Raw genomic sequence first — 52,787 nt, 5'->3', positions numbered from 1 at the left:
GCCACGGCTCGACCCATTCCCCGCCGACCCGGAAGCTCGACTTCGGCGAGGTGGAGGCCGAGTTGACGCCTCCCGCGATGACGAGTTCGTCCATGCCCGCGCGGACGCTCGCGGCGGCGTCCTGGACGGCGGCCTGGCCGGCGGCGCAGTGCCGGTTGCAGGCCTGCCCGGCGACCGAGGACAGACCGGCGGTGACCGCGGCGTGGCGCGCCACGACGCCCCCGCCGTAGAGGCCCTCGCCGAGGATCACGTCGTCGATCCGGTCGGGGTCGAGGCCGGACGCGGCCGCGGCGACCACGTGGTGCGCCAGGTCGTAGGCGTCGGTGTCGCGCAGGGTCCCCTTGAAGGCGGTGCCGACCGGGGTGCGCAGGGCGGAGGTGATGACGGCTTCAGGCACGGGTGTCCTCCAGCGTTGTGTCCATCTCGGCCACCAGGACGCGGCGCAGCAGCTTCCCGGTCTCGGTCTTCGGCAGTTCGGCGCGGAAGACGATCTCGTCGGGGGTCTGGGCGGAGCGCAGCCGCTGCCGAACCCAGCTCCTGATCTCCTGCGGGTCGCCCTCACCGACGACGACGGCGACAAGGCGCTGCCCCCACTCGGAGTCGGGCACGCCCAGCACCGCGGCCTCTTCGACTCCCGGATGGGCCAGCAGGACGTCCTCGATCTCGGCGGGGGCGATGTTCTCGCCGCCCCGGATGATGGTGTCGTCTGCGCGCCCCTCGATGAAGAGGTAACCGTCGGCGTCGAGGCGGCCACGGTCGCGGGTGGCGAACCAGCCGTCGGCGTCCAGGGCGCTCTTGTCCCCGTACTCGCCGGAGATCTGCTCGCCGCGCACGAACACGAGCCCGGTCCGTCCCGCCCCCAAAGGATCGCCGTCGTCGGAGCGGATCTGGAATTCGACGCCGGGCAGGGCGCGGCCCACCGACCCGAGCCGCGCCCGGACCTCGGGCTCGGTCGCGGCGAGAGCCTTGCGGTGGTCGCCCGGGCCGAGGACCGCGATGGAGGACGCCGTCTCCGTCAGCCCGTAGGCGTTGACGAATCCGGTACCGGGAAAGATCCGCAGCGCCCGCTCCAGGACGGGCATGGGGGTCCGCGCGCCGCCGTAGGCGAGGTTGCGCAGCGTCGGCGTCGCCGCGTCGGCCCCCTGCACCTCAGCGACGATCCGCGCCAGCATCGTCGGGACGACGAGGGCGTGCGTGATGCCCTCGTCCCGGACGGTCTCCAGCCACAGCCGCGCGTCGAACGCCGGCATGTAGACGACCCGCCGTCCGGTGTAGAGGTTCGTCAGCAGGTTCGCCAGGCCGGCGACGTGGTACGGCGGGACCGCGACGAGCGCGGCGTCCGCCGGGTCTGCGGAAGCGAACTCCAGGGTGTTCAGCACGTACGCGAGCAGGTGCCGGTGCCGCAGGACGGCCGCCTTGGGCGCGGCCGTCGTGCCGCTGGTGTACAGCAGGGCCGCGACGGCGTCGCGGTCCTGCCCGTCGACCTGGCCGGGCGGTTCCGCCGGCGCGGCCGCCCCGGTCTCATCGACGAAGGTGTCGAGGTCGTCGGGCCGGAGCAGCAGCGCGCCGGGGTGCCGGGAGCGCAGCTCGTCCAGCCGCTGCCCGCCGAGCCGGTAGTTGAGGGGGACGAAGGGCACGCCCGCGACGGCGGCGCCGAACAGCGCGACCGGGTAGGCGAGGTGGTTCGCCGCCAGGTAGAGGACGGCGGGGTGGCGCCGGAACCGCTCGGCGGCGGCGTGGGCGCTGCGCAGCAGGCCGGCGGCGGTCAGCGAGCGGCCCCCGGCCGTCACCGCCGGCCGGTCGCCGGCCGAGGCGGCCATCTCCAGGATCATGGTGATGTTCATGAGAATGCTATTCTCTCTTACAAAGATTCCTACTCGCAAGAGAGGGTAACGGGATGCAGATCGAGGGCAGCTCCGCGATCGTCACCGGCGGCGCCGGCGGGCTCGGCGAGGCCACCGTCCGCCGCCTCCACGCGGCAGGAGCGAAGGTGGTCGTCGCCGACCTCGCCGACGAGAAGGGCAAGGCGCTGGAGGACGAGCTCGGCGTCCGGTACGTGCGGACCGACGCCACCGACGAGGACGCCGTGCGCGCCGCGCTGGCCGAGGCGGAGGCCGCGGGGCCGCTGCGGATCTCCGTGGACGTGCACGGCGGCCCGGCGGCCGGCGGGCGGCTCGTCGGCAGGGACGGCTCGCCGATGGACCTCGCCGGATTCCGCACGACCATCGAGGTCTACCTGACCGGCGTCTTCAACGTGATGCGGCTGGCCGCGGCCGCGATCGGCAGGCAGGAGCCCGCCACGGGCGACGGGGCCCGGGGCGTCATCGTCAACACCGCCTCGATCGCCGCCTACGAGGGCCAGATCGGGCAGATCCCCTACGCCGCCGCCAAGGGCGGGGTCGCCAGCATGACGATCGTCGCCGCCCGCGACCTGTCCCCCCTCGGCGTCCGCGTCGTCACGATCGCGCCCGGCACGTTCCTCACCCCGGCCTACGGCAAGGCCGGCGACCAGCTTGAGGCGTACTGGAGCCCGCAGGTGCCGCACCCCAAGCGGATGGGGCGCTCCCCCGAGTACGCCGCGCTCGTCCAGCACATCTGCGAGAACGACTACCTCAACGGCGAGGTCATCCGCCTCGACGGCGCCCTGCGGTTCCCGCCGAAGTGACCCGTATGGCACACGACCATGGCTTCCACCGGGTCCGGATCACCCGGGTCGTCGACGAGACGCCCGACACCCGCACCTATGCGCTGGACGCGCCGTTCCCCTACCGGGCCGGGCAGTTCCTGACGTTCCGGCTCTGCGGCACCCTGCGCAGCTACTCGATGTCGAGCTCACCGGACACCGACGGCGAGCTGAGGACGACGGTGAAGCGGGTGCCGGGCGGCCTGGTCTCGAACTGGATGCTCGACAACCTCGCGACGGGCGACCTGGTGGAGGTCACCCGCCCGGCCGGCGCGTTCTGCCTGCGCGAGACCGCGGCGCCGCTGGTGGCCTTCTGCGGGGGCAGCGGGATCACGCCGATCGCGTCCCTGGTCAAGAGCGCGCTGGCCACCACGGACCGGCGGGTCCGGGTGCTGGCGGCCGACCGGGACGGCGGCTCGGTCATCTTCGATGCCGAACTCGCCGAGCTGACCGGCCGGCATCCCGGCCGTCTGGAGGTCGAGCGCCACCTGGACGCGGAGAGCGGATTCGTCACCGGCGGCCGGGTGCGGAGCTTCACCGGCACCGACCGGGACGCCGACTTCTACGTCTGCGGCCCGGCCCCGTTCATGGACCTGGTCGAGGAGGCCCTGCGGTCCCTCGGCGTCCAGGACGACCGGATCTTCATCGAGCGGTTCGCCCCCGCGAGCGAGGAGCCGGCGGGCCCGGCGAAGGAGGGCACGGTCACCATCGTCCTGGCGGGCAAGCGGCACACGGTCCCGCAGCACGCCGGCGAGACGCTCCTGCAGAGCGCGCGCAGGGCCGGGCTCGCGCCGCCGTTCTCCTGCGAGGCGGGCAACTGCGCCACGTGCATGGCCCAGGTGACCGACGGCGAGGCGAAGATGCGCGTCAACAACGCGCTGGAGGACGACGAGATCGCCGAAGGCTGGGTCCTCACCTGCCAGGGCGAGCCGGTGTCCGAGGACATCACCGTCGTCTACGAGGACTGACCGTCGGGACGGAGGTGGCGTTCCCGGAGGACGCGGCGCAGTACCTTGCCGGACGGCAGCCGGGGGATCTCCTCGACCAGCACGACCTCGCTCGGGCGCTTGTAGGAGGCCAGCCGGTCGCCGACGAGTGCGATCAGCTCGCCGGGGTCGACCGGGCCGCCGGCGGCGACCGCCGCGACGACCGCCTCCCCGCCCGCGCCGTCCGGGATCCCGTACACCGCGCAGTCGGCGACGTCCGGATGGCCGTGCAGGACGGCCTCGACCTCGGCGGGCGCGACCTGGAACCCGCGCACCTTGATCATTTCCTTGGTGCGGCCGGTGAGCGTCACCCATCCCCCGGCGTCGACGCGGCCGACGTCTCCGGTCCGGTACCAGCCGCCGTCGAACGCGCCCTCGGTCGCCTCGGCGGGCAGGTAGCCCGCCATCAGCGAGTCCGACCGCGCCTGGATCTCGCCGGTCTCCCCCGGCCCGGCCGGCTCGCCGGTCCGCGGCGACACCACCCGCAGCTCGACGCCGGGCGCGGGCCGTCCGACGCTGTCCAGGCGCGCGCCGCGGACCGGGTTGCAGGCGATGACGGGCAGCTCGCTGGCCCCGTAGGCGGGCACCCAGCCGACCCCGGTCCGCCGGGTGACGGTCTCGGCGACCTGCGGCGTCACCGGCGTCGCGCCCCACATGATGTAGCGCAGCGACGACAGGTCGAACGACTCCACATCCGGATGCGACGCGATCGCCAGCGCGATCGGCGCGACGGCCATCTCGACGGTGATCCGGTCGGTCTCGATGGTCCGCAGGACGAGGTCCAGGTCGAAGCGGCGGTGCAGCCGCATCCAGGCGCCGGACGCCAGCGCCGTCTCGATGTTGAGCAGGCCGAGGATGTGGGACGGCGGCGTCGCGATCTGGATCCGGTCGCGCGCGGTCAGCTCCAGCGTCGCCCGCCAGTTCCGGACGGCGGCGCGGAACGAGGCGTGCGTGTGCCGGACCGCCTTCGGCAGGCCGGTCGTCCCCGAGCTGAACACCAGCAGCGCGTCGGCGTCCGGGGCGGGCTCGGGGAAGGCCGCGCCGGGGAAGGGCGCCTCGGCGGGACGGATCGGCCCGTCGTCCAGGTGCAGCATCGGCATCAGCCCCGCGAGCAGCGGGTGGTCGCCCACCGCGTGCGCCGGCTCGGTGACCCGCAGCGCGTGCTCGACCTCGCCGCGCTTCCAGGAGGGGCTGAACAGCACGACCGCCGCGCCCAGCCGCCAGGCCGCCCGGACGGCGACGACGAACTCCGGCCGGTTCGAGGCCATCAGCGCGACGCGATCGCCCGCCCGCACCCCGCGGCGCGCCAGCACGCCGGCGAGCCCGCCGGAGAGCGCGTCCAGCCGCGCGGCCGTGTACTCGCGCTCCTCGAAGGCGAGCGCGGCCCGTTCGCTCACGTCAGGTCCCCGTGCTCTCCCAGGCGCGGCGGCGGCCCGTAGCGCGGCTCGTATCCCCCGACCCGGATCGGGCTCCCCACCAGCCGGTACCCTCCCGCCGTCACGATCGCGCCGGGCGCGGCCGTCAGCGCCTCCGGGAGCGTCCGCACGGCCGCCGCCGGGATGCCCAGCGGACGGAGCCTGGCCTCCCAGCCCGCAGCGGTGTCGGCGGCCAGTGCACGGGCCACCACGGCGAGGACCTCCGCGCGCCGCGCCGTGCGCTCGGCCATCGTCGGGAAGCCCGTGACGCCGGACTCTGCGCAGAACGCCTTCCAGAAGCCGTCGTGGGTGATGAACAGCGCGAGGTACCCGTCCGAGGTCGCGAAGAGCTGGGCCGGGACGTAGTGGGAGTGCGCGCCGGACGGCAGCCGGCGAGGCTCGGTGCCCTCGTTGAGGTAGGCGGACGCACGGTAGTTGAGCTGGGAGAGCATCACGTCCCGCAGCGACACCTCCACCTGGCCGCCGCGCCCGGACACGATCTGGGCGAGCAGGCCGAGGGCCGCGGTCAGGCCGGCCGAGTTGTCCGCCGAGGAGTAGCCGGGCAGCGTGGGCGGCCCGGCCGGGTCGCCGGTGAGGGCCGCGACCCCGGTGGCGGCCTGGACGACGTAGTCGAACGCGGGATGGTCGCCCGCGTCCAGCCCGAAGCCGGTGAGGGCGACGCAGACGATCCGCTCGTTGTGGCGCCGCAGCGCGTCGTGGGTGAGGCCGAACCGGCGGATCGCCGAGGGCTTCAGGTTGACCAGCAGGGCGTGCGCCCCGGCGGCCAGCTCGCCGAGCCGTTCCCGGCCCGCCCCGGACGCCAGGTCGATCCGGATGCTGCGCTTGCCGCGGTTGAGGCTGGCGAAGTAGGAGTCGCCCACCTGCCGCGACAGGTCGCCGCCCGGCGGTTCGATCTTGGTGACCTCGGCGCCGAGGTCGGCGAGCATCATCGTCGCGTACGGCCCGGCCAGGATGTGGCCGACCTCCAGCACGCGGATGCCCGCGAGCGGGCCGGCGCTCATCGCAGGTCCGCCGCGAGTCCCGCGAGCAGCTCCTTGGTCCGCTCCTTGGAGGCGACCAGTTCGTCCCTGCCCGCGCCGATCGGCAGCAGCCGCACCGACAGGTCGGTGACGCCCGCGTCCGCGAACCGGCGCAACCGCTCCGCGATGGCCGCCGCGTCGCCCGCCGCGCAGATGTCGCCGACGTCCCGGGCGTCGCCGTACGCCAGCAGCCGCTGGTAGTTCGGGGAGATCTCGGCCTCGCCGAGGATGCGGTTGGCGCGCTCGCGGGCCGCGTCCGCCTCCGACGGCCGGCACAGGCAGACCGGTACGCCCGCGACGACGCGCGGCGCGGGCCGCCCGGCCTCCTCGGCGGCCCTGGTGATGCGCGGGACGACGTGCTCGCCGACGGCCCTCTCGTCGGCCATCCACAGCACCGTGCCGTCGGCCCGCTCCCCCGTGAGCCTCAGCATCACCGGGCCGAGCGCGGCGACCAGGACCGGCAGCGGGGCCACCGGTCCCAGCCCGAGCGGATTGTGCACCGAGAACGTCTTGTTCTCCACCTCGACAGGGCCGGGCCCGGCGAACGCGGCGTCCAGCACGTCGAGGTAGTCGCGGGTGTACCCGGCGGGCCGCTCGTAGGGCAGCCCGAGCATGTCCCGCACGATCCAGTGGTGGGACGGCCCGACGCCGAGCGCGAGCCTCCCTCCGGTGGCCGCCTGCGCGGACAGGGCCTGCCGCGCCAGCGCGACCGGGTGCTGCGACTGCAGCGGGACCACCGCGGTCCCGAGCTCGACGCGGCTCGTCGCCGTCCCCATCAGGGCGACCGCCAGCAGGGCGTCGAAGTCGGTGGGGACCTGCGGCACCCAGACGGTGTCCAGCCCCGCCGACTCGGCCCACCGGGCGTCCTCGACCATCCGTTTCGCCTTGCGCGCGGAGTCCCCGCGCTCGGGCCCGCTCATCACACCGATCCGCACGGTTCCTCCAGTTCGCCGGTTCAGCCGTCGCCCACGGGGCCGGGCACGGCCGGCGGGACGGCCGTCAGGTCGCGCACCCCGGTGACCACGTCGTCGAGCGCCGTGCCGGTCGGGAACACCGCGGCGGCGCCCGCGTCGCGGAGCCGGGGGACGTCGGCGGCGGGAATGGTGCCGCCGACGATGACCGCGATGTCGCCGGCGTCGGCCGCGCGCAGGGCCTCGGCGGTGCGGGCGGTCAGCGCCACGTGCGCGCCGGACAGGATGCTGAGGCCGACGACGGCGACGTCCTCCTGGAGGGCGATCGCGACGATGTCCTCGACCCGCTGCCGGATGCCGGTGAACACCACCTCGAAGCCGACGTCGCGGAGCGCGCGGGCGACGACCTTCGCGCCGCGGTCGTGGCCGTCCAGGCCGGGCTTGGCGATGAGGATCCGGGCGGGCATCAGAACACCACCGGCTGCTGGAACTCGCCCCAGACCGCCTTGAGCGCGGCGACCATCTCACCGACCGTGCAGTAGGCGTTCGCGCAGTCGACCAGTGGGCCCATCAGGTTGGCGTCGCCTTCCGCGGCGCGGGAAAGGTCGGCGAGCCGGGCGCGCACGGCCGCGGGGTCCCGTTCGGCCTTCACCCGCGCCAGCCGCTTCAGCTGCCGGTCCCGTCCGGCGGCGTCCAGCTCGTAGCCGGCGACCTCGGGTGCCGGCTCGTCCGAGGCGAACCGGTTGACGCCGACGACCGGGCGTTCACCGGACTCCAGGTCGCGCTGCAGCCGGTACGCCTCGTCGGCGATGAGCCCCTGCAGGTAGCCGTCCTCGATCGCGCGGACCATGCCCCCGTGCCGGTCCAGGTCGTCCATGATCTCGACGATGCGCGCCTCGGTGGCGTCGGTGAGCGCCTCCACGAAGTAGGAGCCGCCGAGCGGGTCGGCGACGCGCGCGACGCCGGTCTCGTGGGCGAGGACCTGCTGGGTGCGCAGCGCCTGCGTCGCCGACTCCTCGCTCGGCAGCGCGAACGGCTCGTCCCACGCGGCGGTGAACATCGACTGCACGCCGCCGAGCACCGACGCCAGCGCCTCGTAGGCGACCCGGACGGCGTTGTTGCGCGCCTGCGGGGCGTACAGCGACGCGCCGCCCGCGACGCACCCGAACCGGAACATCGACGCCCTGTCCGAGGTGGCGCCGTACCGCTCCCGGACGATCGTCGCCCAGCGCCGCCGCCCCGCCCGGTACTTGGCGACCTCCTCGAAGAAGTCGCCGTGGGTGTAGAAGAAGAACGAGACCTGCGGCGCGAACTCCTCGATCGTCATCCGGCCGCGCTCGACGACGGTGTCGCAGTAGGTGACGCCGTCGGCGAGGGTGAAGGCCATCTCCTGGACGGCGTTGGCGCCGGCGTCGCGGAAGTGCGCGCCCGCGACCGAGATCGCGTTGAACCTCGGGACCTGCGCCGCGCAGAACTCGACGGTGTCGGCGATCAGCCGCAGGGACGGTCCGGGCGGCCAGATCCAGGTGCCGCGCGAGGCGTACTCCTTGAGGATGTCGTTCTGGATGGTGCCGGTCAGCTTCGCCCTCGGCACCCCGGCCTTCTCCGCCGCCGCGACGTAGAACGCCAGCAGGATCGCCGCCGTCCCGTTGATGGTGAAGCTCGTGCTGATCCGGTCGAGCGGGATGCCCGCGAACAGCACCTCGGCGTCGGCGAGGGTGTCGACGGCGACGCCCACCCGGCCGACCTCGTCGCCGACCTCCGGGTCGTCGGAGTCGTGGCCGCACTGGGTCGGCAGGTCGAGCGCGACCGAGAGCCCCGTCCCGCCCTGGTCCAGCAGGTACCGGTAGCGGCGGTTGGACTCCTCGGCGGTGCCGAACCCGGAGTACTGGCGGATCGTCCAGAGCCGGCCGCGGTAGCCGGAGGGGTAGTTGCCCCGGGTGAACGGGTAGCGCCCGGGAGGGGGCGGCTCCCCGCGGACGTCCTCCGGTCCGTAGACGGGCCGCAGGGGCAGGCCGGACGAGGTCCGGACGGAGTCGTCGTTCATGTCAGCCACATCCGGACCGGCCCGTCAGACCGACATCAGGCGGGCCAGGTTGCCGCCCATGATCTTGGCCTTCCCGTCCTCGTCCAGCCGGGTCAGCGCGTCCACGTAGCTGACCGGGTCCGCGAGGCCCTCGGGGTGCGGGTAGTCGGAGCCGAACAGCACGCGGTCCACGCCGATGAGGCCGGCCAGCTCGGCCATGTCCTCCTCCCAGAACGGGCTGACGTGGACGTTGCGCTTGACCGCCTCGACCGGGTCCTCGGTGAACGCCTCCGGGGCCTTCTTGTGGACGTCGGCGAGCTGGCCCAGCAGCGGCGCCACCCACGACGAGCCGTTCTCGATGACCGCGATCCTCAGCTCGGGGAAGCGGGACAGCAGTCCGTGGCAGGCCATCGAGCCCACCGCGTCGGTGACCGGGCGCCATTCGGCCAGCATCCGGAACGCGTTGGTCTTGAAGGGCAGCATCTCCGCGCCGTGGCCCTCCCAGTCGTTGGCGTACCGGCTGTAGCCGCTGTCGGAGGAGTGCATCCCGACGACGACGCCCTCGTCCGCGACCCGCTTCCAGAACGGGTCGAACTCCGGCAGCGCGAACGAGCGCGGGCCGCGGTGGCCGGGGACGGGCGCGGGGCGGATCAGGACGGTCTTGGCGCCGCGCTCCAGGCACCAGTCGAGCTCCGCGATCGCCTTCTCCACGACGGGCAGGCTGATCACGGGGGTCGTGAAGATGCGGTCCTTGTAGTTGAACGACCAGGTCTCGTGGAGCCACTGGTTGAGGGAGTGGACGACCACGTGGATCAGGTCCGGGTCGTCGCGCATCCGCTCCTCGATCAGGCTGGCGAGGGTGGGGAACATGAGCGTCCGCTGGATGCCGAGCTCGTCCATCAGCTCCAGGCGCGGCCCCGGCTCCCGGAACGCGGGGATCGAGCGCATCGGCTCCCCGAAGATCTCCCGCTTGCTCTTGCCCTCGGGGTTGCCGTTGCGGAAGTAGTCCTCCATCGCGCCCGGCCGGGCGACGACGTCGAAGGTCGGGTTCGGGATGTAGTCGCTGATCTGGCCCCGGATGGCGATCTTGGTGCGGCCGTTCACCTGCACGTACTGGATCGCGCTCGCGTACCGCTTCGGCAGGTGCCGGGTCAGCGCCTCCTGGGTCTCGTAGAGGTGGTTGTCGGCGTCGAACAGCGGATAGGGCAGCGCGCGCGACGGCATCGATATCCTCCTTTGTCGATATTGAGAATCATATTCTCACTCGTTGCGCGCCGCAATGTCTCGGCGGAGAAGGAACTTGCGGACCTTGCCGCTCGGGGTGCGCGGGAAGTCCTCGACGACGTGCAGTTCCTCGGGCCACTTCTGCCGGGCGAGGCCCGCCCCCTCCAGGTGCGCGCGCATCTCCCCGATCGCCGGCGCCGCATGGCCGGGCCGCAGGCGCAGCACCGCCGCCGCGTGCTCGCCGAGCCGCGCGTCCGGGGCCGACACCACGGCCGCCTCGGCGACGCCGGGCATGCCGAGCAGGGCCTCCTCGACTTCGAGGGCGCTGATGTTCTCGCCGCCGCGGATGATGACGTCGGACTTGCGCTCGGTGATCGTCAGGTAGCCGTCCGCGTCGAGGACGCCGATGTCGCCCGTCCGGTACCAGCCCTCGGAGTCGAACGCCCGCTCCGTCAGCTCCGGGTCGGTGTAGCCGAGGCACAGGTCGGGGCCCCGGCTGAAGATCTCGCCGTCCGCGGCGAGGCGGATCTCCACCCCGCGCAGCGCCTCGCCGTCGGTGTGCAGGCGTTTCGCCGCGGGCGCGGTGAAATGCGAGCCGGTGATGGACGGGTGCTCGGTGCTGCCGTACGAGCGGTACACCGTGATCCCGAGGCCGGCCAGCCGGGTGGTGACCGCCGCCGGGACGGCCGCTCCCCCGAGGCCGGCGAACCGCATGTGCCGGAGGTGGTCCGGGGTGAAGTCGGGATGGTCCAGCAGGCTCGTCATGTAGTACGGCACGCCGCCGCCCACGGTGAGGCCGTCCCTCTTCATCAGCGCGAGCGTCCGGCCCGGATCCCAGACGTCGGCGAGGTTGACCGGGGTGCCGCGCATCACCGGGATCAGGCAGGCGTTCAGCATGCCGATGAAGTGGCCCACCGGGGCGGAGATGATCTGCCGGGCGAGATCCGGCGGGTAGCGCTCGGCGAGCTGGCGCGTCTCGCAGCCGAGCGTCTGGTGCCCGTGCACGACGCCCTTGGGGTCGCGGGTCGTGCCGGAGGTGAACGCGATCAGGGTCTGCCCGGCGGGGTCCGCCGCGGCCACGCCCGGCAGCGGGACGGGGTCGAGCAGGTCGTCGAAGTCGCGTCCGACCACGCCGACGACCGGGACGTCCGCGCACAGGTCCGGCTGGAACTCCAGGCGGCCGAACCGCTCGGCGCTCACGAACACGCGGGGCCGCACGGCCTTCAGGATGAAGCCGACCTCCTTGCGGCCGTAGAAGTGGACGATCGGCACCACGACCGCGCCGAGGAACGCCGAGGCCCAGAAGACCGCCGCCGCCTCCATCCAGTTCGGCAACTGGAACGCCACCACGTCGCCGGCCCCCACGCCCCGGCGGCGCAGCCCCGCGGCCAGCCGGCGCGCGACGCGCTCCACGTCGCGGAACGTCCCCGACCACGGCCGCACCGCCGAGTGCACGCGGAACTGCGCGTCCGGCGCCTTGGCGAGCCCGCGCGCCAGCATCTCCCCGAGCGTCTCCCCGGTCCACCAGCCCTCCGCCTCGTACCGCTCGACCAGTGCCTCAGGGACCGTTCGCATGGTGCCGGCTCCACTTCCCGATGCGGGCGCAGATGCCATACGCTATTTGCAAAATTGAGAATGTCAATCTCACATGGGAGAAGCGTTCATGGTCGACCTCGAACTGGAGCGGGGGGTGGCGGTCGTCACCATCGACCGCCCGCGGGCCCGCAACGCCATCGCGCCCGCCACCATGGACCAGCTGGACGAGGCCCTCGACGCGGCCGAGGGGGCCGGGGCGCTGGTGGTCCGGGGCGCGGGCGACCGCGCGTTCGTCTCGGGCGGCGACCTGAAGGAGCTCGCCGCCCTCCGCACCGAGGAGCAGGCGACCGCGATGGCGCTGCGGATGCGCGGCGTCTGCGACCGGATCGCGGCCTTTCCCGCCCCGGTGATCGCCGCGCTGAACGGGCACGCGCTGGGCGGCGGCGCCGAGGTGGCGGTGGCCGCCGACATCCGGGTGGCGGCCGCCGACATCACGATCGGGTTCACCCAGTCGACGCTGGCGATCATGCCGGCCTGGGGCGGCGCCGAACGGCTCGCCGCGCTCGTCGGCCGGGGCCGGGCGCTGCTGCTCGCGGGCGCGGGCACGGTGCTCGGCGCGGCCGAGGCCGAGCGGCTCGGACTGGTCGACCGGGTGCTGCCGCGCGCCTCCTTCGAGGAGGGCTGGCGCTCGCTGGCCGCGGCGCTGGCCACCGGCGCGGCGCGCGAGATCAAGCGCGTCGCCGGCGGCGGCCTGACCGCGGACGAGGCCGCGGGCGCCTTCGCCCGGCTCTGGGTCGCCGACGAGCACTGGGACGCGGCGGCGAAGGCGGTGAACCGCGCACGATGACCGTCAGGTGACGGCGCCCGCGGTCTTGAGGGCGATGATGCGGTCCCAGTCGAGGCCGAGCTCGGTGAGGATCTCCTCGGTCTGGGCGGCGAACTCGGGGGCCGGGCCCAGGTCGGGCGCGGCCACGTCGAACTGCACCGGGCTGGCGACCAGTTCGAGGTCGCCGGCCTGGACGATGTACTCGTTCGCGCGGGCCTGCGGGTCGTTGCCGGCCTGCAGCGAGTCCTGCACCGGCGCCCACGGCCCGGCGAGGGTGGCGAAGCGCTCGGTCCACTCGGCCAGGCTCCGGGCGGCGATGGCCTCCCGGAGGATCTTGACCGCCTCGCCGGTGTTGGCGGCGATCCGCTCGGCGTCGGCGAAGCGGGGGTCGCCGGCCAGCTCCGGCCGGTCGATGTGGCGGCACACGTCCGCCCAGAACTTGCCGGGCTGCAGCATGACGAAGGCCAGGTACCGGCCGTCGGACGTGGCGTACAGGCCGGACAGCGGGTTGCTCGGCGAGCCGTGCGCACCCGCCGGGGGCGGGGCAAGCCGCTCGCCGACGCGAAGAGAGAGCGCGATGCCGTGCCCCATCGCCCACAGGCCGCTGCCGAACAGCGACACGTCCACGGTCGACGGCTCCCCGGTGCGCTCGCGCCGGAACAGCGCGGCCGCGATGCCGCCCGCGAGGTTGGTGCCGGAGATCGTGTCGCCGTAGGCGGGGCCCGGCGGGCTGATCATCCCCTCGGTGCCGGCGGGGGTGAGGCTGGCGGCCGTGCCGCCGCGCGCCCAGAACGCGGTCATGTCGTACCCGCCCTTGCCCGCCTCCGGCCCGCGCGGCCCGAGCGCGCTGCCCCGCGCGTAGACGATCTTCCGGTTGACGGCCCGGACGTCGTCGACGTCGATGCCGAACCTGGTGCGCGCACCGGGCAGGAAGCTCGTCAGGAACACGTCCGAGCGCCGGATCAGCGCGTCGAGCACCACCCTGCCCTCGGGCACGGTGAGGTCGAGCCCCAGGGAGCGCTTGCCGCGGTTCGCGTGCTCGATGTTGGGGTTCGGGTCGCCGTCGACGCGGATCGTGCCGATCTGCCGCAGGCCGCGCTGCGGGTCGCCGGCGACCGCGTGCTCCACCTTCACCACGTCCGCGCCCCAGTCGGCCAGCACGGCGCCGGCCGACGGGACGAACCCGTACATCGCGACCTCCAGGACGCGGACGCCCTCCAGCGGCCTCACGCGGCCACCGCCGCGAAGATCCCGGTCTCCATGAGCTCCTCCAACCCCGGGGGCTTCCCGGTCGACGCCGTGGAGAGTAATGTTCTCACATCCGGAACTAGGATTCTCTCGGAGAGGACACCACACCGATGGGACGTGTTGCGGGAAAGGTCGCGTTCATCACGGGCGCGGCCCGGGGCCAGGGCCGCAGCCACGCGGTACGGCTCGCCGAGGAGGGCGCCGACATCATCGCGGTCGACCTGTGCCAGGACTACGAGACGATCGGCTACCCGCTCGCCCGCCCGGACGACCTGAAGGAGACCGTCCGGCTCGTCGAGGAACTGGGGCGGCGCATCGTGGCGGTCCAGGCGGACGTCCGCGAGGCCGCCCAGCTGCGGGAGGCGGTGGAGCGCGGCGTCGCCGAGCTCGGGCGGCTCGACATCGTCGTGGCGCAGGCGGGCGTGGCGGGGATGAAGGGACGGCCGCCGCTGCGGGCGTGGAGCGACGTCGTCGACACCAACCTCGTCGGGACGATCAATGCGGTCCAGGCCGCGCTGCCGCACCTTCCCGAGGGCGGCTCGATCATCGCGACCGGGTCCATCGCCGCGCTGATGGTCATCGGCACCATCGACCAGCCGGGCAGGGACCCCGGCGGGCACGCCTACATGTACGCCAAGCAGGCGCTCTCGCACTACATCCACGAGCTCGCGAGGAACGTGGCCCCACTGCGGATCCGCGCCAACGTCGTGCACCCGACCAACTGCGACACCGACATGCTGCAGAGCGAGCCGATGTACCGCTCGTTCCGGCCCGACCTGGAGCACCCGACCCGCGCGGACGCCGAGCCCGCGTTCCGGACGCAGCAGGCGATGCCCGTCCCCTACGTCGAGCCGCGCGACATCAGCGACATGGTCCTGTTCCTGGCCTCCGACGAGTCCCGCTACGTCACCGGCATGCAGATGCGGGTGGACGCCGGCGGCTACCTCAAGTGGCACGACTACAAGGCCTGACCCTCCAGGGAGGAGAAATCGTGAAGGTGCAGGTCGACCAGGAGCTCTGCCAGGGCCACACGCTCTGCGCGATGCGGGCGCCCGACGTCTTCGAACTCGACGACATCGACGGCCACTCATCGCCGGTCAGCGAGGAGGTCCCGGCCGGCCAGGAGGGGAAGGTCCGGGAGGCGGTCCGCTCCTGCCCGGAGCGCGCGATCTCGGTGTCCTGACGTCCGGCGAAGAGAGCACCTGGAGGCGACGTGGCCGGACCTTCGGGCCGCCCCCTGCCGTCGATCACCGATGAGACCGAGTTCTTCTGGACGGCGGGGGCGGACGGCCGGCTGCGCTTCCGGCAGTGCGAGGCGTGCGCGGCGCTGATCCATCCGCCGCAGCCGGTGTGCCGGTACTGCCGGGGCACCCGGCTGCGGGTGCGGGCGGTGTCGGGGTTCGCGACGCTGATCGGCTTCACCGTGAACCACCGGTTCAGCCCGCCTGGGCTGGCCGCCCCGTACGTCGTGGCGCAGGTGGCCGTCGAGGAGGATCCTCGCGTCCGGCTGACGACCAACGCCGTCGAGTGCGACCCCGCCGACCTGGTGCTCGGCATGCGGATGGAGGTCGTGTTCGAGCAGGCCGACGACGTGTGGCTGCCGCTCTTCCGGCCTGCCGCCGAGCAGGGCGAGCACCCGGCGGGGCTGCCCACCGACGCGGTGGAGCCGGAGCGGATCGGCCTGCACGTCCGGCCGATGGTCACGCCGGAGAAGTTCGAGGACCGCGTCGCGCTCAGCGGCATCGGCAGCTCGGAGATCGGGCGCCGGCTGATGGCGGCGCCCCTGGCGCTGACCGTGTCGGCGTGCGAGCGGGCGATCGCGGACGCGGGCCTGGCCCTCGACGACATCGACGGCCTCGCGACCTATCCGGGCGCCGGGGCCTTCGGCGGGTTCGCCGAGGGCGGGATCACCGCGCTGGAGTCGGCGCTCGGCATCCGCCCGACCTGGCACAACGGCGGCGCGGAGACGTTCGGTCCGGGCGGTTCCCTGATCGCGGCGATGCTGGCGGTCGCGGGCGGGCTGGCGCGGCACGTGCTGTGCTTCCGCACGCTCTGGGAGGCCACGCACACCGACCTGGTGCGGCGCGGGCGGATCGACCCGCCCGGCGGCGGGCGGGTGTCCGGCGGCGCGGCGTGGATGCACCCGTTCGGGGCGGTCTCGGCGGCGCACACGCTGGCGCAGAACGCGCAGCGGCACTTCCACCGCTACGGGACGACCCGCGAGACGCTCGGCTGGATCGCGCTGAACCAGCGGGCGAACGCCGCGCTGAACCCGGCGGCGGTCTACCGCGAGCCCCTGACGATGGACGACTACCTGAACGCCCGCCCGATCACCACGCCGTTCGGCCTGTACGACTGCGACGTGCCCTGCGACGGCGCGGTCGCGGTCGTCGTCTCGGCCGTCGGCGCCGCCCGCGACCTGGCCAAGCCGCCCGTCCTGGTGGAGGCCGTCGGGACGCAGATCATCGAGCGGCTGGAGTGGGACCAGAGCACCCTGACCCACGAGCCGCAGGTCCTCGGGCAGGCCGCGCACATGTGGACGCGGACGTCGCTGCGTCCCTGCGACGTGGACGTGGCGCAGCTCTACGACGGGTTCACCATCAACTGCCTGTCGTGGATCGAGGCCCTCGGCTTCTGCGGCATCGGCGAGGCCAAGGACTTCCTCGACGGCGGCAAGAACATCGCCCGCGACGGCCTGCTGCCGCTGAACACCCACGGCGGGCAGCTCTCCCATGGACGCACCCACGGCATGGGCCTGGTCCACGAGGCCGTCGCGCAGCTGCGCGGCGAGGGCGGTGAGCGGCAGGTGCCGGGCGCCCGTGTCGCGGTGGTGAGCAGCGGCGGGCTGACTCCGAGCGGGGCGATCCTGCTGCGGTCGGACACGTGACGTGCGCAGGAGGGCCCCGCCGGTCACTCCGGGGCCGGCGAGCCGGCGCCGGCGATTCCGGTGAAGCAGAACTCCCAGACCTCGCGGGAGGTGAACGGCGCGGCGCGGCCCTCGGCGGGGACGCCGTTGCCCTGCGCCGCGAACATGATCGTCTGCATCACGAGGGAGGCCCGCCGCCGGGGCCGGCCCGCGGGGATCGCCCCGGCCGCGGCGGCCTGCTCGATCAGCTCGGTGAACACCGCGAGCAGCGGGAGGTGCGCGGCCGCCACCTGGGCGGGATTCCGGACGAGCAGGTGGCGCGCGAAGTCGCTGAACAGCGGGCGCTCCACGTGCGGCTGCGGCCGCGACTGCGCGTGGAGGAGCTCGACGGCGCCCCGCAGGCGGCGCAGCGGGTCGGCCTCCGCCGCCGCGGCGGCACGGATCTCCAGCGCGCCCCGGGCGAGCGCGTCCTCGAAAAGCGCGAGCAGGAGCTCGTGCTTGCCGTCGAAGTGCTGGTAGAAGCTGCGCAGGGACTGCCGGGACCGTTCGACGATCTCCTGGACGGTGAAGTCCGTCGTCCCCTTCTCGGCGATGAGGTCCTGAGCCGAGTCCAGGAAGCGCTGGACCCGCTGCTCGGCGCGGAGCTTGGCGGCCCGCGTGGAGCGCTCGACGGCCCTGCGGCGCCAGGCGGGCTCTCCGGAGACTTCGGTCACCCGGAGAACACTACGTCACGGTCGAGACTCTTACTATCGTCAGACGAGAATGTTATTCTCACTGCATGGACCCGGCCAACGAACCCGTCGACGGCTCGGCGCTCGCCCGGTGGATGGACGGCCGCGGCCTCGCGCCCGGCGAGCCCGTCGCGACGTCGCTGATCTCCGGCGGCACGTCCAACGAGATCATCGAGGTCCGGCGCGGCGGCCGGACCATGGTCCTGCGCAAGCCGCCGCGGCGCGTCCCGCCGGGCCGCGACGAGACGATGCTGCGCGAGTTCCGCGTCCTGACGGCGCTCAAGGGCACCAGCGTCCCGCACCCGGAGGCCATCGCCGCCTGCGACGACACGGGCGTCATCGGCTCGTGCTTCTACCTCATGGAGCACGTGGACGGCTGGTCGCCGATGAACGTCGACGGCGGCTGGCCCGAGCCGTTCAAGAGCGACCTGTCGCTGCGCCCCGCTCTCGCCTACCAGCTCGTGGAGGGCATCGCGAGGCTCGGCGGCGTCGACTGGCGCGCCCGCGGCCTGGAGGGTTTCGGCCGGCCCGAGGGCTTCCACGACCGGCAGGTGGACCGCTGGCTGGCCCACCTGGCGAAGTTCAGGTTCCGCGACATCCCGGGTATCGACGAGGCCGCCGCCTGGCTGCGCGGCCACCGCCCGAGCCACTGGGAGCCCGGCATCATCCACGGCGACTACCAGTTCGCGAACGTGATGTTCCGGCACGGCGCGCCGGCCCGGCTCGCGGCGCTGGTCGATTTCGAGATGGCCACGGTCGGCGACCCGCTGCTCGACCTCGCGTGGGTGGTGATGGGCTGGCCGGACGCCGGCGAGGACCGCGGCGGCCAGGGCTATGTCGACTACACCGGCATGCCGGACCGGGCCGACCTGCTGGAGCACTACGCCAGGGTCAGCGGGCGGGACGTGAGCGAGATCGACTACTACGTGATCCTCGCCCGCTTCAAGATGGCGATCGTGCTGGAGGGCGGCTACGCCCGCCATGTCGGCGGCGAGGCGGACAACCCGAAGATGGCCCACTACGGCGACGCGGTCCTGCGCACCGCGGCCGCGGCGGCGGAACTGGCCGCCGCGACGCGGCTCTGAGAGACGAGGGCGCTCATGGATTTCGAGTTCGACGAGGACCAGCGGCTCCTGCGGGAGATGGTCCGCGACACGGTCACGAAGTCGCGGTCCCTGCCCGAGGAGCGGCTCTGGCGGACCTACCAGGACCTGGGCTGGCTGGAGACCCCTCCGGTCGAGCTCGCGATCGTCCTGGAGGAGCTCGGCTACGTCGCCGACCCCACCCCGTTCCTCGCCTCGGCGACGTGGTTCGCGCCGCTCGCCGGGCGGCCGCCCGGCGGCTCGGGCACGGGCGTCTTCGACGGCACGGGACGGTTCGTGCTGGACGCGGACCGGGCCGACGAGGTCGCGCTGCTCACCGCCGGCGGTGTGGTCGTCGTGCCCGGGCCGGAGGTGGCGGCCTCCCCCGTCCAGACCTTCGACCCCACCCTGCACGTGGCGCACGTCGAGGCCGCGGACCTCGCCGCCGGAGTCCCGGACCTCGCCCTGATGGGCCTCGCGGTCACCGCGGTCGGCGCGTGCCGCCGCATCCTGGACCTGGCCGTCGCGCACGTGAAGCAGCGGGAGCAGTTCGGCGTGCCGATCGGGTCGTTCCAGGCCGTCAAGCACAAGGCGGCGGACATGCACGTCGCGATCGAGCGGGCCAAGGCCCTGGCCTACTACTCCGCGCTGACCATCGCCGAGGACGACCCGCGCCGCCGCGAGGCCGCCCTGATGGCCAAGGCCGCCGCCGGCGAATGCCAGCGGGTCGTCTTCAAGCACGGCTACCAGCTCTTCGGCGCCATGGGTTACACGTGGGAGAACGATCTGCAGATCTACCTCAAGCGGGCCAAGGCGTGCGATCTGCTGCTGGGCGGGGCGTCCGTGCACCGGCGGGCGCTGGTGGAGGAAGTCACGCGGAAGGGCGCGGCCCTATGAAGCTGACCCCCGATCCCGAGATCGAGAAGTTCCGTGCGGAGTTCTCCGCGTTCCTGGACGCGAACCTGCCCGGCCCGGAGGAGGCCGTGCCCCGGCCGCGGTCGAGCGCGGACATACCGGAGTGGGCGCGCCGCTGGCAGCGCAAGCAGTTCGACGCGGGCTGGCTGCTGCCGGGCAACCCGCCGGAGTACGGCGGGCGCAACGCGACGCTTCCGCAGCAGCTCGCCCACCTGGAGGAGCTGTCACGGCGGCGGATCTACCACAGCTTCAACCCGCAGGGCCTCGGCATCGTCGCGGCGTCGCTGCTGACCTTCGGCACCGAGGAGCAGAAGAGGCGGTGGGCCGTCCCGATCCTGCGCGCCGAGATGACCGCCGCGCTCGGGATGAGCGAGCCCGGCGCCGGCTCCGACCTGGCCGGGCTGCGCACCCGCGCGGTCCTCGACGGCGACGAGTTCGTGGTCAACGGGCAGAAGGTCTGGACGTCCGGGGCGCACGACGCCGACGTCCTGCTGACGTTCGTGCGGACCGATCCGGACGCGCCCAAGCACAAGGGCATCAGCGTCCTGGTCGTCCCCACCGGCAGCGAGGGCCTGGTCCGCAGGCCGTTCGGGTCCATCGCCGCGCCCGACGACCACGACTTCAACGAGGTGTTCTTCACCGATGTCCGGGTGCCGCGCGCCAACCTGCTCGGGCCCCTGCACGGCGGGTGGGGCGTGGCGCACGGCTCGCTCGGGCACGAGCGGACGCTGCTCTGGCTGAGCTACGCGGACTGGATGAGCTACCTGATCGAGGACTCGCCCAGCGTGCGGGAGTGGTACGCGACGCTGCTCATGGACCGCCAGGCGCTCCGCCTCCTCGGCTACCGCCAGCTCGCCGGCGGGCGCGACCCGGCGGAGCTGTCGGTGCTCAAGCTGTTCGGCTCGGAGGCAGTGCAGGAGGCGTCCTTGCACGCGCTGGAGGAGCACGGGCCCGACTCCCTGGTGCACCCCACGCTGACCGCGCCGTCCAACCACATGGACCTCGACGACCACTACGCGAGCTGGTTCGAGCGGTACGCGCGCAGCTTCGGCGGGACGATCGCCGGCGGCACCTCGGAGATCCAGCGCAACATCATCGCCGAGCGCATCCTCGGCCTGCCCCGATGAGAGCGACCGGGCGGGACGCGACCGTGACGTGCACACCGGATCTCAGTGAGGAGGGCGCATGAGCCCATCGCGCATGCGCGTCGGTTTCATCGGGCTGGGCAGCCAGGGCGGCCCCATGGCGCGCCGGATCGTCGGCGCCGGGCACCCGACGACGCTGTGGGCGCGCCGTCCCGCCACGCTGGAGCCGTTCGCCGGCACCGGCGCCGCGGTCGCCGCGTCGCCCGCCGAGCTGGCCGCGGCGAGCGACCTCGTCTGCGTCTGCGTGGTCGACGACGCCGGAGTGCGGGAGGTCGTCGCCGGCGAGAAGGGCGTGCTGGCGGGAGCCGCGGAGGGCGCGACGATCGCCGTGCACAGCACCGTCCATCCCGACACCTGCCGCCGGCTCGCGGACGAGGCCGGGACGCTGGGCGTCGCGGTGATCGACGCGCCGGTGAGCGGCGGCGGGCCCGCGGCGGACGCGGGCCGCCTCCTGGTGATGGCGGGCGGCGAGCCGGAGACCGTCGAACGCTGCCGCCCGGTGTTCGCCGCCTTCGCCGACCCGGTCGTCCATACGGGGCCGCTCGGGTCCGGGCAGGTCGCGAAGCTGCTGAACAACCTGCTGTTCAGCGCCAACCTCGCGACGGCGGCGACCGCGCTCGGCCTCGGGCGGGCGCTGGGCGTCGACGCCGCCGGGCTGGCCGAGGTGGTCTCCCGCGGGAGCGGCGCCAGCTTCGCCCTGGACCGGGTCGCCTCGGGCGGCGGGACGCTCGACCGCATCGCCGCCCACGCCGGGGGCCTGCTCCGCAAGGACGTCGGGCTGATCGCGGGCATCGCCGGCGCGGCGGGCGCCGAGCCCGGCGCCGTCCTGGACGCCGCCGACGCGGCCCTCGGCCTCATGGGCCACAAGAGATGAGGAGAATCCGATGGACCAGATCCTGTACGAGGTCAAGGACCGCATCGCGGCCATCACGCTGAACCGCCCCGAGGCGGCCAACGCCCAGACGATGGCGCTGCTGGACGATCTCGACGCCGCGTGGAGCCGCGCCGCCGCCGACGACGACGTGCGCGTCATCGTGCTGAAGGCCAACGGCAGGCACTTCTCGGCCGGGCACGACCTCAAGGGCGGCGGGCCCGTCCCCGACAAGATCACCCTGGCGCACATCTACGGTGTCGAGGCGCGCCGGTACCTGGAGTACACGCTGCGGTGGCGCAACGTCCCGAAGCCGTCGATAGCCGCGGTCCAGGGCAAGTGCATCGCGGGCGGGCTCATGCTCTGCTGGCCCTGCGACCTGATCGTGGCCGCCGGGAACGCCGAGTTCTCCGACCCCGTGGTGCACATGGGCATCGGCGGCGTCGAGTACCACGGCCACACCTGGGAGCTCGGCCCGCGCAAGGCCAAGGAGATCCTGTTCACCGGCCGCCCCATCACCGCGGACGAGGCGGAGAAGGTCGGAATGGTCAACCGGGTCGTCGAGCTGGACGCGCTGGAGGACACCGCGATGGAGCTGGCCGGGCGCATCGCCGAGATGCACCCGTTCGCGCTCAGGCAGGCCAAACGCGCCGTCAACCAGACCCTGGACGTGCAGGGCTTCTACGCGGCCATCCAAGCGGTGTTCGACGTCCACCAGACCGGCCACGGGAACGCCCTCAGCGACGGCGGCTTCCCCGTCCTGATGCGCCTGGACGGCATGAAGGACAAGGTGAAGGGGGCTCAGTAGGACCTCGGCAGGCCGAGGACGTGCTCGCTGATGTAGTTCAGCACCATCTCCTGGCTGACCGGGGCTATGCGCATCAGGCGGGACTCCCGGAAGTAGCGCTCGACGTGGTACTCGTGGGCGTACCCGAACCCGCCGTGCGTCTGGACGGCCGCGTCGGCGGCGGCGAAGGCGGCGTCGGCGCAGAGGTACTTCGCGGTGTTCGCCTCCTTGCCGCACGGCAGCCCGTCGTCGTAGCGGGCGGCGGCGTGCCGGGCGGCCAGCTCCGCCGCGTCCAGCCGCATCGACGCCTCGGCGAGCGGGAACGCGATCCCCTGGTTCTTGCCGATGGGACGGCCGAACACCACGCGCTCGCCCGCGTACCGCACCGCCCGGCGCAGCGCCGCGCGCCCGATGCCCAGCGACTCGTGCGCGAGCAGGATCCGCTCGGGGTTGATGCCGTCCAGCAGGTAGGCGAACCCGCGGCCCTCCTCCCCCACCAGAGCCGATCCGGGGACGCGGAAGTCGTCGATGAACAGCTCGTAGGAGGACACCGCGTTGCGGCCCAGCTTCGGGATCGCGCGCATCTCCACCTCGCCGCCCGTCAGGTCGACGACGAACATCGACAGCCCGTCCGTCGGCCGCCCGCCCTCGCGCGGCTCGCCCGTGCGGGCCAGCAGCACCGCCCTCTGCGACTGCGCCGCCTTGGTGATCCAGACCTTCCGCCCGTTGATCACGTAGTCGGAGCCGTCCCGGCGGGCGAAGGTGCGGATGCGGCTCGTGTCGGACCCGGCGTCGGGCTCGGTGACGGCGAAGCACACGTGCAGGTCGCCCGCCGCGGCGCCGGGGAGCAGTTCGCGGCAGAGCCGGTCGCCGCCGTGCCGCGCCACCAGGTTGAGCCCGAAGATGGTCAGGTGGAACGGGCTGCACCCGTTCATGCCCGCGCCCGACGCGGCGATCTCGTACATCATGGACGAGGCCGCCGAGACGCCCATGCCCGCGCCGCCGTACTCGCGCGGGATCGCGATGCCGAGCCAGCCCCCCGACGCGAACGCCTCGTAGAACTCCCAGGGGAACCTGCCCTCCTGGTCGGCCTCGGCCCAGTAGGCGTCGTCGAACCGCCCGGCCACCTCCCGGACGGCCGCGCGCAGCTCCTCGTCGGTCAGCGCCTCACCGGAATTATTCGACATAGACGTCGAAATTATAATGAGCCGGCCGCTCGGTCAATGCCGGCGGGCGGCGTCCGGGCGCAGGCCGAGCGCGTTGGCCCACAGCAGCGTGAGCTGCTCCACGGCGTCGTTCATGGCGAAGCGGGCGCCGCCGACGAACATCATCTCGGCGAACTTGGCGACCATGCCGCCGAGCGCGGTGGCCGCGTAGCGCTCGTCGATCCGCTCGTCGGCCAGCCCCTCCGCCTGCAGCCGCTTGATCGCCGACTCCAGCCGGGCCGCGAGGTAGTCGTCGCGCTTGGACCGCACCCGGCGCACGTCGTCGTCGTACCGGCTGACCTCCTCGATGACCCGCATGATGCGGGCCTCCTTGCGGTAGGCGGTCAGGTAGGCCTTGTTGGCCGCGCGGATGCGCTCGACCGGCCCGGCGTCGTCGGCCAGGTCCTGCGCGATGTCGTCCATGGACACCAGGCGCACCTCGACCTCCTCGGCGATCTCGCGGAAGAGCGATTCCTTGGAGTCGAAGTAGTGGTAGAACGACCCGTGCGAGACCTCGGCCTCGGCGGCGATGTCGGTGATCCGCGCCTGGAGGAAGCCGTCCCGCTCGAAGACGGTCTTGCCCGCGGCGACCAGGCGCGCCCGCGTCCGGCGGCCCTTGGCCGAGCGGGGCTCGGGGTCCATGCGGGCACCTCCAGTGCGATGAATCCGACATCGGAAAAACTCGACGTCGAGGCTACCAAGCCTCCACACCCGCCCGGTCCGGATGGCGGCCGACCCGGTTCCTTTAATTGACTTCGACGTCAGTATAGGATGAATCGTCACGGTACTCCCGGTTCGCCCGGGGGGAGCAAGGAGAGCTGATGCCACCGGTCCCCATCGCCGACGACCTGTTCACCTGGCCCGACGACGAACCGCGGCTCATCGGCGGCCGGTGCGAGGAGTGCGGGACGCACGTGTTCCCGCTCCGCGCCGGCTGCGCGCGCTGCGGGGCCGCCGCCGTCGAACGCGCGCTGCTGAGCCGTTCCGGGACGCTGTGGACGTGGACGACCCAGGGCTTCCCCCCGAAGGCACCCTTCCGCGGCGAGTTCGCCGGGACCGACCCGTTCGAGCCCTGGCCGGTCGGCGTGGTCGAGCTCCCCGGCCAGCTGCGCGTCGAGAGCCTCCTCACCGGCTGCGCGGTGGGCGACCTGGAGTTCGGCATGCCGATGCGCCTGGTGACCATGCCCTTCAGCACCGGCGAGGACGGCCGGGAGATCATCACGTTCGCCTTCGCCCCGGAAGGGACCGGCCATGCCTGACGTCGCGATCATCGGGGTGGGGATCCACCGGTTCGGCCGCTTCCCCGGCAAGCCCGCCCTCGCCATGGGCGCCGAGGCGGCCCGGGACGCGCTCGCCGACGCGGGCCTGACCTGGGCGGACATGCAGTTCGCCGTCGGCGGCAGCTACGAGGTCGACCAGCCGGACGCCGTCGTCGCCGAACTGGGGCTGACCGGCGTGCAGTTCACCAACGTCTACAACGGCTGCGCGACGGCCGGCAGCGCGCTGGCCCTGGCGAGCCAGACGATCAGGCTGGGCGCGCACGGCATCGGCCTCGTCCTCGGCATGGACAAGCACGAGTCCGGCGCCTTCACCGCGGACCCGCGGGAGTACGGCTGCCCGTCCTGGTACGGCGAGATGGGGCTGTTCCTCACGACCAAGTTCTTCGGCATGAAGATCAACCGCTACATGCACGACCACGGGATCACCAGCGAGACGCTCGCCGCCGTCGCCGCCAAGAACTACCGCAACGGCGAGCTGAATCCCAACGCGCACCGGCGCAAGCCGCTGACCGCCGAGCAGATCCTCGGGTCGCGGATGGTGAACCACCCGCTGACGCAGTACATGTTCTGCAGCCCGAACGAGGGCGCGGCGGCGGTCGTCGTGTGCCGCGCCGACATCGCCCACCGCTACACCGACAAGCCGGTCTACCTGCGCAGCGTCGTGACCCGCACGCGGCGGTTCGGCGCGTTCGAGGTGCACACGCCCTCCGCCTCCGTGGCGGCCGACCACGTCCCGGCGCCGACCGTGGATGCCGCAAAGGCCGCGTTCGAGGAGGCGGGCGTCGCCCCCGCGGACGTCCAGATCGCCCAGCTCCAGGACACCGACGCGGGCGCCGAGGTCATCCACATGGCCGAGGCCGGGCTCTGCGCGGACGGCGAGCAGAACGACCTGGTCGCCGCGGGCGCCACGGCGCCGGGCGGCAGGCTGCCGGTCAACACCGACGGCGGCCTGATCGCCAACGGCGAGCCGGTCGGCGCGTCGGGCCTGCGCCAGGTCCGCGAGCTGGTGCTGCAGATGCGCGGCCGTGCCGGCGCGCGGCAGGTCCCCGGCGAGCCGCGGGTCGGGCTCGCCCAGCTCTACGGCGCGCCGGGCGTCGCCGCGGTATCCGTCCTGTCCACCTGAGCGGCTCCAGGCGGGGCGGTCAGGTCGTCGCGCGGCCGGCCGCCCGCTCCCGCAGCGCGGTCTTCCGCACCTTTCCGCTCGCGGTGAGCGGCAGCTCGTCGATCAGCTCGACGAAGCGCGGCACCTTGTAGTTGGCCATCCGCTCGCGGCACCAGGCGATGACCTCGGCCGCGGACGGCGCGGGCGGGCGCGGCACGACGAACGCCACGCCCACCTGGCCGAGGCGCTCGTCGGGGACAGCGACGACCGCGGCCTCCCGCACCCCCGGGTGTTCGAGGAGCATGGCCTCGATCTCGGCCGGGTAGGTGTTGAACCCGCCGACGATGAACATGTCCTTGGAGCGTCCGACGACGCGCAGGCAGCCGCGCTCGTCGACTCGCCCCAAGTCGCCGGTGCGCAGCCAGCCGCCGGCGGAGAGCACCTCTGCCGTCGCGTCCGGATCGCCCAGGTAACCCGCCATGACGGTCGGGCCGCGCAGCACGATCTCGCCGATTGCGTCAGGGGCGGCCTGTGCGCCGGAGCCGTCCACGACCCGGATCTCGAAGCCCGGACGGGCGCGGCCGACCGTGGTCGCGATGGTCCCCGGGTCGCCGTCGGGCGCGGTCGAGCTTGCCGTCCCCGCCTCGGTCAAGCCGTATCCGGCGACGATGACCGAGAACGGAAGCTCGTCGCGGATGCGCCGGATGAGCTCGACCGGGATGTCCGCCGAGCCCGTCACCGCGACGCGCAGGCTCGACAGGTCGTACCGGCCGCGGCCGGGGTGCTCCAGGATCGCGTGGTACATGGTCGGGGCGCCCGGCAGGACGGTGGCCCGCTCCCCGGCGACCAGCGCCAGCACCGCGTCGACGTCGAGGACGGCCTGCGGGTACATGGCGGCGCCGGCCGACAGGCAGGCGAGGATGCCGGCCTTGAACCCGAACATGTGGAAGTAGGGGTTGACCATCACGTAGCGGTCGTCCTCGCTGAGTCCCGTCATGGCGACCCAGTCCGTGGCCACGCCCATCGTCCGGCCGTGGGTCATGACGACGCCCTTGGGCGCGCCGGTCGTCCCGGACGTGAAGAGGATGTCGGACGTGTCGTCCGGGCCCAGTGCGGCGCGCCGCCGGTCGACCTCGGCGAGCCCGTCCTCGGTGGCGCGCGCCAGGAAGGCGTCCCATGCCACGCCTGCCCCGGACGGACGACCCCGGGCCACGACGATGGTCCGCAGGTCCGGCAGCGGCACATCAGCGCCGGCGAGCATCTGCACATAGTCGTTGCCGAGGAAGTCCGTCACCGTCACCAGGACCTTCACCTCGGCGCGGCTCAGGACTTCGGCGGCCTCCCGCCCCTTGAACCTGGTGTTGACCGGGACGAGGACGGCGCCCGCCTGGTACAGCCCGAGCAGCGCGACGATCCATTCGCGGCCGTTGGGCGCCCAGATGCCGACCCGGTCTCCGGGTTCGACGCCGTCGGCGACCAGCGCGGCCCCGAAGCTCCGGGCCTCCTCGTAGAGCGCCGCGTACGACAGGCGGACCTCGCCGTCCACGACGGCGACGCGGCCCGCGAACCGCTCGGCGGCGGACTCGGTCATCGCGGCGATGCTCGGCCGGACAGCCCTCGGGTCATCGCTCATGTCGAGCCTCCAGGATTGACTTCGACGTCAGTATAGACTTCTATCGGAGGCAGCCAAGAGTCTCCGAAGAGCCGCGGAGTGAACGCCGATGGACGTCCGCCTGTCCGACGAGCAGCGGGCGCTGCGCGAGTCGGCCGCCCGGCTCGTCGGCGACCGCGCGCCCCGCTCCGTCGCCGCCCTGGCCGACGCCGCCCGCGCCGCCGGGCTGGAGGCGGCCCTGACCGCCTCCGGGTGGCGCGAGCTGCGCCTCCCCGACCCGGACGCGCCGGACCGCCCGCTCGCCTCCGCCGTCGAAACCGCGATCGTGGCCGAGGAGCTGGGCCGGGGCCTGGCCGACGTACCCTTCCTGGGGCCGACGCTGGCCGCCGAACTGCGGCGCCGCGCGGGCGCCGAGGCCGCCGCCTCGATCGAGACCGTCCTGCTGCGCCCCGACCTGTCCGGCCCGGCCGTGATCGAGGACGGGCGGACGCGCTGCTCCGGCACCGCGATCGACGCCCGAGGCGCGACGGCCGCCCTCCTGCTCGTGCGGACCGACCACGGCCACGACCTGGCCTGCGTCCCGGTGGCCGGAACGGTGGCCGGAACGGTGGCCGGAACGGTGGCCGGCACGGCGCCGGGACGCGACCTCACCCGACCGGCGGCCGCGGTCGCGGACGCGGTACCCGGCCGCCCGCCCGGCCCGGCCCGGCGTCCGCTCACCGCCGGGGACGTCGAGGCCTGGTCGGCGTTCGCCCTCGCCCTCACCTGCGCCGACCTGGTGGGGACGATGCGCGGCGCGGTGGACCTCGCCCGCGCTTACGCCGGCGTCCGCCACCAGTACGGCGTGGCCATCGGCACCTTCCAGAGCGTCCAGCACATGCTGGCGGACGCGTTCGTCTCGATCGAGGGGTCGAGCAGCGTCGCCCGGCACGCGGCCTGGGCGGCCGACACCCTGCCGCCCGGTGAGGCGCTCGCGGCGGCGGCGGTCGCCAAGGCCTACTGCGGCCGCGCCGCCCGCGAGGTGTGCGAGACCGCCGTCCAGGTGCACGGCGGCATCGGCATGACCTGGGACTGCCTCGCCCACGTCCACCTGCGGCGGGCGCTGCTGTCCACCCAGGTGCTCGGCGACGTGGGCGCGAGCCTGGCCCGCGTCGTCGCGCACCGCGAGATCGGAGGCGGGCCCGATGGACTTCGCTGACTCCCCCGAGGAGGCCGCGTTCCGCCTGCGGCTGCGGGCCTGGCTCGCGGAGCACAATCCGGGGCTCCCCCAGTCGTCGACGGCCGACGCGTACTGGGACGGCCAGGCCCCCTGGCACCGGGCGCTGTACGACGCCGGGTTCTTCGGCCTGTCGTGGCCCGAGGAAGTCGGCGGCCGCGGCCTGCCGAGCGTGTACGAGGCGATCGTCGACGAGGAGTTGGCGCAGGCCGGCGCCCCGCCGCGTCCCAGCCTCGGCTACCTGGTCCAGGGCATGATGCGGCACGCGGCCGAGGACGTGCGGCGCCGCTTCCTGCCCGGCCTGGTCAGCGGGCGCGAGCGCTGGTGCCAGGGGTTCAGCGAACCGGACGCCGGGTCGGACCTGGCGGCGCTGCGCACACGCGCCGTCCGGCGCGGCGACCGGTACCTCATCAGCGGGCACAAGGTCTGGACGAGCTACTCCGACGAGGCCGACTGGTGCCTGGTGCTGGCCCGGACCGACCCCGGCGTGCCCAGGCACAAGGGGCTGTCGGCGTTCGCCGTCCGGATGGACCAGCCCGCCGTCGGGCGGCGCCCGCTCAAGATGATCAACGGGGTGACCCGGGAGTTCGGCGAGGTGCTCCTGGACGGCGCGGTCGCCGAGGCGGCCGACATGGTCGGGGCACCGGGCGAGGGCTGGCCGCTCGCCATGACGGTGGTGAGCCATGAGCGGGAGCCGGGCGAGCTCGGCTACGTCGCGCGCTACGGCAAGGCGGTCGGCGAACTGGTGGCCGCGCTGCGCTCCGAGCCCGGCCGCTTCACCGCGGAGAACGTGCGGGACGTGGCGTGGGCGGTCGTCGAGGCCGAGATGCTGCGGCTGCACGTGTGCCGGCGGCTCTCCGACCGGCTGGACGGAACCTCGCACGGGCCCGCGGGCTCGGTGGACAAGCTGCTGATGACACGGGTCGAACAGACCGTGGGGCACGCCGCGCTCGGCATCGGCGACCGGACGGGCGGCATCGAGGAGGACACGTGGCTGAAGATGTACCTCTACAGCCGGGCGCAGAGCATCATGGGCGGGACGTCGCAGGTCCAGCGCAACCTGGTGGCGACCCGGATCCTCGGGCTGCCGGCGTCGTGAGCGGCGCGTACGGGATGCCCCCCGAGATCGAGGTCACCGCGGACGGGCCGATCAGGGTCGTGACGCTCAACCGCCCCGAGTCCCTGAACGCGACCAACCACGTCCTGCACGAGGGCCTCGGCGCGCTGTTCCCGCGCCTCGACGCGGACGACGACGCCCGAGCGGTCGTGCTCACCGGAGCGGGGCGGGCGTTCTCGGCGGGCGGCGACTTCGCCTACCTGGACGAGCTGACCAAGGACGACGCGCTGCGGCGGCAGACCCTGGTGGACGCGCGCCGCATCGTCACCGGGATGGTGCAGTGCCGGCTGCCGGTCGTCGCGGCGGTCAACGGGCCGGCGGTCGGGCTCGGCTGCAGCCTCGTCGCGCTCTCCGACATCGTGTTCATCGCGGAGAGCGCCCACCTCGCCGACCCCCACGTCATGGTCGGGCTGGTGGCGGCCGACGGCGGCCCGGTGACGTGGCCGCTGCTGACCAGCCTCCAGCTGGCCAAGGAGTACGCCCTCACCGGGGACCGGATCAGCGCCCGCCGGGCCGCCGAGATCGGCCTGGCCAACCATGTCTGCGCCGACGGCGAGGTGCTGGAGTCGGCGATGGCCTGCGCGCGCCGGCTCGCGGCCCTCCCCCGGCGGACGATGGAGGACACCAAGCGCGTCCTGAACCTGCATCTGGAACGCGCCGTCCTCGGCACGCTCGATTTCGCGATCGCCGCGGAGGACCGCTCCTTCCTGTCCCCGGAACTGCGGGCGACCCTCGACAAGCAGAAGGCCAAGCGGAAGAAGTGAGGCTCCGGTTCACAGGGGCGGCGGCGGGGGCAGGCGCCGGTCGCGCAGCAGTCGCTCTCCGAGTTCGCGCGTCAGCGTCCGGGAATCGCCGAGGAGGCCGTCGAGGGTGAGGACGCGCCGGAAGTAGCGGTGGAAGTCGTGCTCGTCGGTGAACCCGACGCCGGCGAGCACCTGCTGGCAGTGCCGCGCCACCGTGCGCGCGTTGCGTCCCGCGAGGGCCTTGGCCATGCCCGCCGCCAGAGCGGAGACCTCGCCGCCCTCCTCGATCGCGGCGCCGGCGGCGGCTTCCGTGCTCTCGACCGCGACCAGGGACTCGGCCAGCCGGTGCCGGACGGCCTGGAACGCGCCGATCGGGCTCCCGAACTGGACGCGCGTCACCGCGTGCTCGCACGCCAGGCGGAGCATCGTCCGGGAGGCACCGCTCAGCTCGTGCGCCAGCGCCAGCCGTCCGGACGCCAGCGCGCCCTCCCAGGCGGCGGCCGCGATCCCGGTGCCTTGCGGCGCGGTGCCTTGCGACGCGGTGCCTTGCGACGCGGTGAGGCCCTGCCCTTCCATCGCGGTCAGCCCGAGGCGGGGATCGACGCCTCCGATCGGCCGGGCCTGGAGTTTCCCCGTCTCGACCGTGACTGCCCGGAGCGCGCCGTCCGGTCCGGCGGCGAGCACCACGGCGTGGGCGGCGCCGGCCGTCCGTACGGTGCCGAGACCTCGCACCGTGAGGGCGCCGTCGTGAATGCGGCCCGGTGGTCCGCAGCTCCCGAACTCGGGTAGCACGAACGCGGTGTCCGGGCCGGCGGGCAACCCGAGGGCGGTCGTCAGCAGGTCGTCCAGCGCGCCGGAGACCGCGTTCGCCATGCCCTGCCGGCCGAACAGCAGCGGGACGACCGCGATCCCCTCTTCGTCCAGCGCCTCCCGCCAGCCGACCTCGGCCAGCGACGCCTCCACCGCCGCGGCGGTCTCGTTCCGGAAGGCCGCCTCCAGGCTCTCCCCCAGCAGTTCGGCGGTGCCGGTATCCATCATCGTTCCGCCCCAAGGCCGAGCAGGCGGCGCGCGATGATGCCGCGCTGGATCTCGGCGCTGCCGCCGTAGACCGTCGCCGCCCGCGAGTACAGGAACTCGGTGCGCCACCGGCCGGCGGCCGCGTCGCCGCCGACCGCGACGGCCGCCGGCACCGCGTCCGCGACCAGGTCGAACACCGCCTGCTCGGTGGTGGCGAGCAGCACCTTGTCGACCGAGGTCTCCGGGCCGAGCCGCTCGCCGCGCTCCATCCGGTGCTGCGTCCCGCGCGAGCGGGCATGCAGGGCGAAGGCGAGTTGCGCGACCGCGCCGAGGTCGCCGGGGTCGATCGTGCCGTCCGGGACCGACGCGAGCAGGCGTCCCAGCCGCTGCCGCAGGTAGGCGCCGCGGTGCCACAGGGACGTGCTCCGCTCGTAGGGCAGCAGGTCCATCGCGACCGCCCAGCCGCCGCCGGCCTCGCCGAGGGTGCGTTCGAGCGGTACGCGTACGTCGTCGAAGAACACTTCGCAGAACTCGTCCCGGCCGTGCATCGCGCGGATCGGGCGCACCGTGACGCCGGGCGAGTCCATGTCGACGAACAGCGCGGTGATGCCCCTGCTGCCCGACTCCGGCGTGCCGGTGCGCACCAGCAAGACGCAGCGGTGCGCGTACTGCGCCAGGCTCGTCCAGACCTTCTGCCCGATGACGTGCCACGAGCCGCCATCCCGGCGGGCGCGGCAGGCCAGCGAGCCCAGGTCGCTGCCGGAGCCCGGCTCGGAGAAGCCCTGGCACCAGGTCTCGTCGCCGCGCAGGAGCCGCGGCACCATCTCCGCCGCCAGGCCCGCCGGCGCGAACTCGATCATGGTGGGTGCCAGCACCTCGGTCATCGAGTAGATGCCGGGCTCGATCAGGTCGCGGGACGCCAGCGCCTCGCCGAGGTAGGCGCGCAGGAGCGTGGAACCGCCGAGCCCGCCGACCCGTTCGGGCCAGCCCCGGCGCATCCAGCCCGCGTCGTAGGTCGTGCGCTTCACCTTGGAGAGATGTTCTATCTCTTGGTCGAAGGCGACGTCCGGGCCGGCCTCCATCCTCAGCTCGGGCTCGTGCTCGTCGAGCCACGCGTCCAGGCCGGCGCGGAACTCCGGGAGGTCCACCGGGCACGCTCTCAGTTCGCGGACCGCTGCGTCGGCGCCGGGCGCAGCGGGTCATGGGGCCGCCCCGAGTCGCGGGCGCCGCTGCGCCGCAGGAAGGTCATCGCCCTCGTCCGCAGCCGCCACCCGTCCGGCGTGCGGGTGTAGGTGTCGGTGTACCAGCCGATCCGCATCGAGTGGTCGTGCTGGGCGACGAAGCACAGGGGCTGCTCGCCCGCGGCCGACGCCTCCCCGTCGAACGTGATGGCCGGAGTCCCCACCGAGAACAGCCCCTTCGGCGCGGCCGCGACCAGCCCGGGGAAGTCGCCGACCCCGTACTCCTCGCCGAACGCGCTGTAGGTGCCGTCCGGGGCGAACACGGCGACGACCGCGTCCACGTCGTCCTTCGTCATGCCGGCCGCGTAGCGCGCGAGCAGCTGCTCGATCTCGATGACGTCGGCGATGCGCGAGGCGTCCACGCTTCGACCTCCTCAGCAGGAGCCGGTACCGGGCCCGCCGGCGCGGCCGGCCCGCTGCGATCCTAACTCGACTTCGACGTCAAAACCACTAATGGCTCCCGTCCCGCCGGCGGAGGTAGCGGATCTCCGGAGGCGGGTCGAGCCGGACCCCCTCCGGCCGCGAGAGCCTCCCGGACGACTGCGCCTCGCTCAGCGCCGCCTTGGCCCGCTCCAGATCGCCCTCGATCTCATAGATCACGACGAAGGTGCCGCCGTCGAGGGACTCCAGCCGCCTGGCGGAGACGAAGCCCTCCAGCCGCAGCACCTCGGGAATGTGCTTGTTGTCGTACCAGTCGTGGTAGGCCGGGGCGTCCCGGGTGGACGAGGGACACGATTCGACGATCATCACGCCGCCTGTCATGTGCGCTCCGTTCGGGTGGGGCGGTCAGGTGTTCTTGTGGACGCGGCCGTCCTTCATGACGAACCGCACGTCCTGGGTGACGGTGATGTCCCGCGACGGGTCACCGGGGACGGCGATGATGTCGGCGAGGAACCCCTCCTCCAGGCGGCCCAGCTCGTGGTCGAGCTCGACCAGTTCCGCGCTGGTGACGGTCGCGGCCCGCAGCGCCTGCATCGGGGTCATCCCGCGCGACACCAGGGCGGCGAGCTCCTTGGCATTGTCGCCGTGGGGGACGGCCGGGGCGTCGGTGCCGCAGGCGATCCTGACCCCGGCGGCGATGGCCTTGGGAAGCATCGACCTGGCGCGGGGGAAGACCTCGGCGGCCTTCTTCCGCAGTTCGGGCGCGGCCCGCCCGACGTCCATCGCGTCGGTCAGGTAGGTCGTCGACACCAGGAACGTGCCGTGCTCGGCCATCAGCGCGAGGGTCTCCTCGCCGGCCAGGAAGCCGTGCTCGACGCAGTCGATGCCGGCCCGGACGCACGCCCGCACCGCCCGGTCCCCCACCGCGTGCGCGGCGACGCGGACGCCGGCCCGGTGCGCCTCGTCGGCGATGGCCGCCAGCTCCTCGTCGGAGTACTGCTGGGAGCCGGGGCCGGTGCTGTGCGACATCACCCCGCCCGACGCCGACACCTTGATCACTTTGGCGCCGTGCCGGAGCTGGTAGCGGACGCAGGCGCGCACCTCGCCGACGCCGTTGGCGATGCCCTCGCCGATGCTCAGCGGCATGATCCCCGGCGCCAGGCGCTGGAAGACGGTCGGGTCGAGGTGGCCGCCGTACGGGGTGACCGCATGGCCCGCCGGGATGATGCGGGGACCGTCCACCCACCCCTGGTCGATGGCGCGCTGCACGGCGACGTCCAGGAGGTAGCCGCCCGTCTTGACCATCAGGCCGAGGTTGCGGACGGTGGTGAACCCGGCGAGCAGTGTCGTCCGGGCGTTCAGGGTCGCGCGGATCGAGCGGTACGCCGGATCGTCCTGGACCCCGTGCATCGGCAGCGGCAGGCCCGTCGGGGTCTCCGGGCCGCCGATCAGGAAGTTGAGCTCCATGTCCATCAGCCCGGGCAGCAGCGTCACGTCGCCAAGGTCGATCTCGGTCGCCCCGGCGGGGGTCTCGGCGGGGTTCACCGCGGTGATGCGGTTCCCCTCCACCACGATCGCCGCCGGTGACCGGACCTCCCCAGCGCCGACGTCCGCCCAGCGCCGGGCCCGCAGCACGATCGGCGCCTCGGACGGCGCGGTCACGGCACGGGCTCGACGAGGCAGTCGAAGCTCGACGACCCGCTGTCGGGGACGCGGGGCTGCCGCCACACCTCGACCGGGAAGGACACCTGGACCATCGAGTACAGCAGGTGCAGGAGGTTCGTGGCGTCCTCGGGCAGCGCGTCGAACGCGAGCCCTTCGAGGTGGGCCATGGCCTCCTCGGCGCGGGGCACGACGGCGTCGTAGAACGCCTGCATCTCCTCGGTCGTGCTCGCCAGCCGCATGCCGTACCGTTCGTGCTCGGTGGGCAGGCACCATTTCGCGGCGAACGGCTCCAGATCGGCGAATCGCTCGGGCAGCAGCGCACTCACTTGCGGGCCCCTTCGTGGTCGTCGACCCATTCGCCCACGACCTTGTGCAGGTGCCGGCAGAGGATCTCCTGGTCGTTGAGATGGAAGCGGTCGATGTACCGGGTTTCGAGCATCATCTGCGTGGCCTCCAGAGTGTTGGAGTCCTGGAGCGCGAACTCCTTGAACGTCACCGCCGCCATTTCCTGGGCGATGCGTTCGCGGACACCGGTCGCCGGGACGAAGTAGACGTTGCCCTCGAAGACGTGAGTGTTGTACGACGTGGGCCAGTAGTGGTACGCCAGGTACCAGCCCTGGCTCCAGATGAGGATCACGAAGTTCGGGAACAGCTGGAAGGAGTCCAGCCCCCACGGGTCGCATTTGGCCGGGTTGACGCCGGGCGGCATCTCGCCGAGGCCGATCTGCTCCCAGGGGCCGAACAGCCCGCTGCGGGTCAGGATCTCCATGGGCTTGACCAGCTCGGTGTCCATTTCCCAGAAGCGCACGCCGGACGTGCTCACCATTCGGTGCGGGCCGTCGATCTGGTAGTGCGGCGCCTCGAATCCGGCCTGCTGGGCGGCGGTGGAGTACTTCTCCGGCGACTGCTTCGCATGCAGGACGGGCGCGTGGTAGAACTCGGCGAACGCGTCCATGTACAGCTTCCAGTTGGCATGGATCGTGGTGCTGTATCCGAAGCGGGCGGTCTGCTTCTCGAACGGGTAGCCGTCGAGCGCGGTCACCATCGGGCCGAGGAACTCGCGGAGCGACTGCTCGGGCTCCCGGGCGAAGTTGACGAAGATGAAGCCCGCCCAGACGTCGCAGTGCACCGGCGCGAGGCCGTTCCGGCTCTTGTCGACGTCGAAGAACTCGCCCTCCTGCTGGATGAAGGTCAGCGCGCCGTCGAGGCCGTAGCGCCAGCCGTGGTACTTGCAGGTGAACTGCCGGCAGAAACCCGCCGTGTCCTGCTTCGGATCGTCGGACCAGACGAGCTTGTTCCCGCGGTGGCGGCAGATGTTGTGGAACGCCCTGACCTGCCCCTGCCTGTCGCGCAGGACGATGATGGACGCATGGGCGGCGTCGACGTCCTTCGTGAAATAGCTGCCTTTGCGCGGGAGCTGCTCCACCCGCCCGACGTTCAGCCAGGCGCGCTTGAAGATCGCTTCCTTCTCACGCTCGTAGAACCCGGGAGTGATCGAGTCCTCGTAGGACACCGGGTCCGTGCCGAGTTCGGGATAGTGCTGGGTCCAGCTGCCTTCCGGTGGTTTCGGGAAACGCGGCATGGTCCTCCTCCTTCGGGGGTCGGGTCACTGGGCGGGGCGGCTCGCGGGCTCCAGCCCGACGCTGTTGAGCACCATGGCCAGGCAGACGTAGCCGCCCACGACGAAGAGCAGTTCGAGGAGCTGGCGCTCGTCGAAGCGGCCGGCCAGGCGCTCCCAGAGGGCGTCGTCGATGGTGTGCCCGTCCACGAGCTGGTCGGCGGCGCGCAGGATGTCGCGGTCGCGCTCGGACCAGGTCCCGGCCCCGGCGCCCTCGCGGAGGGCGGCGATCTGCTCGGGCGCCAGCCCCGCGGCCCGCGCCATGCCGACGTGCTGCGCCCACTGGTAGCGGCAGCCCGTCCGGCGCCCGACCCGCAGGATCAGCAGCTCGCGGTCGCGGGGGTCGAGGGTGCCGTCGTCGAGCAGCGTGCCGCTGAACGCCAGCCAGGGCGCGCCCACCCGGGGGTGCCGGGCGAACAGGCCGAGGATCGACGGCACCGGCGGCGCGTCGGCGGCACCGGTGAGGTAGCGGTCGGCGCGGGCCATGTTGCCGCGGAGCAGGTCGCGCTCCTCCTCGGCCCACTCGGCGATCGGCAGCGGCTCCATCCTGGGCGCGGCCGGCGTCACAGGACCGACCCGCCGTTGACACCGAGGACCTGCCCGGTGATGAAGCCGGCCTCCGCGGAGGCGAGGAAGGCCGCCGCCGCGGCGATGTCGTCCGGCGTCCCGAGGTGGCCGAGCGGGATGGCCGCGGCCATCGTCGCGCTGGCGGGCAGGTTCCCCTCCGCCTGGGACCGGTGCTGCATCGGCGTCTCGATCCCCGACGGCGGGATGCTGTTGGCCGTGATGCCGTGCGGGGCGTAAGCGCGGGCCAGGGACTTGGTCAGCACGATCACCCCGCCCTTGGCCGCGGCGTAGTGCGCCATCTCGGGCGAGCCCCGCTGGGCGCTGGACGAGGAGATGGTGACGATGCGGCCCCACCGGGCCGCGACCATGTCGGGCAGGGCCATCTGGCAGCAGTTGAAGGTGCCGGTGAGGTTGACGTCGATGAGGCGGTCCCACCGCTCGGGCGTGATCTCCTCGAACCGGTCGAACGCGACGAGGCCGGCGCTGGTCACCAGGATCTCCGTCGGCCCGAGCGCCGACCGGATCTCGGCGAACGCGGCGCCGAGGGCGGGACGGTCGGTGACGTCGGCGGCGGCCGCGAGCGCCTCGGCCCCGTCCGCCCGCAGCGCCTTGGCGACCCGGTCCGCGCCGTCGCCGTCGAGGTCGAGCACGGCGACGCGGTGTCCGCGCGCGGCGAGATGGCGGCAGACGGCCTCGCCGATGCCGGACGCCCCGCCCGTGACCACGGCCACCCGGGACCGGCGTCCCTCGGTATGCGGCATCGCTCCGTCCTTCCTCGCACCGGCGGTCCACCGCCTCCGCGAAGGCTCGCGGCACGGCGTTGGTCAGGTGACTGACATTCTTTAGTCACATGACTAACATGACGGGCCGCCGAGGGCAAGACCCGCTCGCGGCGGCCTGCGGCCATACTGGAGAGGCATCCGAAGCCGAGAGGGAGGACGCGCATGCCGGCACGGCGGAGCCCCGTCGACGACTCGGCCAGCCGTACCGCGCTGCTCGACGCCGCGCGGGACCTCATGCTCGACGAGGGCTACGCGGCGGTCACCACCCGCCGGCTCGGCGCGAAGGCGGGGCTCAACAACGCGCTGGTCTTCTACTACTTCGGGACGATGGACAACCTTTTCGTCGAGCTCTTCCGCCGGGGCGCCGAGCGGAGCCTGGAGCGGCTCAAGGGGGCGCTGCGGTCGCCGCAGCCGCTGTGGGCCCTCTGGGAGCTGACCCACGACTACTCCAGCAACGCGCTGACCATGGAGTTCATCGCGCTGGCCAACCACCGCAAGGCCATCCGCTCCGAGATCGCCGCGTACTCGCGGCGGTTCCGGACGCTCCAGCTCGACATGCTGTCGGACGTGCTCGACGGCTACGGCGTCGACTCCGGCCGGTGGCCGCCCGTGTCACTGATCCTGTTCATGACCGGCATCTCCCGCTTCCTGCACATCGAAGAGGGGTTCGACCTCGACGTCGGCCACGCCGAGACGGTCGCGGTCATCGAGCGCGAGATCCGCGCCCTGGAGGGCGACCGGCTGCCGGCCGGCACCGATGCCCAGCAGCCGGCCCCCTGACGCTCACCGGATCGGCTCGTCCCCGAAGACGGTCGTGCGGAGCAGTTCGCGGGGCGAGTCCGGCGGATAGGGCGAGGCGCGGTGCACCACGCCGGTGTTGTCCCAGATGACGGTGTCCCCCACCGACCACTGGTGGCGGTAGACCCGGCCGGGCGCCGTCGTCCGGTCGAGCAGATCCGCCAGCAGCGCCCGGCCCGCGTCCGCGTCCATCCCGACGACGTGATCGGCATGCACGCCGACGACCAGTGACCTGCGGCCGGTGCGGCGCGTCCACACCAGCGGGTGGGTCGACGCCGGCCGGTTCCGCCACCGTTCGACCTGCTCGGGCGTGGGGTCGGGGTGGACGCGGCGCTGGGACGCCTCAAGCGTGTGCACGACGCGGAGGGAGCCGAACCGTTCCCGCTCCTCGTCGCCGAGCCCCTCGTAGGCGGCGTAGGTGCCGGCGAACTCCGTCTCTCCGCCGCCCGCGGCCACCTGCCTGGCGCTGAGGACGGTGGCCTTCTGCGGCGGCTCGCCGTGCAGCGGTGTGCAGCCGTCCATGTGCCACTCGAAGGTGCCCTTCAGGTAGTCGGCCGACGCGTTCTTCGCCTTGTCGAGGGTCACGCGGTAGATCCCGCGGACGGGATGGTGGCCCTGCTCGTAGTCGATCTCGCCGAGCCGCCGCGCGAAGGCGACCTGGTCCTCCGGGCGCAGGTGGAGGCCGCGGAAGACCAGGACGCCGTACTGCTCCAGCGCCGCCGCGACGGCCTCGGCCACCGCGCCGTCCCGGGCCAGCCGCTCGGGGCCGACGCCGCCGACCTCGGCGCCGACGGCGGCGCCGAGGGGGTCGCAGCTGATCGTCGCCGTCACGGCACGGGCTCCAGGTAGCGGTCGAAGTAGGCGGTGCCGGAGTCGATGACCTTGGGCTGCTGCCAGACCTCGACGGGCTGCGAGACCATGATCAGTGAGTAGACGAGGTGGAGCAGGTTCAGCTCCGGCTCGGGCAGCTCGTGCAGCGCGAACTTGTCCAGGTGCGCCATGGCGTCGCGGACCCGGGGGTACATCGCGTCGTAGAACGCCTGCATGTCCGCCACCGTGCTGTCGAGGCGCTCGGCGTACCGGGCCGCCTCGGTCGCGATGCACCATCGGGCGGCGAAGGGCTCGCACTCGGCGAACTCCTCCGGGAGCATCCTGTCGCTCATACCGGCACCTCCTTCCCGCCTCGCAGGTAGGACTGCACCCAGTCGTCGACGATCTTGTGCAGGTGCCGGACCGTCACCTCCTGGTCGCACAGCGGGAACGCGTCGACCACCCGCGACTCCAGGCCCAGCTGCGTCCCGTCGAGGGTGCCCGCGTCCTGGAGGCCGGCCTCCTTGGACACGACCGCCGTGACCTCGTGGCGGATCCGCTCGCTCGCGTTCCGCGACGGCGGGAAGTAGTACGACATCTCCCACATGTGCGTGTTGTGAGACGTCGGCCAGTACTGGTACGTCAGGTACCAGCCCCGCTCGTAGACCAGGATCACGAAGTTGGGGAAGACCTGGAAGTTCGAGATCGACCACGGGTCGAGCCCGCCGGGGTTGAGCCCGGCCGGCAGGCGGGCCGGGTCGAGTTCGGGGATGTCCGGGCGCTCCCACGGGCCCATGAGACCGGACTCGGTGACGTGCTCGATCGGGTACATCTGGTCCGGCGGCGTCAGGTGCCGGGGCACGCCCTTCCAGCCGCCCGTGCTGACCAGCCGGTGCGGCCCGTCCATCTGGAAGTGCGGGACCTTGAAGCCGGTCTGCAGGCTCCGCAGTGCCGGGACCTGCTGCTGCGAGTGCAGGATCGGCGCGTGGTAGTACTCCTGGAACGCGTCGAGAAAGATCTTCCAGTTGCTCAGGAGATCGGCCTTGAACGCGTAGCGCTCGGTGAGCAGATGGAACGGATAGCCCTCCAGCCCCCGCACCATCGGCCCCAGGAATTCGAGCAGTGACTGGCTCGGCTCCTCGGCCAGGTTGACGAAGACGAACCCTTCCCAGACCTCGCAGTGCACCGACACGAGCGGGAATTCGGACTTGTCGAAATCGAAGTACTCCTCCTCTTGGAGAACGAACTTCAGCGAGCCGTCCAGGCCGTACCGCCAGCCGTGGTACTTGCACATGAACTCGCGGCACACGCCCTTGGTCTCGTCCCGCGGCGTCTCGCCCCACAGCAGCTTGTTGCCGCGGTGGCGGCACACGTTGTGGAAGGCGCGGACCCGGTCGTCGCGGCCTCGCGCGACGATGAGCGAGGTCTTGGCGACGTCGAGGTCCTTGGTGAAGAAGCTGCCTTTGCGGAGCAGTTGCTCGACCCGGCCGACGTTGAGCCACGCCCGCCGGAAGACCGCCTCGCGTTCCAGCTCGTAGAACTCCGGCGAGATCGAGTCCTCGTACGACACGAGGCGGGTGCCCATCTCCGGAACCCGTCCGGTCCAGCTGGCCTCCGCCGGTTTCCCGGAGCGCGCCATGCCGATCCTCCCGTTCTGCAGTTCGTGCCCGACGGCACCTGGTCACGATGTTCATCGACTGACTAACATGACCTGGATAACACGATTCGGACCGGGGCCGCAAGGCACCGGCGGCGAAGCGGCACGGCTTTTCGAGAGGCGATCGCATGGACGAGCGAAAAGACCTGTTCATCGGGGGCGAATGGACCGCTCCGAGCACCGCCCGGCAGATAGAGGTGATCTCGCCGCACACCGAACGCCCACTGGCGCGGGTGGCCGCGGCGGGCGTCGCCGATGTCGACCGCGCCGTCGCGGCGGCGCGGTCGGCGTTCGACGAGGGGCCGTGGCCGCGCACCGAACCTGCGGAGCGGATCGAGACCGTCCGCCGGCTGGCCGGACTGTACGGCGAGCGCCGCGACGAGCTGGCCGAGCTCATCACCGCGCAGCTGGGCGCCCCGATCTCCTTCGCCAAGCGCGCGCAGGTCGCGCTTCCCTGGTCGATGATGACCGCTTTCGCCGGCATCGCCGAGAAGCATCCGTGGCAGGAGAACCGGCCCGGCATGTACGGACAGGACGTCGTCCTGCGCAGGGAACCCGTCGGCGTCGTCGCCGCGGTGGTCCCGTGGAACATGCCGCAGTTCCTGACGGTCGCCAAGATCATCCCGGCGCTGCTCGCGGGCTGCACCGCCGTCCTCAAGCCGGCGCCGGAGTCGCCGCTCGACGCGCTGCTCCTGGCCGGGCTCCTCGACCAGGCCGGTCTCCCGCCGGGCGTCGTGAGCGTCCTGCCCGCCGACCGCGACGCGAGCGCGTACCTCGTCGGCCACCCCGGCGTCGACAAGGTCTCCTTCACCGGGTCGACCGCGGCGGGCCGGCAGGTGGCGGCGGCGTGCGCGGCCAACCTCACCAGGGTCGGCCTCGAACTCGGCGGGAAGTCGGCGGCCATCGCGCTGGAGGACGCCGACCCGGCGGCCGTCGCCACCGCCGTCCGCTTCTCGGGCATGGGCATGGCCGGCCAGATCTGCAACGCCCTCACCCGCGTCCTCGTGCCCGCGGACCGCGCCGGCGAGCACGCCGACGCGCTCGCGGCGACCCTGTCGGCCATCAGGATCGGCGATCCGGCCGATCCGCGGACGCAGATGGGGCCGCTCGTGTCCGAACGCCAGCGGCGGCGGGTGCGGCACTACATCGACACCGGCGTCCGCGAAGGCGCCCGGCTCGTCACCGGCGGCACCGGCCCGCCCGAGGGCGCCGAGCGCGGGTGGTACGTGCGGCCCACCGTGTTCGGCGGGGTCGACCCGTCGATGACGATCGCCCGCGAGGAGATCTTCGGCCCGGTGATCGCCGTGCTCCCCTACCGGGACGAGGACGAGGCCGTCCGCATCGCCAACGACTCCGCGTACGGCCTGGCCGGCTCGGTGTTCACCGCCGACACCGGGCGCGGGCTCGACGTGGCCGCCCGGGTGCGCGCCGGCACCTTCGGCGTCAACCAGGGCTACACGATGGATCCGGCCGCGCCCTTCGGCGGCGTCAAGGCCAGCGGCTACGGCCGCGAACTCGGCCGCGAGGGCCTCGACGGCTACCTCGACGTCAAGTCGATCTCGATCGCGTCCGCGTGAGGGTCAGGGCAGTTTGACGACCGACAGGTACATCTCAAGGATCGGCCGGTAGAGGTCGACGTCGTCGAGCCGGCTTCCCAGCACGACCGAGTCGCTGGTGGCGATGAGCACCTGCGCGAACGTCAGCGCGGGGACCAGCAGCGTCCCGCCGATATGGTCGATGCCCTCCATGATGAACTCCGCCAGCGCCTGCGCGGCCTCCCGCCTCTTGGCCTCGACCCGCTGCCGGGCCTCGGGGTTGCGGAGCAGATACAGGGTGAACTCGTGGCCCAGCGCGGCGTACTCGGCACCGCGGTCCTGGCTGAGCCGGCGCCACCGCGCGGCGACCTCGTCGAGTTCGCGCGCCCCCACCTCCGTCACCGCCGACACCACTTCGGCGAAGTTGTCGAAATAGCGGCGCCAGTGCCGGTCGCTCACCGCCAGGAAAAGGTCTTCCTTCGTGCCGAAGTGCTTGTAGATCGCGCCTTTCGTAAAACCCGCGGCGTAAGCGATGTCGTCGAGCGTCGCCTGCGTGAAGCCTTTTTCGGCGAACACCTCCTCCGCCGCGTCCACGAGCAGCGAACGGGTGTGGTCGCGGCGCCGCTCCCTCGTCCAACGCTCAACCATGCCGACGATTATGCCAGCTGGGGGGCGCGGCGCGGGCGGTCCGCCGGCGCCGCGAGCCGCCGGAGGGCGGCGAGGAACAACTCGTCCATTCGCGGGCTCAAGTCGGCCAGGGTCGCTGCGCGGGCGTGGCTCGCGGGGCCGAAGACGCGGTCCAGTGCATCGGCCGTCGCGGTGGTGCCGATGGAGAGGCAGAGGCAGGCCGTGCCATCGGCGTGAAGTTCTTCGAGGGCTTTGCGGACGTCGGCCTCCGCGTACCGGCCTTCGTAGCCATTGTCGTAGGGAAAACCATCCGAAAGGACGATCAGCAGTCGATGTGGTGTGCCTGCCTCGGTTTTGAGGATCTCGCCCGCACCGCGGATGCCGGCCCCGAGGCGCGTATAGCCGGACGGCCGGAGCTGGTTGAGCCGGGCACGGCCGAGGGCGTCGAAACGCCCGCCGAACGTTTTGACGGCGGGCAGATGGACGGCGTGCCGGCCATGCGACCGGAAGGCATGGACGGCGACGCGGTCGCCGAGCTCTTCGAGCGTGGCGGCCAGGGTCGCGGCCGCCTGCCGCTGGTGGTCGTGGACGGCGAGGCCGTCCGGATCGGCGTCGGTCGCGGATCCGGAGGCGTCGAGCAGGATGAGGACGCCGAGATCGCGCGCGAGTCTCCGGCGGTCCAGGTAGATGTGCTCGGGTGGGGAGTAGCCGGAGCGCACGTCCACGGAAAGGCCGATGAGCGCCTCGATGTCGATCTCGTCGCCGTCGGGACGGCCGCGCAGGATCGCCGGGCCGAGGCCCACGCGGGACAGACGTCGCCGGAGCACGTCGTCGCGCGGAACTGCGGCGGCGGAGATGTCGGCGGCGGCGGTCAGGGGAAAGTCGATGACCCGGCACCAGTCCGGCCGGTACCGGTCGTGGTGCACGTCCCACTCCGGATGCAGGGCTCCACCCACGCCCATGGCGACGCCGGGTTTTCCGTCATCGGTGAAATGGATTCGCGTAGGAAGTGGACGGGCATGTTCTCCGACCGTGTCGGCCCGCCGGACCGAGCGGACCTTCGCCTCCGCGCCGGCGGCGCCGTCCCCAGCGGTCCGCGATCCGCCGAGCAGTTTGCGGAAGTAGTCCGTGAGGGTCCGCGAGGCGATCAGCGGATTCTCGAACAGCTTCAAGATCTTGCTTTCCCGGGGCTCCTCCTGGTCGCCGTCGTCATCGGCCTCGGGCAGGTCGATGGGATCGAATTCCAGGCGCACCTCTTTGTCGGTGGCTCGCGCACCGGGACCGGCGGGGGCGGCCAGCAACCGGGACGGCCTGATGACACCGAACCATTCCGGTGGATCGGGTACTGCCGCCCGGCCTCTGGCCGATTCGAGCGACTCGTGGGCGCTCGCAGTGCTCGCGTCCCCGTCGAGACCGAGCACGGCCGCGATCGGATACCGTCCGGCGAGTTCGGCGAGCACCCGGCGGCCTTCGAGGGCCAGGTACCGGCGCGCTGTGGCGGGATGCGCCCGCAGAGCCCTGATCCATCGCTGATCCAGGCTCCCCGCCCCGAGCAGAGCGCTCTGGACCAGTGCCTCGTTGCGCTGCCGAGTGAGGGACCCGCCGGCCGAGACGAAGATGATCTGACCGTTCGTGTGGGCGGCCTCGCCGGCCCGCGCCTCGGTGACATCGACGGCCCTGCCGGCGATGGAGGTGGCGAGGAACCGGAACCGGCCGGGATCGGACGCGGTCATGCCGGGGGCAGAACGGCGTCGGCGAGTTCGCCCAGAGCGCGGACGACGTCCGGATCATCGGAGAGTGCCTGGACGATGGCGGACCGGGCGGCACCGCGCAGGCTCAGCCCATGCGCGACGAGGCCGCCGGCGAGGATCAGCATCCGCGTGGAGGACGCCTCGCGCAGCGGCGAGCCGTCCAGACTGCGGATGGCGTTGCCGAGCCTGACCAGGGCCTCCGCGGTCTCGGCGCCGACCCCGGCCTCCCGGGCGACGATCTGCGCCTCGATCTCGGCGGGCGGGAAGCCGAGCTCGATGGCGACGAACCGCTGCCGGGTCGACTCCTTGATGTTCTTCAGGACGCTCTGGTAGCCGGGATTGTAGGAGATCACCAGCTGGAACCCCGGCGCCGCGGGCAGCGTCGTGCCGAGCCGGTCGAGGGCGAGCTCACGGCGGTGGTCGGCGAGCGGATGGATCACGACGACGGTGTCCTGGCGCGCCTCCACCACCTCGTCCAGGTAGCAGATGGCGCCCTCGCGCACGGCGCGGGTCAGCGGCCCGTCCACCCAGACCGTCTCCCCGCCCCTGAGCAGGAACCGGCCCACCAGGTCCGCCGACGTCATGTCCTCGTGGCCCGCGACGGTGATCAGCTCGCGGCCGAGTTCGTGCGCCATGGCCTCCACGAAGCGGGTCTTCCCGCATCCCGTCGGCCCTTTCAGCAGCACCGGGAGACCGCCGCCGGCCGCCGCGCGGAACACCTCCTCCTCGTCCCCGACCGCGCGGTAGAACGGCGCCTGCGGAGTCGGATGGACGTCGACGGATCGATCGGCCAGCATCTCAGCGCCCCCTGTCGAACGGAACGATCGTCGGGAGCTCCTTGTCCTTCGGCGGGACGACCTTGCCGTCCGGACCGATGGTGGCGGAACCATCGCGCGTGGTCGGCAGGGCGGGGTCCGGGCACAGCCGCCCCGTCCCTTCGCCGCAGATGCCCGACATGAAGTACGAGCGCTTCTGGATGTCCGCGGGCCAGGGATCGGCGTGCATGGCGAACCACTGCACGGGGACGTTGTAGAACACGAAGAAGAACACGCTGCACGCCGCGAAGACCGCCAGGAAGCGCGTGAACTGCTGCCTCACGAACCCGCCCCGGACGCGGTCCAGTCCGCGCTCCACGAACGTCCGGCCGCGGTCGTCGGTGAAGTAGCGCAAGGCGCACAGGCCGGCCTGGACGCCGCCCCACATGAGCCCTTCGTAGACCGGCCACTGGTAGTAGTGGCCGGCGTTGATCGTCAGGGACCTGATCGCGCCGGGGTAGGTGAAGAGCCCCATCGGCATGAGGAACAGGCCCTCGATGACGAGGTCGAAGAAGAACGACCAGGCCACCAGGACGCCGATCAGCCCGACGTTGCTGATCTTCGGCCACCGCGCCTTGGCCCGGCGCATCACCCAGCACCCGAGGATCGTGCACAGCAGGACCCCGTAGGAGTAGCCCGGCGCGTTCATCAGCAGCGGCTCGGCCAGCATGTGGCGCGGTTCCCCGAACGACTGCCAGCCCGGGATGTCCTGCGTCCACGAGCCCATGTTCCAGAGCCAGCTGTTGTAGGTGCACCAGGTGTTGAAGTAGTCGAGGAACGGGTCCTGGAAGAACAGCAGGCCGCAGGACACCAGCAGCATCCCGTCGAGCGTGATCCGCCGCTCCCGCCGCCAGGGCCGGACGATGAAGAAGTAGACGCCGGCCGGCAGGCCGATCAGGATCACGCCCGTCCACGTGATGAGGATCGCCTTCATCAGCGTCGGCGGATCGCTCGGCCCGGTGGGCACCCGCGCGAAATGGGGCCCGGTGATCCACCGGATCCACACGTAGAGCTGGAAGAGGAGGATCGCGGCGCCGATGACGGCCCAGATCCGGACGGGTTTGGTCGTGGACTGGACCTCGGCGCCGAGCGAGGCCGTGTCGAGCGATTCGGCGAGGGTGGGCTTGGTGGTCTTCTCCGGCTGTCCGCTCACGAGACCGTCTCCCGTCCGGCATTCGGCATCCTGCCGGACACAAAGATACTCACGGGATTCTTAGAGGGGAAGAGGTATCTTGCGGTCGCCGCGTCAGCGGTCGATCAGGCCCCATTCCCGGGCGGTGGCCGCGCCGATCGCGGTACCGGTCAGGGCCAGGTAGAGCGTGCGCCAGCGGCCGATCCGGCGCGGGACGCTCACCGTCCCGCCCGCCCCGGGGATCAGGCCCATCGAGATCTCCGGCAGCCGGAACGTCGCGTCCGGGCGCGCGGCCAGCGTGCCGGCGAAGGCCGGTATCTCGATGCCGGCTCCGACGCAGGAGCCGTGCACGCGGGCCTCGATCCGGTCGCGCAGCCGGTGCACCAGCCGTCCGGCGCCGCCGCGCGTCCGGATCTGATGGGCCGTGACCAGGTCGGGTGCGGTCCCGAACTCGTCGAGATCGCCGCCGGCGCAGAACACCGGCCCGGCCCCTTCCAGCAGCACGCGGGTGACTCCGGTGTCGAGGAGGGCGATCTGGAGTGCGTCCACCAGTGCGTCCCGCACCTGCCGCCCGTAGGCGTTGCGTCGTGCCGGTCTGTTGAGGGTGATGCGCAACCCGGCGTCCGGGGTGCGCTCGACAAGGACCGGGTCGCGGACGTCGGGAGGCAGTGGGCGCGGCCCGCGCGCCGCGAGCCACCGCGCGAACTCCGGGCCGCCGAGCAGCGTCGAGTAGGCGTAGGACTCGACGTCGAGCGCGGCCTCGACGGGGAGCCGCGGGGTCGTCCTGAGCACGTCCCGCAGTACCAGCGCGGCCTGCGGGTTGCGGCTCACCGCCTCCGCCAGGCCGCGGAACGCCTGCTCGGGGTCGGGGACGGCGACCGACGGCCGGCCGGCGTCGCGGGCCGGGCCGGTGAGCGTGAGGTCCAGGGCGTCGACCAGGTCGCGATGCGGCGGGCGGGCCTCCGGGTCTGCCGGGAGCACGCCGATCATCAGCCGGTCGGCCGCACGGGCGTGGCGCACCGCTCGCTCCACCGTCACGCCGTCGGCGTCGCCTCCCAGTTCGACGGCGACGAGCGGGTCCCGTACCGATCCGTCCTCGCCGAACAGCGGGACGTGCGAGGCTTCGGCGAGTTCGGCCGGTGACATCCGCGGCGGACCGCTCATCGCCGTTCTCCCTTGGTCGCCGGATCCTGCGAGGGCGGAGTGTATCTTTCGAGGTCATTCCCACGCATGGGATCCTGTGTGCGTGGTGACGGATGGCAGGAAGGCTTCCCAGCGGGCCACGGGCCGGCCGCGCGTGACCTCGCGGGCCTCCCTGGAGCGGCTGGCCTTCGAGCTGTTCGCCCGGCAGGGGTTCGACGAGACCACGGTCGACGACATCGCCCGGGCGGCGGGGATCGGGCGGCGGACCTTCTTCCACTACTTCGCGTCCAAGAACGACCTGGTGTGGGGCGACTTCGAGCAGCATCTGCAGAAGCTGCGCAAGCTGCTGAGCGAGGCCGACCCGCGGACCCCGGTGATGGAGGCGGTGCGCACCGCGGTGGTCGAGTTCAACAGGTTCGACCCCGCTGACGTGCCCTGGCACCGGCAGCGCATGGAGCTCATCCTCGGCGTGCCGACACTGCAGGCGGACTCCGCCCTGCGGTACGTCGCGTGGCGCGAGGTCATCACCGAGTTCGTCGCGGACCGCACCTGCCTGCCGCCATCCGCGATGGCGCCGCGGCTCGTCGGCAATGTCGTCCTCGCCGCATCGATCTCCGCCTACGAGCAGTGGCTGTCGCGTGTGCCGCCGCCTCCGCTCTCGGACCTGCTGGACGAGGCGAACCGGCATGTGGGAGCCGGTATGGCGGCCATGCTGGACGAGGCCGCGGCGAGGGCGTGACAGCGGCTCCTCAGAGGCCCTCCCGGCGGATGGCGCCGGCGACCACCTCGCCGATGAGCACCGCCGTGGCGGCGGGGCCGCGGAGCGGTGCCGTCGGCAGGATGGACGTGTCGGCGACGCGGAGCCCGGTCAGGCCGTGCACCCGGCCGTGGGCGTCGACGGCGGCGCCCGGCCCCATCGGGACCGTGCCGCAGGTGTGCTGGGACGTGCCGAGGTGCGCCCGGATCCAGCGGTCGAGCAGCCGGTCGTCGCGCAGCGTGCCCGGACCGGGCTCCGCCAGACCCTGGCTCACCGTATCGAAAGCCCTGGTGGCCACGACGTCGGCCGTCGCCCGTATCGCCTCGCGCATCCGCCGCCGATCGGCTCCGGTGCCGAGGTAGCCGTACTCGACGCGGGGCGGCACGTCGGGATCGGCCGAGACGGTGCGGAGCCCGCCGGTGATGCGGGGAGTCTGGACGGAGACGAGGAAGGCCAGGGGCGCGCCGGGGGCCGACGCGGTACCGGCGAGGAGTCCGGCCATCGGGACGAGGGACTGGAGGATCTCCAGGTCTCCGGCGCCGTTCCCGCCGGTGGAGCGCAGGTGGAGGGCTCCGCCCAGCCAGCTGCCGGACGGTTCGTCCATCGGCCGCCGGGGCGTCCATTCCAGGACGACCTGCGGGTGGTCGCTGAGGGCGGCACCCACTGCGGGCAGGTCGTGGACGACGGGTAGGCCGATGCGGGCGAGGTCGTCCGCCGGGCCGATGCCCGACAGGTGCAGCAGGTGGGGTGACGCGAGGGCGCCCGCGCACAGCACGATCTCCGGCGCCTCCAGGAGCGTCCGGTCGCGTCCGGCCACGACTCCCACCGCTCTGCCGTGGCGCACGACGACCGACTGCACAGGGCAGTCGCCCACGACCGTGAGATTGGGCCGGCCGGCCGCGGCGAGCAGGTAGGCGATCCCGGTGTTGATACGCAGGCCGTTGTGCGTGCTGGTCGGCAGCGGACCGAATCCAGGGTCGTCCTGGGCGTTCTTGTCGGGTTCCGCCGGATGGCCGAGTTCTTCTGCGGCGGACTGGAACGCGGCCGCGGCGGGATGCAGGAGGCCGGTACGGCGGACCGGGATCGGCCCGCGACCACCGTGCAGCGGGGTGTCGCCGTGGTCGAGGTCGGTCTCCAAGGCCCGCAGCAGCGGCAGGACGCGGTCGTAGGACCAGAGGGTGTCGCCCGCGTCGGCGGCCCAGCGGTCGAAGTCCTCCCGCCGTGCCCTGACGAAGTAGCCGCCGTTGACGGTCGTCGAACCGCCGAGGAACCGTCCCCTCACCGCCTCGTACGGCATCCCGGGCATGAGGAGGGCGGGGAAGGCCCGGACGGCCGTGCGCTCCGGCCGTGCGCCGGGCACGGTGAGCGCGTCCAGCAGGCCCGGTGGGAACGCCGACCGGCTCGCGGGCGCGGGCCCGGCCTCCAGGACCAGGACCTCGCGGCCGCGGTCCTCGCTGAGGCGGGCCGCCAGCACGGCGCCGCTGCCGCCCGCGCCGGCGACGATGACGTCCGGGCGCCGCGTTCCGGGTTCCACCAGGCCGTCCTTCCCGCGCACTTCTTTTTGGCACTCGATGCATTTAGTATCGCGAACGGAGCGCCCCGCCGCACCCCGCCACGAGGCGGCCGGTCCCGCCGGAACGGTTGAGGAGGATCCATGGACACCGCCCCCGACGACCACGCCGAGGCCACGGCCGAGGAGATCGCCGAAGAAGTCGACGCCGAGTCGCTGATCGAGGAGGTCTCGATCGACGGCATGTGCGGGGTCTACTAGGCCGCCATGCCCGCATTCGACATCGACCACGCCTGGGACCTGCACCCGCAGGTCTCGGTGCGGCCCGAGCCCTTCGGCGCGCTCCTCTACCACTTCGGCACCCGCAAGCTGTCGTTCCTGAAGGACCGCCGCCTGCTGGACGCCGTCACGGGCCTGAAGGAGGCGCCCTCGGCCCGCGCCGCCTGCGCGGCGGCCGGGATACCCGACCGCGACCTGGACCGGTACGGCGCGGCGCTCTCCGCGCTCGCCCGCTCGGCCATGGTCGTCGAGAGGACGCCATGACCATCGCCCCGCCCGCGTCGGGGACGCGGCTGGCCGACCTGTTCGAGCACGGGCTCGACGCGCCGATCTGCCTGACCTGGGAACTCACCTACGCCTGCAATCTGGCCTGCGCGCACTGCCTGTCGTCCTCGGGGCGGCGCGACCCGCGCGAGCTGTCCACCGCCGAGGCCAAGGCCGTCATTGACGAGCTGGAGGCCATGCAGGTCTTCTACGTCAACATCGGCGGCGGCGAGCCGACCGTCCGCGCCGACTTCTGGGAGCTGCTCGACTACGCCACCTCCCACCACGTGGGCGTGAAGTTCTCCACCAACGGCGTGCGCATCACCCCGCGTGCGGCTCGGCGGCTCGCCGCCGACGACTACGTCGACGTGCAGATCTCGCTGGACGGCGCCACGGCCGAGGTCAACGACGCCGTGCGCGGACCCGGCTCCTACGACACCGCGATCCGCGCGATGCGCAACCTCGCCGACGCCGGGATGACGAACTTCAAGCTGTCGGTGGTGTGCACCCGCCACAACATCGCCCAGCTCGACGCGTTCAAGGCGCTCGCCGACCGGTACGGCGCGCAGCTGCGGCTGACCCGGCTGCGGCCGTCGGGCCGCGGCGCCGACGTGTGGGACGAGCTGCACGTCACGCAGGCCCAGCAGCGCGAGCTGTACGACTGGCTGGTCGCGCACGGCGAGGACGTGCTGACCGGCGACTCGTTCTTCCACCTGTCGGCCTACGGCCAGGCGCTGCCGGGGCTGAACCTGTGCGGCGCCGGACGCGTGGTGTGCCTCGTCGACCCCGTCGGCGACGTGTACGCCTGCCCGTTCGCCATCCACGACGAGTTCCTGGCCGGGAACGTCCGCGACCCGGGCGGGTTCGCCGGGGTGTGGCGCGGGTCGGAGCTGTTCCGGAGCCTGCGCGAGCCGCAGACCGGCGGCGCGTGCGCCTCCTGCGCGTTCTACGACTCCTGCAAGGGCGGCTGCATGGCCGCCAAGTTCTTCACCGGCCTGCCGCTGGACGGCCCCGACCCCGAATGCGTCCAGGGCCACGGCCAGAAGCTGCTGGCCGGACGGCCCGAGGACCGCGCGGGCATCCCCAGGCCGGCCGCCGACCACTCCCACCGGACTGCGCCCACCCGCCGCGCGCCGGTGCCGGTGACGCTCGGCCGGCGCCGCCCCGAACCCGGGCGACCCCCGGTCAGCGCATGCGCACAGGACCCTCTCGCCGACTGGGAGCAGCAGCGATGCCGTTGAGGAACCCCTGGTTCGAGACCGTCGCCGAGGCCCAGCGCAGGGCCGAGAGGCGGCTCCCCTACATGGTGTACGGCGCGCTCCTCGCCGGGTCCGAACGCGGCCGGACGGTCCACGACAACGCCGCGGCGTTCGCCGAACTCGGTCTCGCGCCGCACGTCGCCGGCCACCACGCCGACCGCGACCTGTCCACCACGGTGATGGGCGTCGAGACCTCGATGCCCGTGCTCATCTCCCCCACCGGCGTCCAGGCCGTCGACCCTGACGGCGAGGTCGCGGTCGCGCGGGCCGCTGCCGGCCGCGGCGTCATCATGGGGCTCAGCTCGTTCGCCAGCAAGCCCGTCGAAGAGGTCGCCGCCGCCAACCCCGACGTCTTCTTCCAGATGTACTGGAGCGGCGACCGCGATGCGATGGTCCAGCGGATGGAGCGCGCGAAGCGGGCCGGGGCCAAGGCGCTCATCGCCACGCTCGACTGGTCGTTCTCCAACGGCCGCGACTGGGGCAGCCCCATGATCCCCGAGAAGATCGACCTGCGGACCGCGGTGAGGATGGCGCCCGGCGTGCTGCCCCACCCCGGCTGGCTCTGGCGGTTCGCCAGGACCGGACGCCTCCCCGACCTCACCGCCCCCAACC

Annotated in this window: 55 protein-coding genes; 23 read left to right on the top strand and 32 right to left on the bottom strand. The window is 72.8% G+C overall.

Going from position 1 to position 52,787, the window contains the following annotated elements:
- Positions 1-397 (bottom strand): thiolase family protein (locus E1293_RS10320; protein ID WP_481726004.1); only part of this gene is annotated, 397 nt, incomplete at its 3' end.
- Positions 390-1,844 carry a class I adenylate-forming enzyme family protein gene (locus E1293_RS10315; protein WP_165978161.1) on the bottom strand — a complete coding sequence of 485 codons (1,455 nt, stop codon included), beginning with the start codon at positions 1,842-1,844 and terminating at the stop codon, positions 390-392. The genes E1293_RS10315 and E1293_RS10320, both read right to left, overlap by 8 nt.
- Positions 1,845-1,897: 53 nt before the next feature.
- Between E1293_RS10315 and E1293_RS10310 the strand changes: the two genes are divergently transcribed.
- Together E1293_RS10310 and E1293_RS10305 are read left to right on the top strand one after the other, a co-directional pair.
- Complete coding sequence (locus E1293_RS10310; RefSeq protein ID WP_132196319.1) at positions 1,898-2,665, top strand: SDR family NAD(P)-dependent oxidoreductase; 768 nt, start codon at positions 1,898-1,900, stop codon at positions 2,663-2,665.
- Between the two features lie 5 nt (positions 2,666-2,670).
- Positions 2,671-3,651, top strand: a complete 981-nt coding sequence (locus tag E1293_RS10305; protein ID WP_132196317.1) for a ferredoxin--NADP reductase — start codon at positions 2,671-2,673, stop codon at positions 3,649-3,651.
- On the opposite strand, the gene E1293_RS10300 is transcribed toward E1293_RS10305, so the two are convergent.
- The 7 genes from E1293_RS10300 to E1293_RS10270 are packed head-to-tail and all read right to left on the bottom strand — an operon-like array spanning position 3,639 to position 11,860.
- The gene (locus E1293_RS10300; RefSeq protein ID WP_132196315.1) at positions 3,639-5,066 is read right to left on the bottom strand and encodes a class I adenylate-forming enzyme family protein; all 1,428 of its coding nucleotides are present in this window, start codon (positions 5,064-5,066) and stop codon (positions 3,639-3,641) included. The two genes, E1293_RS10305 and E1293_RS10300, sit on opposite strands and share 13 nt — an antisense overlap.
- Positions 5,063-6,106: a CaiB/BaiF CoA transferase family protein gene (locus E1293_RS10295; RefSeq protein ID WP_132196313.1), complete on the bottom strand. Its 1,044-nt coding sequence runs from the start codon at positions 6,104-6,106 to the stop codon at positions 5,063-5,065. The genes E1293_RS10300 and E1293_RS10295 overlap by 4 nt, the downstream gene beginning before the upstream one ends.
- A complete protein-coding gene (locus tag E1293_RS10290) occupies positions 6,103-7,059 on the bottom strand; it encodes a TIGR03564 family F420-dependent LLM class oxidoreductase (RefSeq protein WP_132196311.1) in 957 nt (318 codons plus the stop codon). Before E1293_RS10290 ends, E1293_RS10295 begins: the two co-directional genes overlap by 4 nt.
- Positions 7,060-7,079: 20 nt before the next feature.
- Positions 7,080-7,502 carry a cobalamin-dependent protein gene (locus tag E1293_RS10285; protein WP_132196309.1) on the bottom strand — a complete coding sequence of 141 codons (423 nt, stop codon included), beginning with the start codon at positions 7,500-7,502 and terminating at the stop codon, positions 7,080-7,082.
- Positions 7,502-9,082, bottom strand: coding sequence for a methylmalonyl-CoA mutase family protein (locus E1293_RS10280; protein ID WP_132196307.1), 1,581 nt, complete (start codon positions 9,080-9,082; stop codon positions 7,502-7,504). Before E1293_RS10280 ends, E1293_RS10285 begins: the two co-directional genes overlap by 1 nt.
- A gap of 24 nt (positions 9,083-9,106) precedes the next feature.
- On the bottom strand, positions 9,107-10,285 hold the full coding sequence (locus E1293_RS10275) for an amidohydrolase family protein (RefSeq protein ID WP_132196305.1): 1,179 nt from the start codon (positions 10,283-10,285) through the stop codon (positions 9,107-9,109).
- Between the two features lie 36 nt (positions 10,286-10,321).
- On the bottom strand, positions 10,322-11,860 hold the full coding sequence (locus E1293_RS10270) for an AMP-binding protein (RefSeq protein WP_132196303.1): 1,539 nt from the start codon (positions 11,858-11,860) through the stop codon (positions 10,322-10,324).
- 73 nt (positions 11,861-11,933) lie between these two features.
- Between E1293_RS10270 and E1293_RS10265 the strand changes: the two genes are divergently transcribed.
- A complete protein-coding gene (locus E1293_RS10265; protein ID WP_207938770.1) occupies positions 11,934-12,668 on the top strand; it encodes an enoyl-CoA hydratase/isomerase family protein in 735 nt (244 codons plus the stop codon).
- 3 nt (positions 12,669-12,671) lie between these two features.
- On the opposite strand, the gene E1293_RS10260 is transcribed toward E1293_RS10265, so the two are convergent.
- Complete coding sequence (locus tag E1293_RS10260) at positions 12,672-13,877, bottom strand: CaiB/BaiF CoA transferase family protein (protein ID WP_132196301.1); 1,206 nt, start codon at positions 13,875-13,877, stop codon at positions 12,672-12,674.
- 128 nt (positions 13,878-14,005) lie between these two features.
- Here E1293_RS10260 and E1293_RS10255 point away from each other — a divergent pair, with 128 nt between their 5' ends.
- The 3 genes from E1293_RS10255 to E1293_RS10245 are packed head-to-tail and all read left to right on the top strand — an operon-like array spanning position 14,006 to position 16,782.
- Entirely contained in the window at positions 14,006-14,866 is an 861-nt protein-coding gene (locus E1293_RS10255; protein WP_132196299.1) for a mycofactocin-coupled SDR family oxidoreductase, read from the top strand.
- A gap of 20 nt (positions 14,867-14,886) precedes the next feature.
- On the top strand, positions 14,887-15,078 hold the full coding sequence (locus tag E1293_RS10250) for a ferredoxin (protein ID WP_132196297.1): 192 nt from the start codon (positions 14,887-14,889) through the stop codon (positions 15,076-15,078).
- Between the two features lie 30 nt (positions 15,079-15,108).
- Complete coding sequence (locus E1293_RS10245; RefSeq protein ID WP_132196295.1) at positions 15,109-16,782, top strand: thiolase C-terminal domain-containing protein; 1,674 nt, start codon at positions 15,109-15,111, stop codon at positions 16,780-16,782.
- Positions 16,783-16,805: 23 nt separating this feature from the next.
- Here the strand turns inward: E1293_RS10245 and E1293_RS10240 are convergent, their stop codons facing one another.
- Entirely contained in the window at positions 16,806-17,474 is a 669-nt protein-coding gene (locus tag E1293_RS10240) for a TetR/AcrR family transcriptional regulator (protein ID WP_132196293.1), read from the bottom strand.
- A gap of 65 nt (positions 17,475-17,539) precedes the next feature.
- Here E1293_RS10240 and E1293_RS10235 point away from each other — a divergent pair, with 65 nt between their 5' ends.
- From E1293_RS10235 to E1293_RS10215, 5 genes are read left to right on the top strand one after another with little or no spacing between them, the layout of a single operon-like run.
- A complete protein-coding gene (locus E1293_RS10235) occupies positions 17,540-18,577 on the top strand; it encodes a phosphotransferase family protein (RefSeq protein ID WP_132196291.1) in 1,038 nt (345 codons plus the stop codon).
- A gap of 15 nt (positions 18,578-18,592) precedes the next feature.
- A complete protein-coding gene (locus E1293_RS10230; RefSeq protein WP_132196289.1) occupies positions 18,593-19,471 on the top strand; it encodes an acyl-CoA dehydrogenase family protein in 879 nt (292 codons plus the stop codon).
- Entirely contained in the window at positions 19,468-20,616 is a 1,149-nt protein-coding gene (locus E1293_RS10225; RefSeq protein ID WP_132196287.1) for an acyl-CoA dehydrogenase family protein, read from the top strand. Before E1293_RS10230 ends, E1293_RS10225 begins: the two co-directional genes overlap by 4 nt.
- A 58-nt stretch (positions 20,617-20,674) precedes the next feature.
- Complete coding sequence (locus tag E1293_RS10220; protein WP_207938769.1) at positions 20,675-21,508, top strand: NAD(P)-dependent oxidoreductase; 834 nt, start codon at positions 20,675-20,677, stop codon at positions 21,506-21,508.
- Positions 21,509-21,518: 10 nt separating this feature from the next.
- Positions 21,519-22,313, top strand: coding sequence for an enoyl-CoA hydratase (locus E1293_RS10215; RefSeq protein WP_132196285.1), 795 nt, complete (start codon positions 21,519-21,521; stop codon positions 22,311-22,313).
- Here the strand turns inward: E1293_RS10215 and E1293_RS10210 are convergent.
- Positions 22,307-23,479: an acyl-CoA dehydrogenase family protein gene (locus tag E1293_RS10210; RefSeq protein WP_132196283.1), complete on the bottom strand. Its 1,173-nt coding sequence runs from the start codon at positions 23,477-23,479 to the stop codon at positions 22,307-22,309. The genes E1293_RS10215 and E1293_RS10210 overlap by 7 nt on opposite strands.
- A 33-nt stretch (positions 23,480-23,512) precedes the next feature.
- The gene (locus tag E1293_RS10205) at positions 23,513-24,139 is read right to left on the bottom strand and encodes a TetR/AcrR family transcriptional regulator (RefSeq protein WP_132196281.1); all 627 of its coding nucleotides are present in this window, start codon (positions 24,137-24,139) and stop codon (positions 23,513-23,515) included.
- Between the two features lie 179 nt (positions 24,140-24,318).
- Here E1293_RS10205 and E1293_RS10200 point away from each other — a divergent pair, with 179 nt between their 5' ends.
- Both E1293_RS10200 and E1293_RS10195 read left to right on the top strand, forming a co-directional pair.
- The gene (locus tag E1293_RS10200) at positions 24,319-24,756 is read left to right on the top strand and encodes a Zn-ribbon domain-containing OB-fold protein (protein ID WP_132196279.1); all 438 of its coding nucleotides are present in this window, start codon (positions 24,319-24,321) and stop codon (positions 24,754-24,756) included.
- On the top strand, positions 24,749-25,900 hold the full coding sequence (locus E1293_RS10195; protein WP_132196277.1) for a thiolase family protein: 1,152 nt from the start codon (positions 24,749-24,751) through the stop codon (positions 25,898-25,900). The genes E1293_RS10200 and E1293_RS10195 overlap by 8 nt, the downstream gene beginning before the upstream one ends.
- Before the next feature lie 19 nt (positions 25,901-25,919).
- Here the strand turns inward: E1293_RS10195 and E1293_RS10190 are convergent, their stop codons facing one another.
- Positions 25,920-27,512 (bottom strand): FadD3 family acyl-CoA ligase, encoded by a 1,593-nt coding sequence (locus E1293_RS10190; protein ID WP_132196275.1) that lies wholly within the window; start codon positions 27,510-27,512, stop codon positions 25,920-25,922.
- Between the two features lie 88 nt (positions 27,513-27,600).
- Here E1293_RS10190 and E1293_RS10185 point away from each other — a divergent pair, with 88 nt between their 5' ends.
- Genes E1293_RS10185 through E1293_RS10175 form a run of 3 tightly spaced genes read left to right on the top strand, consistent with a single transcriptional unit; the run spans position 27,601 to position 30,588 of the window.
- Complete coding sequence (locus tag E1293_RS10185) at positions 27,601-28,689, top strand: acyl-CoA dehydrogenase family protein (RefSeq protein WP_132196273.1); 1,089 nt, start codon at positions 27,601-27,603, stop codon at positions 28,687-28,689.
- The gene (locus tag E1293_RS10180) at positions 28,676-29,806 is read left to right on the top strand and encodes an acyl-CoA dehydrogenase family protein (RefSeq protein ID WP_132196271.1); all 1,131 of its coding nucleotides are present in this window, start codon (positions 28,676-28,678) and stop codon (positions 29,804-29,806) included. The genes E1293_RS10185 and E1293_RS10180 overlap by 14 nt, the downstream gene beginning before the upstream one ends.
- Positions 29,803-30,588, top strand: a complete 786-nt coding sequence (locus E1293_RS10175) for an enoyl-CoA hydratase/isomerase family protein (RefSeq protein WP_207938768.1) — start codon at positions 29,803-29,805, stop codon at positions 30,586-30,588. The genes E1293_RS10180 and E1293_RS10175 overlap by 4 nt, the downstream gene beginning before the upstream one ends.
- A gap of 9 nt (positions 30,589-30,597) precedes the next feature.
- On the opposite strand, the gene E1293_RS48535 is transcribed toward E1293_RS10175, so the two are convergent.
- The 9 genes from E1293_RS48535 to E1293_RS10130 all read right to left on the bottom strand — a co-directional run bounded on the left by E1293_RS48535 (position 30,598) and on the right by E1293_RS10130 (position 37,817).
- Positions 30,598-31,605, bottom strand: coding sequence for an acyl-CoA dehydrogenase family protein (locus E1293_RS48535; protein WP_207938767.1), 1,008 nt, complete (start codon positions 31,603-31,605; stop codon positions 30,598-30,600).
- Entirely contained in the window at positions 31,602-32,732 is a 1,131-nt protein-coding gene (locus E1293_RS10165; protein ID WP_132196269.1) for an acyl-CoA dehydrogenase family protein, read from the bottom strand. Before E1293_RS10165 ends, E1293_RS48535 begins: the two co-directional genes overlap by 4 nt.
- An 11-nt stretch (positions 32,733-32,743) precedes the next feature.
- The gene (locus E1293_RS10160) at positions 32,744-33,187 is read right to left on the bottom strand and encodes a nuclear transport factor 2 family protein (RefSeq protein WP_132196267.1); all 444 of its coding nucleotides are present in this window, start codon (positions 33,185-33,187) and stop codon (positions 32,744-32,746) included.
- Between the two features lie 88 nt (positions 33,188-33,275).
- A complete protein-coding gene (locus E1293_RS10155; protein ID WP_132196265.1) occupies positions 33,276-33,587 on the bottom strand; it encodes a DUF4286 family protein in 312 nt (103 codons plus the stop codon).
- Positions 33,588-33,611: 24 nt separating this feature from the next.
- Positions 33,612-34,868, bottom strand: a complete 1,257-nt coding sequence (locus tag E1293_RS10150; protein ID WP_132196263.1) for a metal-dependent hydrolase family protein — start codon at positions 34,866-34,868, stop codon at positions 33,612-33,614.
- Entirely contained in the window at positions 34,865-35,197 is a 333-nt protein-coding gene (locus tag E1293_RS10145; protein ID WP_132196261.1) for a hypothetical protein, read from the bottom strand. Before E1293_RS10145 ends, E1293_RS10150 begins: the two co-directional genes overlap by 4 nt.
- Positions 35,194-36,453, bottom strand: coding sequence for an aromatic ring-hydroxylating oxygenase subunit alpha (locus E1293_RS10140; RefSeq protein WP_132196259.1), 1,260 nt, complete (start codon positions 36,451-36,453; stop codon positions 35,194-35,196). The genes E1293_RS10145 and E1293_RS10140 overlap by 4 nt, the downstream gene beginning before the upstream one ends.
- A gap of 24 nt (positions 36,454-36,477) precedes the next feature.
- A complete protein-coding gene (locus E1293_RS10135; RefSeq protein ID WP_132196257.1) occupies positions 36,478-37,056 on the bottom strand; it encodes a carboxymuconolactone decarboxylase family protein in 579 nt (192 codons plus the stop codon).
- Positions 37,053-37,817, bottom strand: a complete 765-nt coding sequence (locus E1293_RS10130; protein ID WP_132196255.1) for an SDR family NAD(P)-dependent oxidoreductase — start codon at positions 37,815-37,817, stop codon at positions 37,053-37,055. The genes E1293_RS10135 and E1293_RS10130 overlap by 4 nt, the downstream gene beginning before the upstream one ends.
- A gap of 183 nt (positions 37,818-38,000) precedes the next feature.
- On the opposite strand from E1293_RS10130, the gene E1293_RS10125 reads away from it, so the two are divergent.
- The gene (locus tag E1293_RS10125) at positions 38,001-38,618 is read left to right on the top strand and encodes a TetR/AcrR family transcriptional regulator (RefSeq protein WP_132196253.1); all 618 of its coding nucleotides are present in this window, start codon (positions 38,001-38,003) and stop codon (positions 38,616-38,618) included.
- A gap of 3 nt (positions 38,619-38,621) precedes the next feature.
- On the opposite strand, the gene E1293_RS10120 is transcribed toward E1293_RS10125, so the two are convergent.
- The 3 genes from E1293_RS10120 to E1293_RS10110 are packed head-to-tail and all read right to left on the bottom strand — an operon-like array spanning position 38,622 to position 41,085.
- The gene (locus E1293_RS10120) at positions 38,622-39,467 is read right to left on the bottom strand and encodes a TauD/TfdA dioxygenase family protein (RefSeq protein ID WP_132196251.1); all 846 of its coding nucleotides are present in this window, start codon (positions 39,465-39,467) and stop codon (positions 38,622-38,624) included.
- The gene (locus E1293_RS10115) at positions 39,464-39,799 is read right to left on the bottom strand and encodes a hypothetical protein (protein WP_132196249.1); all 336 of its coding nucleotides are present in this window, start codon (positions 39,797-39,799) and stop codon (positions 39,464-39,466) included. The genes E1293_RS10120 and E1293_RS10115 overlap by 4 nt, the downstream gene beginning before the upstream one ends.
- Entirely contained in the window at positions 39,796-41,085 is a 1,290-nt protein-coding gene (locus E1293_RS10110) for an aromatic ring-hydroxylating oxygenase subunit alpha (protein WP_132196247.1), read from the bottom strand. The genes E1293_RS10115 and E1293_RS10110 overlap by 4 nt, the downstream gene beginning before the upstream one ends.
- Before the next feature lie 146 nt (positions 41,086-41,231).
- Here E1293_RS10110 and E1293_RS10105 point away from each other — a divergent pair, with 146 nt between their 5' ends.
- A complete protein-coding gene (locus E1293_RS10105; RefSeq protein ID WP_132196245.1) occupies positions 41,232-42,680 on the top strand; it encodes an aldehyde dehydrogenase in 1,449 nt (482 codons plus the stop codon).
- 3 nt (positions 42,681-42,683) lie between these two features.
- On the opposite strand, the gene E1293_RS10100 is transcribed toward E1293_RS10105, so the two are convergent.
- The 5 genes from E1293_RS10100 to E1293_RS10080 form a co-directional block, all read right to left on the bottom strand.
- Positions 42,684-43,286 (bottom strand): TetR/AcrR family transcriptional regulator, encoded by a 603-nt coding sequence (locus E1293_RS10100; RefSeq protein WP_132196243.1) that lies wholly within the window; start codon positions 43,284-43,286, stop codon positions 42,684-42,686.
- Between the two features lie 8 nt (positions 43,287-43,294).
- On the bottom strand, positions 43,295-44,998 hold the full coding sequence (locus tag E1293_RS10095) for a nitric oxide reductase activation protein NorD (RefSeq protein ID WP_132196241.1): 1,704 nt from the start codon (positions 44,996-44,998) through the stop codon (positions 43,295-43,297).
- A complete protein-coding gene (locus tag E1293_RS10090; RefSeq protein WP_132196239.1) occupies positions 44,995-45,813 on the bottom strand; it encodes a CbbQ/NirQ/NorQ/GpvN family protein in 819 nt (272 codons plus the stop codon). Before E1293_RS10090 ends, E1293_RS10095 begins: the two co-directional genes overlap by 4 nt.
- A 1-nt stretch (position 45,814) precedes the next feature.
- On the bottom strand, positions 45,815-46,984 hold the full coding sequence (locus E1293_RS10085) for a spirocyclase AveC family protein (RefSeq protein ID WP_132196237.1): 1,170 nt from the start codon (positions 46,982-46,984) through the stop codon (positions 45,815-45,817).
- A gap of 93 nt (positions 46,985-47,077) precedes the next feature.
- Positions 47,078-48,127, bottom strand: a complete 1,050-nt coding sequence (locus tag E1293_RS10080; protein ID WP_207938766.1) for an enoyl-CoA hydratase/isomerase family protein — start codon at positions 48,125-48,127, stop codon at positions 47,078-47,080.
- Between the two features lie 85 nt (positions 48,128-48,212).
- Between E1293_RS10080 and mftR the strand changes: the two genes are divergently transcribed.
- Positions 48,213-48,845, top strand: coding sequence for a mycofactocin system transcriptional regulator (gene mftR, locus E1293_RS10075; RefSeq protein ID WP_243716140.1), 633 nt, complete (start codon positions 48,213-48,215; stop codon positions 48,843-48,845).
- A 10-nt stretch (positions 48,846-48,855) separates the two neighbouring features.
- On the opposite strand, the gene mftG is transcribed toward mftR, so the two are convergent.
- A complete protein-coding gene (mftG, locus tag E1293_RS10070; RefSeq protein WP_243716139.1) occupies positions 48,856-50,397 on the bottom strand; it encodes a mycofactocin dehydrogenase MftG in 1,542 nt (513 codons plus the stop codon).
- Between the two features lie 120 nt (positions 50,398-50,517).
- Here mftG and mftA point away from each other — a divergent pair, with 120 nt between their 5' ends.
- From mftA to E1293_RS10050, 4 genes are all read left to right on the top strand, one after another.
- Positions 50,518-50,634 (top strand): mycofactocin precursor MftA, encoded by a 117-nt coding sequence (mftA, locus tag E1293_RS10065; protein ID WP_132196233.1) that lies wholly within the window; start codon positions 50,518-50,520, stop codon positions 50,632-50,634.
- Positions 50,635-50,640: 6 nt separating this feature from the next.
- Complete coding sequence (gene mftB / locus E1293_RS10060; RefSeq protein WP_132196231.1) at positions 50,641-50,916, top strand: mycofactocin biosynthesis chaperone MftB; 276 nt, start codon at positions 50,641-50,643, stop codon at positions 50,914-50,916.
- On the top strand, positions 50,913-52,157 hold the full coding sequence (mftC, locus tag E1293_RS10055) for a mycofactocin radical SAM maturase (protein WP_132196228.1): 1,245 nt from the start codon (positions 50,913-50,915) through the stop codon (positions 52,155-52,157). The genes mftB and mftC overlap by 4 nt, the downstream gene beginning before the upstream one ends.
- Positions 52,148-52,787, top strand: a 640-nt coding sequence (locus E1293_RS10050) for an alpha-hydroxy-acid oxidizing protein (RefSeq protein ID WP_207938765.1), incomplete at its 3' end; no start/stop codon positions are given. The genes mftC and E1293_RS10050, both read left to right, overlap by 10 nt.

The organism is Actinomadura darangshiensis (assembly GCF_004349235.1).
GTDB classification, from domain to species: Bacteria; Actinomycetota; Actinomycetes; order Streptosporangiales; family Streptosporangiaceae; genus Spirillospora; species Spirillospora darangshiensis.
This window is presented reverse-complemented; position numbering and strand designations above follow the sequence as displayed.

Excerpts from the sequence above, each read along its gene's own strand:
- E1293_RS10315 (WP_165978161.1), bottom strand. The coding sequence starts at position 1,844 with ATGAACATCACCATGATCCTGGAGATGGCCGCCTCGGCCGGCGACCGG.
- E1293_RS10310 (WP_132196319.1), top strand. The coding sequence starts at position 1,898 with ATGCAGATCGAGGGCAGCTCCGCGATCGTCACCGGCGGCGCCGGCGGG.
- E1293_RS10305 (WP_132196317.1), top strand. The coding sequence starts at position 2,671 with ATGGCACACGACCATGGCTTCCACCGGGTCCGGATCACCCGGGTCGTC.
- E1293_RS10295 (WP_132196313.1), bottom strand. The coding sequence starts at position 6,106 with ATGAGCGCCGGCCCGCTCGCGGGCATCCGCGTGCTGGAGGTCGGCCAC.
- E1293_RS10285 (WP_132196309.1), bottom strand. The coding sequence starts at position 7,502 with ATGCCCGCCCGGATCCTCATCGCCAAGCCCGGCCTGGACGGCCACGAC.
- E1293_RS10280 (WP_132196307.1), bottom strand. The coding sequence starts at position 9,082 with ATGAACGACGACTCCGTCCGGACCTCGTCCGGCCTGCCCCTGCGGCCC.
- E1293_RS10275 (WP_132196305.1), bottom strand. The coding sequence starts at position 10,285 with ATGCCGTCGCGCGCGCTGCCCTATCCGCTGTTCGACGCCGACAACCAC.
- E1293_RS10270 (WP_132196303.1), bottom strand. The coding sequence starts at position 11,860 with ATGCGAACGGTCCCTGAGGCACTGGTCGAGCGGTACGAGGCGGAGGGC.
- E1293_RS10265 (WP_207938770.1), top strand. The coding sequence starts at position 11,934 with ATGGGAGAAGCGTTCATGGTCGACCTCGAACTGGAGCGGGGGGTGGCG.
- E1293_RS10255 (WP_132196299.1), top strand. The coding sequence starts at position 14,006 with ATGGGACGTGTTGCGGGAAAGGTCGCGTTCATCACGGGCGCGGCCCGG.
- E1293_RS10235 (WP_132196291.1), top strand. The coding sequence starts at position 17,540 with ATGGACCCGGCCAACGAACCCGTCGACGGCTCGGCGCTCGCCCGGTGG.
- E1293_RS10230 (WP_132196289.1), top strand. The coding sequence starts at position 18,593 with ATGGATTTCGAGTTCGACGAGGACCAGCGGCTCCTGCGGGAGATGGTC.
- E1293_RS10225 (WP_132196287.1), top strand. The coding sequence starts at position 19,468 with ATGAAGCTGACCCCCGATCCCGAGATCGAGAAGTTCCGTGCGGAGTTC.
- E1293_RS10220 (WP_207938769.1), top strand. The coding sequence starts at position 20,675 with ATGAGCCCATCGCGCATGCGCGTCGGTTTCATCGGGCTGGGCAGCCAG.
- E1293_RS10215 (WP_132196285.1), top strand. The coding sequence starts at position 21,519 with ATGGACCAGATCCTGTACGAGGTCAAGGACCGCATCGCGGCCATCACG.
- E1293_RS10210 (WP_132196283.1), bottom strand. The coding sequence starts at position 23,479 with ATGTCGAATAATTCCGGTGAGGCGCTGACCGACGAGGAGCTGCGCGCG.
- E1293_RS10205 (WP_132196281.1), bottom strand. The coding sequence starts at position 24,139 with ATGGACCCCGAGCCCCGCTCGGCCAAGGGCCGCCGGACGCGGGCGCGC.
- E1293_RS10200 (WP_132196279.1), top strand. The coding sequence starts at position 24,319 with ATGCCACCGGTCCCCATCGCCGACGACCTGTTCACCTGGCCCGACGAC.
- E1293_RS10195 (WP_132196277.1), top strand. The coding sequence starts at position 24,749 with ATGCCTGACGTCGCGATCATCGGGGTGGGGATCCACCGGTTCGGCCGC.
- E1293_RS10190 (WP_132196275.1), bottom strand. The coding sequence starts at position 27,512 with ATGAGCGATGACCCGAGGGCTGTCCGGCCGAGCATCGCCGCGATGACC.
- E1293_RS10185 (WP_132196273.1), top strand. The coding sequence starts at position 27,601 with ATGGACGTCCGCCTGTCCGACGAGCAGCGGGCGCTGCGCGAGTCGGCC.
- E1293_RS10180 (WP_132196271.1), top strand. The coding sequence starts at position 28,676 with ATGGACTTCGCTGACTCCCCCGAGGAGGCCGCGTTCCGCCTGCGGCTG.
- E1293_RS48535 (WP_207938767.1), bottom strand. The coding sequence starts at position 31,605 with ATGATGGATACCGGCACCGCCGAACTGCTGGGGGAGAGCCTGGAGGCG.
- E1293_RS10155 (WP_132196265.1), bottom strand. The coding sequence starts at position 33,587 with ATGACAGGCGGCGTGATGATCGTCGAATCGTGTCCCTCGTCCACCCGG.
- E1293_RS10140 (WP_132196259.1), bottom strand. The coding sequence starts at position 36,453 with ATGCCGCGTTTCCCGAAACCACCGGAAGGCAGCTGGACCCAGCACTAT.
- E1293_RS10130 (WP_132196255.1), bottom strand. The coding sequence starts at position 37,817 with ATGCCGCATACCGAGGGACGCCGGTCCCGGGTGGCCGTGGTCACGGGC.
- E1293_RS10125 (WP_132196253.1), top strand. The coding sequence starts at position 38,001 with ATGCCGGCACGGCGGAGCCCCGTCGACGACTCGGCCAGCCGTACCGCG.
- E1293_RS10115 (WP_132196249.1), bottom strand. The coding sequence starts at position 39,799 with ATGAGCGACAGGATGCTCCCGGAGGAGTTCGCCGAGTGCGAGCCCTTC.
- E1293_RS10110 (WP_132196247.1), bottom strand. The coding sequence starts at position 41,085 with ATGGCGCGCTCCGGGAAACCGGCGGAGGCCAGCTGGACCGGACGGGTT.
- E1293_RS10105 (WP_132196245.1), top strand. The coding sequence starts at position 41,232 with ATGGACGAGCGAAAAGACCTGTTCATCGGGGGCGAATGGACCGCTCCG.
- E1293_RS10100 (WP_132196243.1), bottom strand. The coding sequence starts at position 43,286 with ATGGTTGAGCGTTGGACGAGGGAGCGGCGCCGCGACCACACCCGTTCG.
- E1293_RS10095 (WP_132196241.1), bottom strand. The coding sequence starts at position 44,998 with ATGACCGCGTCCGATCCCGGCCGGTTCCGGTTCCTCGCCACCTCCATC.
- E1293_RS10090 (WP_132196239.1), bottom strand. The coding sequence starts at position 45,813 with ATGCTGGCCGATCGATCCGTCGACGTCCATCCGACTCCGCAGGCGCCG.
- E1293_RS10080 (WP_207938766.1), bottom strand. The coding sequence starts at position 48,127 with ATGAGCGGTCCGCCGCGGATGTCACCGGCCGAACTCGCCGAAGCCTCG.
- mftA (WP_132196233.1), top strand. The coding sequence starts at position 50,518 with ATGGACACCGCCCCCGACGACCACGCCGAGGCCACGGCCGAGGAGATC.
- mftB (WP_132196231.1), top strand. The coding sequence starts at position 50,641 with ATGCCCGCATTCGACATCGACCACGCCTGGGACCTGCACCCGCAGGTC.
- mftC (WP_132196228.1), top strand. The coding sequence starts at position 50,913 with ATGACCATCGCCCCGCCCGCGTCGGGGACGCGGCTGGCCGACCTGTTC.